General features: G+C 70.8%; 40 protein-coding genes and 3 pseudogenes (2 of these 43 cut by a window edge). 21 read left to right on the top strand and 22 right to left on the bottom strand.

Annotated features, from left to right (window positions below):
• Together fsxC and fxsT are read left to right on the top strand one after the other, a co-directional pair.
• A protein-coding gene (gene fsxC, locus ACWD04_RS22040; RefSeq protein ID WP_451134395.1) for an FxsC protein crosses the window boundary here: on the top strand, positions 1-1,213 show its 3' portion. The gene continues 89 nt to the left of window position 1, outside the view; 1,213 of the gene's 1,302 nt are visible here — the last part of the coding sequence; its start codon lies off the left edge, out of view; its stop codon occupies positions 1,211-1,213.
• Positions 1,210-5,142 (top strand): FxSxx-COOH system tetratricopeptide repeat protein, encoded by a 3,933-nt coding sequence (fxsT, locus tag ACWD04_RS22035; protein ID WP_451134393.1) that lies wholly within the window; start codon positions 1,210-1,212, stop codon positions 5,140-5,142. The genes fsxC and fxsT overlap by 4 nt, the downstream gene beginning before the upstream one ends.
• Before the next feature lie 44 nt (positions 5,143-5,186).
• Here fxsT and ACWD04_RS22030 read toward each other — a convergent pair whose 3' ends face one another.
• On the bottom strand, positions 5,187-6,032 hold the full coding sequence (locus tag ACWD04_RS22030) for an alpha/beta fold hydrolase (RefSeq protein ID WP_451134507.1): 846 nt from the start codon (positions 6,030-6,032) through the stop codon (positions 5,187-5,189).
• Between the two features lie 475 nt (positions 6,033-6,507).
• Between ACWD04_RS22030 and ACWD04_RS22025 the strand changes: the two genes are divergently transcribed.
• Positions 6,508-7,593: a S1 family peptidase gene (locus ACWD04_RS22025; protein WP_451134391.1), complete on the top strand. Its 1,086-nt coding sequence runs from the start codon at positions 6,508-6,510 to the stop codon at positions 7,591-7,593.
• A 128-nt stretch (positions 7,594-7,721) separates the two neighbouring features.
• On the opposite strand, the gene ACWD04_RS22020 is transcribed toward ACWD04_RS22025, so the two are convergent.
• On the bottom strand, positions 7,722-9,746 hold the full coding sequence (locus tag ACWD04_RS22020) for an N-6 DNA methylase (RefSeq protein WP_451134389.1): 2,025 nt from the start codon (positions 9,744-9,746) through the stop codon (positions 7,722-7,724).
• A gap of 529 nt (positions 9,747-10,275) precedes the next feature.
• Positions 10,276-11,601: a serine hydrolase domain-containing protein gene (locus tag ACWD04_RS22015; RefSeq protein WP_451134387.1), complete on the bottom strand. Its 1,326-nt coding sequence runs from the start codon at positions 11,599-11,601 to the stop codon at positions 10,276-10,278.
• A 431-nt stretch (positions 11,602-12,032) separates the two neighbouring features.
• Between ACWD04_RS22015 and ACWD04_RS22010 the strand changes: the two genes are divergently transcribed.
• A complete protein-coding gene (locus ACWD04_RS22010; protein WP_451134385.1) occupies positions 12,033-15,584 on the top strand; it encodes an AAA family ATPase in 3,552 nt (1,183 codons plus the stop codon).
• A 390-nt stretch (positions 15,585-15,974) separates the two neighbouring features.
• The gene (locus tag ACWD04_RS22005; RefSeq protein ID WP_451134383.1) at positions 15,975-17,150 is read left to right on the top strand and encodes a macrolide family glycosyltransferase; all 1,176 of its coding nucleotides are present in this window, start codon (positions 15,975-15,977) and stop codon (positions 17,148-17,150) included.
• A 100-nt stretch (positions 17,151-17,250) separates the two neighbouring features.
• On the opposite strand, the pseudogene ACWD04_RS22000 reads toward ACWD04_RS22005, so the two are convergent.
• The 4 genes and pseudogenes from ACWD04_RS22000 to ACWD04_RS21985 form a co-directional block, all read right to left on the bottom strand.
• Positions 17,251-17,414, bottom strand: a pseudogene (locus tag ACWD04_RS22000) (DUF3533 domain-containing protein); the annotation flags it as partial.
• A gap of 87 nt (positions 17,415-17,501) precedes the next feature.
• Entirely contained in the window at positions 17,502-18,488 is a 987-nt protein-coding gene (locus ACWD04_RS21995) for a DNA polymerase Y family protein (RefSeq protein ID WP_451134381.1), read from the bottom strand.
• Entirely contained in the window at positions 18,485-21,946 is a 3,462-nt protein-coding gene (locus ACWD04_RS21990; protein WP_451134379.1) for a DNA polymerase III subunit alpha, read from the bottom strand. Before ACWD04_RS21990 ends, ACWD04_RS21995 begins: the two co-directional genes overlap by 4 nt.
• A 476-nt stretch (positions 21,947-22,422) precedes the next feature.
• Positions 22,423-22,890, bottom strand: a complete 468-nt coding sequence (locus tag ACWD04_RS21985; protein ID WP_451134377.1) for a DsbA family protein — start codon at positions 22,888-22,890, stop codon at positions 22,423-22,425.
• Positions 22,891-23,011: 121 nt separating this feature from the next.
• Here ACWD04_RS21985 and ACWD04_RS21980 point away from each other — a divergent pair.
• Positions 23,012-23,110: pseudogene (locus tag ACWD04_RS21980) on the top strand (lipase); the annotation flags it as partial.
• A gap of 47 nt (positions 23,111-23,157) precedes the next feature.
• On the opposite strand, the gene ACWD04_RS21975 reads toward ACWD04_RS21980, so the two are convergent.
• The 3 genes from ACWD04_RS21975 to ACWD04_RS21965 form a co-directional block, all read right to left on the bottom strand.
• Positions 23,158-24,195, bottom strand: coding sequence for a lytic polysaccharide monooxygenase auxiliary activity family 9 protein (locus tag ACWD04_RS21975; protein ID WP_451134375.1), 1,038 nt, complete (start codon positions 24,193-24,195; stop codon positions 23,158-23,160).
• A 230-nt stretch (positions 24,196-24,425) separates the two neighbouring features.
• Positions 24,426-26,000: an alkaline phosphatase D family protein gene (locus tag ACWD04_RS21970; RefSeq protein ID WP_451134373.1), complete on the bottom strand. Its 1,575-nt coding sequence runs from the start codon at positions 25,998-26,000 to the stop codon at positions 24,426-24,428.
• A gap of 127 nt (positions 26,001-26,127) precedes the next feature.
• Positions 26,128-26,826 (bottom strand): response regulator, encoded by a 699-nt coding sequence (locus ACWD04_RS21965; protein ID WP_451134371.1) that lies wholly within the window; start codon positions 26,824-26,826, stop codon positions 26,128-26,130.
• 132 nt (positions 26,827-26,958) lie between these two features.
• Here ACWD04_RS21965 and ACWD04_RS21960 point away from each other — a divergent pair, with 132 nt between their 5' ends.
• The 4 genes from ACWD04_RS21960 to ACWD04_RS21945 are packed head-to-tail and all read left to right on the top strand — an operon-like array spanning position 26,959 to position 31,473.
• Complete coding sequence (locus ACWD04_RS21960; protein WP_451134369.1) at positions 26,959-27,942, top strand: Bug family tripartite tricarboxylate transporter substrate binding protein; 984 nt, start codon at positions 26,959-26,961, stop codon at positions 27,940-27,942.
• Complete coding sequence (locus ACWD04_RS21955) at positions 27,939-28,469, top strand: tripartite tricarboxylate transporter TctB family protein (RefSeq protein WP_451134367.1); 531 nt, start codon at positions 27,939-27,941, stop codon at positions 28,467-28,469. Before ACWD04_RS21960 ends, ACWD04_RS21955 begins: the two co-directional genes overlap by 4 nt.
• 3 nt (positions 28,470-28,472) lie before the next feature.
• Positions 28,473-29,960 (top strand): tripartite tricarboxylate transporter permease, encoded by a 1,488-nt coding sequence (locus tag ACWD04_RS21950; protein WP_451134365.1) that lies wholly within the window; start codon positions 28,473-28,475, stop codon positions 29,958-29,960.
• Positions 29,961-29,994: 34 nt separating this feature from the next.
• Positions 29,995-31,473, top strand: coding sequence for a methyltransferase domain-containing protein (locus ACWD04_RS21945; protein WP_451134363.1), 1,479 nt, complete (start codon positions 29,995-29,997; stop codon positions 31,471-31,473).
• A gap of 63 nt (positions 31,474-31,536) precedes the next feature.
• On the opposite strand, the gene ACWD04_RS21940 is transcribed toward ACWD04_RS21945, so the two are convergent.
• A complete protein-coding gene (locus tag ACWD04_RS21940) occupies positions 31,537-33,402 on the bottom strand; it encodes an AMP-binding protein (RefSeq protein WP_451134362.1) in 1,866 nt (621 codons plus the stop codon).
• Between the two features lie 173 nt (positions 33,403-33,575).
• Here ACWD04_RS21940 and ACWD04_RS21935 point away from each other — a divergent pair, with 173 nt between their 5' ends.
• Both ACWD04_RS21935 and ACWD04_RS21930 read left to right on the top strand, forming a co-directional pair.
• The gene (locus ACWD04_RS21935; protein WP_451134361.1) at positions 33,576-34,418 is read left to right on the top strand and encodes an alpha/beta fold hydrolase; all 843 of its coding nucleotides are present in this window, start codon (positions 33,576-33,578) and stop codon (positions 34,416-34,418) included.
• A 1-nt stretch (position 34,419) separates the two neighbouring features.
• Positions 34,420-35,679, top strand: coding sequence for a hypothetical protein (locus tag ACWD04_RS21930; RefSeq protein WP_451134360.1), 1,260 nt, complete (start codon positions 34,420-34,422; stop codon positions 35,677-35,679).
• 9 nt (positions 35,680-35,688) lie between these two features.
• Here ACWD04_RS21930 and ACWD04_RS21925 read toward each other — a convergent pair whose 3' ends face one another.
• The gene (locus ACWD04_RS21925; RefSeq protein ID WP_451134359.1) at positions 35,689-36,189 is read right to left on the bottom strand and encodes a DUF402 domain-containing protein; all 501 of its coding nucleotides are present in this window, start codon (positions 36,187-36,189) and stop codon (positions 35,689-35,691) included.
• A pseudogene (locus ACWD04_RS21920) lies at positions 36,170-36,467 on the bottom strand (GNAT family N-acetyltransferase); the annotation flags it as partial. The gene ACWD04_RS21925 and the pseudogene ACWD04_RS21920, both read right to left, overlap by 20 nt.
• Positions 36,468-36,646: 179 nt before the next feature.
• Between ACWD04_RS21920 and ACWD04_RS21915 the strand changes: the two are divergent.
• Complete coding sequence (locus ACWD04_RS21915) at positions 36,647-37,021, top strand: GntR family transcriptional regulator (protein WP_451134358.1); 375 nt, start codon at positions 36,647-36,649, stop codon at positions 37,019-37,021.
• A 96-nt stretch (positions 37,022-37,117) separates the two neighbouring features.
• Here the strand turns inward: ACWD04_RS21915 and ACWD04_RS21910 are convergent, their stop codons facing one another.
• The 4 genes from ACWD04_RS21910 to ACWD04_RS21895 all read right to left on the bottom strand — a co-directional run bounded on the left by ACWD04_RS21910 (position 37,118) and on the right by ACWD04_RS21895 (position 40,988).
• A complete protein-coding gene (locus ACWD04_RS21910; protein ID WP_451134357.1) occupies positions 37,118-38,212 on the bottom strand; it encodes a DUF5925 domain-containing protein in 1,095 nt (364 codons plus the stop codon).
• 114 nt (positions 38,213-38,326) lie between these two features.
• Positions 38,327-39,115: a polysaccharide deacetylase family protein gene (locus ACWD04_RS21905; protein WP_451134505.1), complete on the bottom strand. Its 789-nt coding sequence runs from the start codon at positions 39,113-39,115 to the stop codon at positions 38,327-38,329.
• A gap of 74 nt (positions 39,116-39,189) precedes the next feature.
• Positions 39,190-40,194 (bottom strand): glycosyltransferase family 2 protein, encoded by a 1,005-nt coding sequence (locus ACWD04_RS21900; RefSeq protein WP_451134356.1) that lies wholly within the window; start codon positions 40,192-40,194, stop codon positions 39,190-39,192.
• 23 nt (positions 40,195-40,217) lie between these two features.
• Complete coding sequence (locus tag ACWD04_RS21895) at positions 40,218-40,988, bottom strand: glycosyltransferase family 2 protein (RefSeq protein WP_451134503.1); 771 nt, start codon at positions 40,986-40,988, stop codon at positions 40,218-40,220.
• 950 nt (positions 40,989-41,938) lie between these two features.
• Between ACWD04_RS21895 and ACWD04_RS21890 the strand changes: the two genes are divergently transcribed.
• The gene (locus ACWD04_RS21890; RefSeq protein ID WP_451134354.1) at positions 41,939-42,748 is read left to right on the top strand and encodes an SGNH/GDSL hydrolase family protein; all 810 of its coding nucleotides are present in this window, start codon (positions 41,939-41,941) and stop codon (positions 42,746-42,748) included.
• A 76-nt stretch (positions 42,749-42,824) separates the two neighbouring features.
• On the opposite strand, the gene ACWD04_RS21885 is transcribed toward ACWD04_RS21890, so the two are convergent.
• Positions 42,825-43,913, bottom strand: a complete 1,089-nt coding sequence (locus ACWD04_RS21885; RefSeq protein ID WP_451134352.1) for a serine/threonine-protein kinase — start codon at positions 43,911-43,913, stop codon at positions 42,825-42,827.
• Positions 43,914-44,120: 207 nt separating this feature from the next.
• On the opposite strand from ACWD04_RS21885, the gene ACWD04_RS21880 reads away from it, so the two are divergent.
• Complete coding sequence (locus ACWD04_RS21880) at positions 44,121-44,384, top strand: hypothetical protein (protein WP_451134350.1); 264 nt, start codon at positions 44,121-44,123, stop codon at positions 44,382-44,384.
• A gap of 222 nt (positions 44,385-44,606) precedes the next feature.
• Here the strand turns inward: ACWD04_RS21880 and ACWD04_RS21875 are convergent, their stop codons facing one another.
• The 3 genes from ACWD04_RS21875 to hmgA form a co-directional block, all read right to left on the bottom strand.
• Positions 44,607-45,830 carry a type ISP restriction/modification enzyme gene (locus ACWD04_RS21875; protein ID WP_451134348.1) on the bottom strand — a complete coding sequence of 408 codons (1,224 nt, stop codon included), beginning with the start codon at positions 45,828-45,830 and terminating at the stop codon, positions 44,607-44,609.
• A 67-nt stretch (positions 45,831-45,897) separates the two neighbouring features.
• Positions 45,898-46,671 (bottom strand): GntR family transcriptional regulator, encoded by a 774-nt coding sequence (locus ACWD04_RS21870; RefSeq protein WP_451134346.1) that lies wholly within the window; start codon positions 46,669-46,671, stop codon positions 45,898-45,900.
• 43 nt (positions 46,672-46,714) lie between these two features.
• Positions 46,715-48,034 carry a homogentisate 1,2-dioxygenase gene (hmgA, locus tag ACWD04_RS21865; RefSeq protein WP_451134501.1) on the bottom strand — a complete coding sequence of 440 codons (1,320 nt, stop codon included), beginning with the start codon at positions 48,032-48,034 and terminating at the stop codon, positions 46,715-46,717.
• 111 nt (positions 48,035-48,145) lie between these two features.
• Here hmgA and ACWD04_RS21860 point away from each other — a divergent pair, with 111 nt between their 5' ends.
• The 6 genes from ACWD04_RS21860 (at position 48,146) to ACWD04_RS21835 (ending at position 56,681) form a co-directional block, all read left to right on the top strand.
• Complete coding sequence (locus ACWD04_RS21860; protein ID WP_451134344.1) at positions 48,146-48,772, top strand: TetR/AcrR family transcriptional regulator; 627 nt, start codon at positions 48,146-48,148, stop codon at positions 48,770-48,772.
• A 190-nt stretch (positions 48,773-48,962) separates the two neighbouring features.
• The gene (locus tag ACWD04_RS21855) at positions 48,963-51,143 is read left to right on the top strand and encodes a molybdopterin-dependent oxidoreductase (RefSeq protein WP_451134342.1); all 2,181 of its coding nucleotides are present in this window, start codon (positions 48,963-48,965) and stop codon (positions 51,141-51,143) included.
• 121 nt (positions 51,144-51,264) lie between these two features.
• Positions 51,265-52,671 (top strand): CitMHS family transporter, encoded by a 1,407-nt coding sequence (locus ACWD04_RS21850; protein ID WP_451134340.1) that lies wholly within the window; start codon positions 51,265-51,267, stop codon positions 52,669-52,671.
• Positions 52,671-53,957: an MFS transporter gene (locus ACWD04_RS21845; RefSeq protein WP_451134338.1), complete on the top strand. Its 1,287-nt coding sequence runs from the start codon at positions 52,671-52,673 to the stop codon at positions 53,955-53,957. Before ACWD04_RS21850 ends, ACWD04_RS21845 begins: the two co-directional genes overlap by 1 nt.
• Before the next feature lie 218 nt (positions 53,958-54,175).
• A complete protein-coding gene (locus tag ACWD04_RS21840; protein WP_451134336.1) occupies positions 54,176-55,570 on the top strand; it encodes an aldehyde dehydrogenase family protein in 1,395 nt (464 codons plus the stop codon).
• 31 nt (positions 55,571-55,601) lie between these two features.
• Positions 55,602-56,681: a zinc-binding dehydrogenase gene (locus tag ACWD04_RS21835; protein ID WP_451134334.1), complete on the top strand. Its 1,080-nt coding sequence runs from the start codon at positions 55,602-55,604 to the stop codon at positions 56,679-56,681.
• 102 nt (positions 56,682-56,783) lie between these two features.
• On the opposite strand, the gene ACWD04_RS21830 is transcribed toward ACWD04_RS21835, so the two are convergent.
• Positions 56,784-57,671 carry the 3' portion of a DMT family transporter gene (locus ACWD04_RS21830; RefSeq protein ID WP_451134332.1) on the bottom strand. 54 nt of this gene lie beyond the right edge of the window, so the window shows 888 of its 942 coding nt (coding positions 55-942); its start codon lies off the right edge, out of view — the gene reads right to left on this strand; the stop codon is at positions 56,784-56,786.

The raw sequence follows: 57,671 nt of genomic DNA, 5'->3' as shown, positions 1-57,671 counted from the left end.
GTGGGTCGAACGGCTTTTCCAAGATCTCTGCGGTCATGTGATGGCCATGACCAATCTTCCCGCAGGATCGCCGGCCGGCTTCATGGACCGGGAGATACGCTCCGGCGAAGGCTGGTCCGAGAGGCTGGGTAATGTCCTGGCCAACTGCCGGGTCTTCGTCCCGCTGTTCTCGCCGCGCTACTTCGCCAGTGAGATGTGCGGCAAGGAGTGGTACGCCTTCGAGCAGCGCGCCATTCATCACCGGGCCCGGTCGAATCAGCCGGCCGAGGCGATCGTGCCGGCGCTCTGGGTGCCGGTGCAGCCGAGCCAACTGCCCGGGCCGGCCGAACGGTTACAGTTCAATCACCGGGACTTCGGTGACCGCTACGTCAGCGACGGGCTCTACGGGCTGATCAAGCTCACTCTGTTCGCCCAGGATTACGAGCAGGCCGTCTACCACCTGGCCAAACGCATCGTCAATGTCGCCGACACCGTACAGATCGGTTCGGGCAGACCTCTCGACTTCCGCACGGTTCCCAGCGCCTTCGGCGCACCGGGAAGCGGGGCGGGCGGCCCGAGGCCCATGCGCATCACCATCGCCGCACCCACTCGTCACGACCTGCCGGAAGGCCGGAACCCGGAGTACTACGGCGACAATCCGCAGGAGTGGAACCCTTACCATCCGGCTGCTGCCAGACCACTGGCCTATGTCGCCGAAGAGCTCGTGCGTTCCCTCAACTACCAGGCCGTCATCACGTCGTTCGACGAGGAGCCCGGGCAGCGGGAGGGCAAGCAGACGCCCAGCACCCCCGAGATCCTGCTGGTCGATCGCTGGGCCCTGCAGGACGAAGACCTGAGACGGCGGCTCGCCGCCTTCGACAGGGAGAACCGTCCCTGGGTGACCATGGTCGTTCCCTGGTGCAGGGATGACCACCAGAGCAGGGCGGCCGAGGCCGAACTGACCGAGAAACTCGAGCAGACGATGCCGGTCAAGATGCGGCAGGGGCGGGCCTTCTGCCGTGTCGCGGCCAAGGGGGTACCCAGCATGGAAGCGTTCGGCCAGATCCTTCCCCAAGTGGTCGAGGTGGCCGCCCAGCAGTATCTGAGGCACGCCACGGTCTATCCACCGGCCGGAGGACGGCACAGCGAACGGACGCGACTGATGGGGCCCATGGGCAACACACAGTTCATACCCGACCTGCACGACCCTGCGACGGATGCGGAGGACGTATGACAGCCGGTCGTGACGGGCGCATCGTCACTTTCTACTCGTACAAAGGCGGCACGGGGCGCACGATGGCCCTGGCCAACACCGCCTGGATCCTCGCCGCCAACGGCAAACGGGTGCTGGCCCTCGACTGGGACCTGGAAGCCCCGGGGCTCCACCGGTTCTTCCACCCCTTCCTCGACCCCTCGACGCTCGGGGCCACCACGGGCGTGATCGACCTGATCACCGAATACGCGTGGGCCGCGACCAACCCCGCCCAGCGAGCGGACGACTGGCACCGCGACTACGCCCGTATCCAGCCGCACGCCGTCTCGCTCATGCCCGACCAGCTCGGCTGGGAGTTCCCGCGGGGCGGCATGCTCGACTTCGTGTCCGCCGGACGGCAGAACCGCGAGTACTCCGCGACCGTCTCCACCTTCGACTGGGACAACTTCTACGACCGGCTCGGCGGCGGCCACTTCTTCGACGCCCTGCGGGACGACATGAAGGCCAACTACGACTACGTCCTCATCGACAGCCGTACGGGCCTCAGCGACATCGCCGACATCTGCACCGTTCACCTCCCGGACGTGCTCGTGGACTGCTTCACCCTCAGTGACCAGTCCATCGACGGCGCGGCCTCGGTCGCCCGGCAGATCGCCGAGCGCTACACCGGCCGGCCCATCTCCATCTTCCCCGTCCCCATGCGGATCGACGAGGGCGAGAAGGAGAAGGCCGATGCCGGCCGGGCACTGGCCCGCCTGAAGTTCGACCGGCTGCCCCGTGACCTCTCGGGCGACGAACTCACCGCCTACTGGGGGGCGGTGGAGATCCCCTACCGCCCGTACTACGCGTACGAGGAGACCCTCGCCACCTTCGGTGACGAGACCGGACTCAGCAACTCGCTCCTGTCGGCGTTCGAACGTCTCACCGCGGTCGTCACGCAGCAGGAGGTCACCGCGATGCCTCCGGTGAGTGAGGAGATCCGGCTGCGGATTCGCGACGCGTTCACCCGGCGCAGGCCCGCGCTGCCCGCCGATCTCTTCCTCAGCTATGTGGCGGAGAACCGCATGTGGGCGGACTGGATCGAATCGGTCCTCACCCGGGCGGGGTTCCGGGTGGTCCCGCGCGACGTCTCTGCCGACCCCGTCACCGTGGACGCCACGCATACGGCGGACACCGCGGCCCGTACGGTCGTTCTGCTCTCCAGCGCCTATCTCAAGTCGCAGCGAGCCGTGGACCTGTGGAACAGGGCGGTCGCCGAGGATCCCGGCGGCGGGCGGCGTCAGCTGCTGCCGCTCAGAGTCAGTGATGTCCGGCTCTCCGCGCCGTACATCGACCGCAACCCGGTCGACCTCTTCCGGCTGGACGAGGTGCATGCCACCACGGCCCTCATGCGCGCCCTGGACCGGCCGGTACAGCTCGGCGACGGAATGTCGCCAGGGCCTCGCTTCCCCGGCACCGTGCCCAGGATCTGGAACGCGCCTCCCCGCAACCCCGGCTTCACCGGCCGTTCTCTGGTCCTGGAGCGGATGCGTGACCAGCTCGGCGGCGGCATGGCCGTCGTGCTGCCGCAGCCGCAGACCCTGTACGGCCTCGGCGGCGTCGGCAAGACCCAGGTGGCTCTGGAGTATGTGCACCGCTTCATGGCCGACTACGACCTGGTGTGGTGGATATCGTCCGAGCAGATCGACGACGTGGTGGCGAGCCTCGCCGAACTCGCCGTTCGGCTCGGCGCCCAGGGTGGTGACGACATGGCAGCCGCGTCGCAGGAAGCGGTGGACCTGCTGCGCCGAGGTGTGCCCTCGGAACGCTGGTTGCTGGTGTTCGACAACGCGGACGATCCCGAACGCCTCAGCCGCTATTTCCCGCAGGGTGGCTCGGGCCACATCCTCGTCACGTCCAGGAACCAGACCTGGTCCCAGCACGGTGACGCGCTGCCCGTCGACGTGTTCCTGCGGGAGGAGTCGATCGAGCACCTCCAGCGTCGTGCACCGGGGCTGAGCAACGAGGACGCCGCCCAGGTGGCCACCGCCGTCGGAGATCTGCCGCTCGCAGTCGAGCAGGCGGCGGCGTGGATCGCGGAGACCGCGACCCCCATCGACACCTACCTGGAACAACTGGCCCGCCAGGCCCCCCAGGTCCTCGCCCTGAACCAGCCGGCGGGTTACCCGGAGCCTGTCGCGGCCACCTGGAACATCTCCATCGAACGCCTCAAGGAGCGTTCGCCCGCCGCGGTGCGGCTGCTCCAGCTCTGCGCGTTCTTCGCACCCGAGCCGATCTCCGCGAATCTCCTCTACAGCAAGGAGATGATCGAGGCACTGAAGCCGTACGACGCCTCGCTCCAGGAGAAGCTGGTGCTGGGGCGGGTCATCCGTGAGATCGGCCGCTTCGCCCTCGCCAAGGTCGACCAGGTGTCGAACTCCATCCAGGTGCACCGTCTGGTGCAAGCGGTGATCAGGGCACAGCTCAGCGAGGAGGAGCAGCGCGAGGCCAGGCATGTCGTCCACCGCATCCTGGCGGGTGCCCGGCCCGATGACGACGAGCCGATCGACAATCCGGAGACCTGGCCGCGCTTCGCCACCATCTGGCCGCACCTCGGCCCGTCGGACGCGCGCAACTGCAGGGAGCCGGAGACCCGCAGGCTGCTGATCGACCGGGTGCGCTACCTGTGGAAGCGGGGGGACGTCCGGACGGCGGGCCGGCTCGGGGACGAGCTCCGCGAGACGTGGCGGGAGATGCTGGGGGAGCGGGATCTGCAGTACCTCTACCTCTGCTTCCACCTCTCCAACATCCTTCGTACCCGCGGCCGGTACGTGGAGGCCAAGGAGCTCGACGAGTTCACTCTCAGCCGGCAGCGTGAGGTGCTGGGGCCCGAGCATCCGCACACGTACATGACTACCAGCAGCCTTGCCATCGACCTGGGGCTTCTCGGCGACTACGGAAAGGCGATCGAGCTGGCGACCGCGGCGCACGAGGGGTTCAGCCAGATCTTCCACGACAGGCATCCCCGCACACTGGCCGCGGCGAACAACCTGGCGCTGAACCTGCGGAGCGTCGGGCAGTACGCCCGCGCCAGGGAGATCGACCAGGACGTCTACGACCTGCGGTCCGAGGTGCTGGGGCCCGAGCACCCGTACAGCCTGTCCTCCGCCATGTGTCTGGCACGTGACCTGCGTGAGGTCGGACGGTACGAGGACTCGGTCGGCCTGCTCAGCCGGACGTACGACAGCTTCAAGGCCACTCTCGGCCGGACCTACCCCACCACACTCAGCGCAGCCAAGAGCCTCGCCGTCTCGCTGCGCAGGGCGGGGCAGCTGGAGGACGCGCGCAGGCTGACGGTGGCCACCCGGGCCAGGTACCGGGCCAAGTACACCTCGGCCAACCCGGAATCACTGGCCTGCGATCTCAACATGGCGGCGGACCTGTTCGCCGCGGGGGAGGCCGTCGCGGCCAGGGACGCCGCGCAAGAGGTGGTGGACCAGTACATGAATGTGCCCGGGGAGCAGCATCCGTACACCCTGGCCGCGCAGAACAATCTCGGCGTCTACCTCTCGGGGGCGGGCGCCCCCCTGGAGGCGGAGGAGCTGCTGACGCGGGTGGTCGCCTCCATGCGCGAGGTGTTCGGACGGGAGCACCCGAACACGCTGTTCTCCGTGATGAACCTGGCCAGTGCCACGGCTGACCGGGGCGAGTTCGACATAGTGCTGGAGACGGAGCGGCAGCTGGCCGGTCAGCTCAGGGAGGTTCTCGGGGCACACCACCCGGAGACCTTGGCCATGACGTCGAATATCGCGGTGACGCTCGATGCGATGGGGCGTAAGGACGAGGCGCTGAGGCTGCGGGCGGAGACGGGCGACGAGCTGGCACGGCAGCTCGGTGACGAGCATCCGCTGACCCGGATAGCGAGGGACGAGCGGAGGTTCAGGCGCGAGCTGGAGCCGATGTCGGTGTGAGCCTCCGGGCTCCGGAAGTCCGGAGCCCGGAGCACCTCTCACGATCAGCAGACCGCCGCTTCCCGGTCGTCCAGCAGCCAGTTGAGCACGTCGGGCAGCACGGACAGGGCGTCGAAGTGCGCCGCCGCCGGTTCCAGCACGGTGGTGGCACCCGGGATCTGCCCTGCCAGCCAGCGGGAGTGGCCCACGGGTGAGAACACGTCCTTCACGCCGTGCCACAACATCACCGGCCCCCTGATGTCCGCGGGGTCGAACCCCCACGGCCGGGAGAACGCGATCACGTCGTCGATCCACCCGTACGCCGACGTGCGGAGCCCCTCGCGGAAGTTGGCGAGGAGCATGGTGCGGATTCCGGCGTCGTTGACCACGGTCCGGTCGGAGTCGGTCAGTTCCCGGCGCAGGTCGTCCAGGAGCCGGACCGGGTTCTGCCGGATCTCCTCCGAGCGGCTGATGAAGGACTCCGCCAGCCCGTCCGGGTCCGCCGCCGCCCTGGAGTACGCGAGCACGTTCGAAGCGGCCATCCCGTCGAACCAGTCGAGTCCCTCGGCGTCCCAGGGGGCCAGGCTTACCAGAGCGGCGGTGCGGGTGACCCGGTCGGGCATCAGCGCGGCGCAGGCCAGAGCGTGCGGAGCGCCGCCCGAGCGGCCGACCACGGCGAAGCGCTCCAGGCCGAGGGAGTCGGCTATCGCCCGTACGTCCTCGGCGACGTCCATCACCCGCCGCCCCGGCAACCGGTCGGAGCCGCCGTAGCCCGGACGGTCATAGGAGATCAGCTGCATGTTCCGCTGGTAGAGGACCATCCCGCGCGGAGCGGGGCCCAGCCGGCTGCCCGGCATCCCGTGCAGGAGGAACACCGGTCTGCCGCGGGGGTCCCCCTGACGCTCGACCATCAGATGCCGTCCGTCCGCCACGCGCACCTGACTCCGCACGCCGCTCCTCCGTTCGGTCGCTCCGCCCGGTCCGGGCAGCAGGTGCCCAGCGTGTACCGCCTGTTCGATGATGACCTATCGGAAGCGATACCGGCACTCCCTGGCGGAACGAGCCGGTGGCGTTCGGGACGTTCGGGGGCATTCAGTGGTGTTCGTCTTCAGGAGTGCCCTCCACGGCATCCGGACTCCAGGAGCCGAAACAGGACAGGACCAGCCCTCACCCGCTGTCAAAAGCCCGTTGCACCGGGTGTTCGCGAACGTAACCGACGTGGTGCGACACCCAATTTGTGAACGGCTCGCGGGTGAACCGTTGTCGTCATGTGTGCGTCCGGAAGTCGACCTTGTGTGCTACTGGCCAGATCGGAATAGTGGGCGCCCCATCCTCCGTGTTCCGGACACCCCACATGTCCGTGCACGGCCCCACAGGAGGTCCAAGTTGCAGCACCGACGCATACCCAGGAAGCGTGTGACCCTGGCCGGATCGGCCGTCCTCGCTCTGGTCGCGGCAGGATTCACGTTCCAGACCGCGAACGCCAGTGACGACGTGCCCCAGTTCACCCCGCGTACCCTCAGCGCGCACGCGGCCGGAAATCTCGCCGCCACCCTGGACAAGGCCCTGGGCGGTGACACGGCGGGCGCGTACTACGACGCAAAGGCCGACAACCTCGTCGTCAACGTCATCGACGAGGCGGCCGCCGAGCAGGTCCGCCAGGCGGGCGGCAAGGCCAGACTGGTTCAGAACACGCTCGCCGAGCTGACGGACGTCCGGCAGACCCTCACCGACAAGGCCACCATCCCCGGCACCTCCTGGGCGGTCGACCCGGTCAGCAACAAGGTGGTCGTCACGGCCGACCGTACGGTCGACGGCGCGGCCTGGGACAAGCTCAGCAAGGTGGTCGAAGGGCTCGGTTCGAAGGCCGAACTGAAGAAGTCCGCAGGGGAGTTCAAGCCCCTCATCGCGGGCGGCGAAGCCATCTGGGGCGGCACCGGACGCTGCTCGCTGGGCTTCAACGTGGTCAAGGACGGCGAGCCGTACTTCCTGACCGCCGGCCACTGCACCGAGGGGATCACCAGTTGGTCCGACACGCAGGGCGGTGCGGAGATCGGCGCCAACGAGGGCTCCAGCTTCCCGGACAACGACTACGGCCTGGTCAAGTACACGTCCGACGCGGAGCACCCCAGCGAGGTCGACCTCTACAACGGATCCACCCAGGCGATCACCAAGGCGGGCGACGCGACCGTCGGCATGTCGGTGACCCGCAGCGGCTCCACCACCCAGGTCCACGACGGTGAGGTCACCGCCCTGGACGCCACTGTCAACTACGGCAGCGGCGACATCGTCAACGGCCTCATCCAGACCACGGTCTGCGCCGAGCCCGGTGACAGCGGTGGCTCGCTCTTCTCCGGCGACACCGCGATCGGCCTGACCTCGGGCGGCAGCGGTGACTGCTCCTCGGGCGGTGAGACGTTCTTCCAGCCGGTGCCCGAGGCGCTGGCGGCGTACGGCGCCGAGATCGGCTGACGCCGGATCGCACAGGCCACGGCCCGCCCGCCCCTGCCCGGGGCGGGCGGGCCGTCGGCTGTGCGGCTCAAGGGACCCGTGCCGCCGTCCCGTCCGCTGCCGCGCCGCTCCCCCGGAAGGCGCGCCGGTCAGTCGCCGGCCGCGAGCCCGCCTGCGGCGAGCCGGTCACCCATGTCGTCCGCGAGGCTTCTGCCGAGCCCGTCCGTGCTGGTCAGCAACTCGCGCAATGCGGTGAGGCGGCGGAACGCCGTTGCGTAACGACCTTGTTCCTCCAGGGGGAGCCGCAGTACATGCAGTCGTCTGATGTCGACCCGTGAGGAACTCGAGGCATGGGTGCCGGCCTGGCGGCCGTTGGACGGGGCGCGCAGACAGCCGGCCAGGAACTGGGCGCTGAGCTTCCCGGGGTCGACGCGCAGGACGTAGAGCTGGGGGCCGAGCGCGACCGGCGGTCCCTCGTGCACCCAGGCCCTGAACGCCCGGACGACGCCGGCCACCACCACATCGCCCTCCTCCGCCGTGGTCTGGGCGGCCTCGGTGGCAACCCTCGTACCCGGGGCACCGTCCATCAGCAGGTCCGCGACGGTGAGCAGCGGTGTTCCGGAGTCCCGCGGCGGTGCCTCGCTGTCCGACGGCTGCGCTCCCGCACGCAGGGTCAGTGCGCCGGCCTTGACGAGGTCACCCACCGTCGCCGTCGTGCGTGACCCCCCGGGTGACAGGCCGAGCTTCGACAGGTCCTGTGCCAGCTCCGTCAGTCGACTCAGGCCGGTGGTCAGCTCCGACCATGAGGCGGCCATTTCGTCCTCCGACGGCTCGCCGGCCATGGACGTGTGACGCCCGGGTGTCACGTCCACCTCATCGTCCAGCAAATCCAGCAGGGACATCCGCACGGCACCGTCCGGCAGCACCGTCTCCGGCGCGTCGAGGAGTGACAAGGCGGAATGTACGAAGTCCGTCAGGGCGTCCCAGTCCGGTCCCTGCTCGCGTGAGCCCGGCCTGGCGAGCCGTGTCGCGTCGACCAGGAGCGCGTCCTGGGGGGCCGCTGCGGCAGAGCCGGACGCGGCGCGCAGGACCCACAGCTGGAGCGAGACGCTGTGAGGCTGTGCGCAGCCCGGCGGCAGCGCGACGACCGCTCGCAGCATGCCCGTACGCAGCAGCGACCCCCGGATGCGGCGGCCCGACTTGCGGGAGGCGACGGCCGGGGGGAGGACGACGACGGCGCTGCCGCCCGGCCGCAGATGGGCCAGTACGTGCTGCACCCACGCCAGCTCCGGCTCGGTTCGCGGGGGCAGGCCGTGGGTCCAGCGCTGGTCGGTCGCCAGTTCCTCGTAGCCCCAGTCGCGTTCGTTGAAGGGCGGGTTGCACAGCGCGATGTCGGCGCGGAGATCCGCGAAGGGGTCGTCACGCAGTGCGTCGGCAGCGGCGATGTCGGTGCGTACGCCGGCCCGGCCCTCCGTGGCGAAAGCCAGCCGGGCGGTGGCGAGGGCAGCGAGCGCGGGGTCCCGTTCGCAGCCGAGCAGCGTCAGGCCCAGGCCGTCGTACTCCTGCGCGGCGGCCACTGCCAGGTGACCCGTGCCGCACGCCGGATCGAAGACCGTGAGTCCACCCGGGCCCGTGCTTTCGCCCCCCTGTTCACCCGGTGCGCCACCCGCGGTGAGGCGGGCGTCCAGTGCGATCCGGGCCATGAGTGAGGCGAGTGGTGCGGGTGTGGTGCTGAGCTGTCGTACGTGGGTGTCCAGCCACCGCTGCAGCAGGAACTCGAACGTCTCGCGCGGCCCTTCGCTCCGCCCCAGCCGCGCCGCCTCGCCCGCCAGCTCCCGCGCCTCCTCGGAGAGCGCGGGGGAAGCGGTGCGCGCGCGGGGCGAGCGCATCCGGCGTGCCGCCTCGGCGACCGCGAGGCCCGACTCGTCCCTGCTGCCCAGTGCCTCGAACCGGGGCCACAGCAGTTCGCGGCCGCCGACGTCGTGCAGCTTCCCGTTGTCCCGCAGCCACTGTTCGATTTCGGCCAGTGAGAACTGCGGGCTCACGTCCGTCCCGCCGATGCGGGACGGGAACGAGTGGTGGCGGCGGCGCCAATTGCTGACCGCCGCACGCCCCACCCCCGCGATGCGGGCGATCTCGGCCAGACTGACCGGCACGGCGTCGCCTGTACGCATTCAAAGCCTCCGGGTCCTGGGCGGGCCGGGCGGGGGGCGGCGTCCCGGCGACCTCGGTCATGGCAGGCTACTACGGTCATTGACTTTGTTCACAGAGTGAAGCCGTGCCATGGAGGTGCGGGAACTGTGGAGGATCGGGGACATGGGCGGATCCACTCCGGGAATCGTGCTGCGGGACCGGTAGCGGCTCGAGTCCGTCCTTGGCGCGGCGTGACGGGCCAGGTACGGCAGGGGGCCGACCTGTGCCTGAACCGACCGGTAGCGGTGGCCCGTTCCCATTGTGTGGTCCAGGCGGCGGCACGCCTGGACCACCCCGGCACATCACCCGCACTCGGTACGCGTCCCGCAGCCTCGGTGAACGTGCACTTCGCCGCCCGCCGCTGCCGACGCCTGCTGGGTCGGCTTCGCCCGCAGGTGCAGGCGCAGGTGCTGGCGGAGCCTGCCGTGTGCGACCGCACGCCGGCAGATCGTTACGGTCCTTGGCCGACTGTCCACGGACGCTTCCGCGTCCGGACAACCGCCGTTGGCCTCACCGCAGCTGCTCGGGGGCGAGCAGCCGCTGAGGCACCGGTGACGCGCCGGGGGCCCGCACGGCGGGGGCGCCGCTCAGCGCTCCGTCCATGTATCCGAACAATGCGTTGCCGATCGGGTCCGGCAACGGCTTGCCGTCATCGCCGAACCGCTCGTACTTCATCAGGTTGTAGCCGATCGAGGCCTGGCGGCGCCCGTCCTCCGTGGACAGTGCCCAGGTCCCGGCCCCGAACACGGCTCCGTCGTGGCCCCAGTACCAGCCGCCGCTGGGCATCTTGAGCGTGTACAGGCCGAGGCCGTACCGCATCGCCACCTCCTGTCCCGGAGCGGGCTCGTAGGCGGGAACCGTCGTCTTCATCTCCCCCAGCTCCGCCGCGCCGAGCAGCTTCCCGCCCAGGAGCCGGCGGTAGAAGTCGTTGAGGTCGTTCATCGTGGAGACCATCGCACCGGCCGTCCCGGCCCAGGACATGTCGTAGACGCTGTAGTCGCGCGCCGGTTCGATGGTTCCGTAGAACGACTCGTACATCTTGGCGTGCGGCCCCGATATGCGGGCGGAGCGCGGGAAGTACGTATGCCGTAGTCCCGCCTTGCGGATGACGTTTTCGGTGATGTACGCCTCCGGCTCCTGGCCCGTGACCTTTTCCAGCAGCAGCCCGGCGATGATGTAGTTGGTGTTCGCGTACGAGTGCGTGCCACGCGGCGCCGGCGGCGCGGCCGCCAGGCCGAGGCGGATCAGCTCCTCGGGGGACAGCTCGCGGAACCGGCCCTCGTCAAGGGCCTGACCCGGGTCCGTCACCAGTTTGGGGAAGGCGGGCAATATGTAGTCCGCGATGCCGCTCGTGTGGTTGAGCAGCATCCGCACCGTCACCTCCCGGCCCCGCTCGCCCGGCACCAGCTCCGGAAGGTAGTCGCCGATCGGGGCGTCCAGGTCGATCCGGCCCTTGGCCACCTGCTGGAGGACGGCCACCGAGGTGAAGGTCTTGGTGATACTGCCGATCCGGTGCTCGTAGTCCGGGCGCATCGGCCGTTCGGTGTCGATGTCGGCCACGCCTGCCGCTCCGCGCCACCGTTCGGAGCCGTCCCTGACCGATGAATAGGCCCCGTACATCCCCGCCTGGTGAAACGCATGCAGGGAGGCGCGCAGCGCCTTCCGGTTGAGGTCGGTCGTGGTCGAGGCGGCAGACGCGGTGGCGGTGGCCGACAGCGGGGAGGTGGCCCCGGCCGGAAACGCGCCGACCACGAGCGACAACAGGGCCGCCGACGCCGCGGCGGCCAGGCGCGCTCTGCGGCGGTCGGAACGAGAGTACGGTCGGGTGTTGCGCATGGGCGGGCCCCGCTTCGTCAGGTGTGGGTGGCAGAGCTCCCCATCCTCTTCGCGTCACACCGGTCATCCATCCTCCCTGGGAACGATCTTGTGCACGTGAAGAGATGACGTTTGTCAGGTGTAGGCCCGCCGACGTCGGTTCGTGCCTTCACCGGTGCCGTCCGCGATTGTTTCGGCCGCCGCCCGCAGACCCGGACCGCCGGCCTGCCAGGAGCCGTTTCCTTGAAGTGCTTGTGAACTGTGTCAATGACTGAAATGCTGGGGCAGTGGCTGCTGAAGGGGGGAGGGGCCCGCCCTCCGTGGCCATCGAGGTGTGCAACACCCGGCTCGTCAGAGGTCTCCTGACCGGCCGTCACCAGAAGCATGACGACAGTTGCGTCAACGGGGCGCGAGTACGCCGGCAGCGGCGTCTCGTCAGGGAGGGACAGCGGATGGACACCATCACACGCGACCAGGTCATCGCCGGTGAGCAGAAGGCCGTCGACCGCGCGTACGACTGCTACACCGCGCGGCTCGCCGAGATGACCGGGGAGTCGGCCGCCACGGCCTCCGCCACCGGCAAGGACGGGATCGCCAACCGGCTCGACGCCGAGGAAAGGGCCGCGGCGTACGGGGGACTCGGCGACGAGTCGCTGGTCGTCGCCCGCGTCGACGCACCGGAGGAGCCGGGGAGCGGGCCCCGCCCCTGGTACGTCGGCCGACGTGCCGTCTCCGACGTCGCGACCCGCGACAACGTGGTCGTGCTGTGGACCACCCCGGTGGCCACGAAGTGGCTCGCGGTGGAACCACACGCCCCAGGTGATGTCGTTCTGCGGCGCCAGCTGCGCTGCGTGCAGCGCATCGTCGAGGACTACGCCGACGACATCGCGCGGGCAGGCTCGGCGCCGGGCCCGATTCCCGTGCCCGTCCCCGTTCTCGAAGGCCTTCCCGAGCCGCGGCCGGCCGCGGACGACGCGGCCATGGCCGAGCCCGCCACCTCCGACGACGCCGGGACACCTTCCGAGGCCCAGGAGACAGAGCCCCCGCCCGGCACTTCCGAGGGCGAGGAGCGTGCGCCGGCTCACACTCCCGCTCACGTCGCCCGGTTGCTGCGCCGCAAGTCCTTCTCGCCGGACGATTTGCTCCTGCGTGAGCTCCAGCGCTCACGCCGCGGGCGCATGCGGGACATCGTCGAGACCATCCGCCGCGACCAGATGGACCTGGTCACCGGTTCCCCCTCCGACATCCTCGTCGTGCAGGGAGGCCCTGGTACGGGCAAGTCCGCCGTCGGGCTGCACCGTGTGACCTGGCTCGTCAACAACGACCACTTCAAGGCGCAGGACATGCTCGTCATCGGACCGCACCAGCGGTTCCTCGACTATGTCGGCCAAGTCCTGCCCACCCTCGGCACTCGTGACGTCAACGCCGTCCAGCTCACCCGCCTGTGGGACGGTGAGATTCTCGGCACCGACACCCCGCAGGCGCGGCTGGTGAAGTCCGACGAGCGCATGGCAGCCGTCCTGCGGCAGCGCGTCGAGCGCGAGTGTCGCCCCGACGCCCTCGATGCCCTCCTCGCCGCACCCTCCTTCCAGGGCGACGAGCCGGCCTTCACCGTCACCGCCGGCAGTACGACCCTGCGCATCCCGCGCTCGGAGGTGCTCGCCCTCTTGGAGGAGGCACGCGCCGGCGACGGCGCACATCGCGAGCGCCGCGACCGCTTCCGCAGCCTGCTCGTCGACCGGCTCCTGCGGGAACTCACCGCCCTCGCCCCGCGGCGCGGCGCCGACGGCACGATCCGCCGCAGCCTGGAACGCAACCGCCAGGTGGAGCGCCTCCTCGACCGTGTCTGGCCCTCGCCGGGCGCCCGCGAGGCCCTGCGCAGCCTGTACGACTCGCCCGGTCTCCTGCGCGACTGTGCCGACGGCATCCTCGACGAGGCAGAACAGGCGTCTCTGCACCGTCCTCGGGCCGACAGGGCCGAGGACGATCCTTGGACCCTCGACGACCGCGTCTGCCTGGAGGAACTCCGCTTCCTCATCACGGGCGAGACGCCGCGACGTTACGGTCACATCGTCGCCGACGAGGCCCAGGACCTGACCCCGATGCAGGCCCGCGCCCTGCGCCGCCGGGTCGCGAGGGGCGGTTCGATGACCGTCCTCGGCGACCTCGCGCAGGCCACCGGCCCCTACCAGTACGCCGGTTGGGACCGCCTGGGCGCGCTTCTCTCCGACCACGGCGACTGGCGCGTCGCAGAGCTGAACACGAGTTACCGCGTACCGGCCGAGATCATGGAGTTCGTCGCCCCTCTGGCCCGGACGGTCGCCCCCTCCCTGCCTTATCCGCTGGCCGTGCGCGCCGCCGGAGATGACGCCGTACGGGTGATCGCGACCGAGCCGTGGAAGCTGCTCGGTGACACCATCGCCCAGGCTGTCCGCCTCGTCGGCAGCAGCGACGGACGCACGCTTCGTTCGGTGGCCGTGATCGTTCCCGACGATTCCGGCTGGCTCGACGAGATCGGCCGTCACCTGGACGCGTCCGAAGCCATCACCACACAGGAACGTGAGGCGGTGACCGTCCTGGCCGCCGCGCAGGCCAAGGGCATGGAGTTCGACCACGTCCTCGTCGTCGAGCCGGCCACCATCGCGGACCGCGGCCCGTCGGGGCTGCGCCAGCTCTATGTCGCGTTGACCCGCAGCACCCAGAGCCTGACCATCCTGCACACCGCCCCGCTCCCCGAGGCCCTGACGCAGACCCCGAACAGCCGGAGTCCGCTGCTGCCCGGCCTCCCGACGGGCAGCGCCTCCGACGCGGAGACGAGGGCAGACGTTCCGGAGATCGGCACCGACATCCGGGTCCGGGTGATCGGCCACACCACCGGCGGCAACTACAAGGTCGAGGCCGTGGCACCCACCACGGACCGCCCGCTGCTGATGGCCGTGCGCCACGGCTCCACGCCTCCGGCCAAGGGGGCGGAACTGGATGCCTGGGTGCTGCGCCATGCCTCCAGCGTCAGCTTCGTCACCGTCGACGAACGCGGCCGTCGGCCCATCTCGCCCACCATGGCCCCGCGGTACGCACAGGCGCTCGCCGTCGTCGAGGAGCTGGCGGACGGGAACGTCCCGGACGACTTCCGAGCGCGACTGTCGGAACTCAAAGGCATGGCCAACCGCTGCCTGCGGCTGGATCAGCACGACTGGCTGGACGTCTGGCGCGTGCTCGGATCCCCGGACCGGGCCCGCCTGAACCTGCTGCGGGATCTGGCGGCCAACGCCAACCGAGCAGCGGTCTCCGGCGTACCGGACCTCGACCGCTTCCGGGCCGAACTGGAGCGCAGCGGCCTGGCCGAGGACCTGGCCGAGGCACGGCGGACGATCGAGCGCCGCGTCGGCGCCGCAGCCGGCCACGCAGCGGACGGCGAAGGCGGCCGTCCCGCCCTCTCGCCGCTGTCGGCGGCCCCGGAGCCGTCCGCGGGTGCCGATCTCTCCGATACGACCGAGACCCCCATGCCGTCCGAGCCGAAGGAATCCGCCCCCATGACATCCACTCCCGTCGCCGTCGCTTCATCGGAACAGCCTGCTCCGAGCGCCGGGCTTCGCCAGATCCTGGAGGACTCCGCCGCGGCTGACCGCACCTGCAAGACGCATGAGGCGGTGCGCTTCGAACTCATGGCGGCGCTCCTGCGGGCCGATCGTCAGCCGCAGCCGGGCTCCCAGGTCGTCGACGTGTCCTGCAGGACCGAGGACGGTCACCTGCTGTACGAGGTGCTCGGTGCAGGCCTCGCCACGTACGCCGATCTCCGTGCGGGAGCGGTCCGGCTTCTGGAGATCAACCACACGCTGCCCGAGCCCGCCGGTCTCCTCTGCCTCGTTCTCGCCGGGCCGCCGGCCGAGGACTGGTCGGCTGCCACGGTCCACGAGGTCTTCGGCGTCCAGGTGCTGTGGCGTACCCAGCAGGGCTGGGAAGGCGACGGCGCGGAAGTCGCCTTGGGTCATACCCAGGCGTGAAGGCATCGCGAAACAGGCGCTGCCTCCGCGTGGCCATCGAGTGAGGGAAGCGGCGCGGACAGCAGTGCCGGGGATGCCGGGAGGGCCCTGTGTCAGTTGGTCGCCAGGAGTTGGTTCGCACCTCGGGCGGCGGTCAGGGAGGAGCCGTGTGGCGTTCAGTACGTGCCGGCCGGCGGTCAGCCGCGCCGTGCAGCGCCGGAATTCCCTCGCGTACCACCGGGGAGCGCTTTAGGATGCGGCGCATGCACTTCCACCAGATCTACAGCTGACACGGACGGGGCAGCGGCCCCGCTCCCGTACCGCGACCCGTGCGCGTTCCCCGGCAGGTTCCGGGCGGCGCGCCGGTCGGGTGTGTCCTCTTCGCCGTAGACCTGAAACGAGTGATTCCGTATGTCCCGTCGCCGTACCCATATCGCGATGATCGGCATTCCCGCCGTCAGTCACGTCCTGCCGAGCCTCGAGATCGTGCGTGAGCTGGTGGCGCGCGGCCACCGGGTGACGTACGCCAACGACCCCGCGGTGGCCGGCCTGATCACGGCCACCGGCGCCGAGTTCGTCCCGTACGGTTCGGTCCTGCCGGTCGCCGACAACGTGTGGCCGGACGACCCGATCGCCGCGATGGACGTCTTCCTCGACGACGCCGTGCAGGCCCTGCCGCAGCTGCGTGCCGCGTACGACCAGGACCCGGCGGATCTGTATCTGTACGACATCGGCGCCTACGCCGCGCGGGCACTCGCCGAGTCGCAGGGCAGGCCCGTCGTCCAGCTGTCCCCGACCTTCGTGGCCTGGGACGGCTACGACGACGGCATGGCGGCGGCACTGTGGGCGCTGCCGGGCGCCGACGCGTACCGCGCGAAGTTCACGCAGTGGCTCGCCGTGTCGGGGGCGTCCACCACAGACGTCGACACCTTCTCCGGCCGGCCCGCGAGGGCCCTGGCGATGATTCCGAGGGCCATGCAGCCGCATGCGGACCACGTCGACACCGACGTCGTGACGTTCGTCGGTCCCTGCTTCGGCTCGCGTGCGGACCGGGACACCTGGGCCCGGCCGGCCGACGCCGAGAACGTACTGCTGATCTCCCTGGGCTCGGCGTACACGAAGCAGCCCGAGTTCTACCGCCGGTGTCTGGAGGCCTACGGCGACCTGGCGGGCTGGCACGTCGTGCTCCAGATCGGGAAGCACACGGACCCGGACGAACTCGGCGAGATCCCGGGCAATGTCGAGGTGCACTCCTGGGTGCCCCAACTGGCGATCCTGGAACAGGCCGACGCGTTCGTCACCCATGCAGGTATGGGCGGCAGCAGCGAGGGGCTGTACACCGGTGTTCCCATGATCGCCGTCCCGCAGGGGGCCGAGCAGTTCATGAACGCGGACCGGCTGGCCGGCCTGGGTGTGGCCCGCCGCATCGATACGGCGGACGCCACCGCCGTGGCCCTGCGCACCGCGCTCACCGAACTCACCGCCGACCCGGATGTCGCCCGGCGCTCGGCGCTGCTCCGCGCCGAGGCCCGGGCCGAGGGCGGTACGGCGCGGGCCGCCGGCCTCATCGAGGAGATGCTGGGCTGACCTTCGCCTTGCCGCAGGGGGGCGGGGAGGGCGACCGTGCGCTCTCCGCCCCCGTGCCAGGTCAGGGCATGCGAGATGACCGAACCGCGGCTCAGCGTCGCTGGGTGACGAGCCGGCCGGACACCTGCTGTGGGGCGACGCCCCCGAAGGGGACATCCGTCGGGTCGGGCCGGTGCAGCGCGCGTAAGAGGCGATGAACAGCAGCTGCAGTGCCAGCACGCCGATGACCAGCAGCGCGGCCCGTGCGGTGACGGCGTTCTCCACCTCGTCAGCGAAAGCCGTGCCACCACGGTCCGGCCGGGGCGTGGTTCGCGCAGGCGGGGTCGGGCCGAATGGCGGAGAGAAGAAGGCTCATCGCCGCCGGGCGAGAGCGGCTGGCTGTACGGCCTCAGGGCCGAAGCGGCGGCGGGCCTTGTCCGCAGCGGATTCGATGGCGCGGGCGCGGTCGGTACCGGGGTCGAGGGAGAGCTGGCGGTGAGCGGCCCCGGCCGGCCGGAGGTCGTCGACGCGGATCGTGAAGGCGCGAACTCGTGCCCGCTGCAGTCCGAGACCGGCCAGCAGCCCCAGTGCGATTGCGGCGAGTGCGGGGGAGTGGTCGGTGGCCTCCGGCAGGGCGCGTGTACGCGTGGTGGAGCTGCGGTCGGCGTAGCGCACCGTGAGAGTGATGCGGCCGGTGACTTGGCGTTCACCGCGTAGACGCTGGCCGATCTGTTCGGCGATTCCCAGGACGGCCCGGTGGTGTTGCGCGGGATCGAGGCAGTCGCTGTCGAGTACGAGATCGGCGCTCAAGTGCTTTGCGGGTTCCTCGGGCACGACCGGGCGGGGGTCGTTGCCGCGAGCGCGTTCGGCCAACAGCCTTGCGTGGCCGACGCCGAGGAGTCGTTGCAGTGTGGCCGCGGGAAGGTCAGCGATCTGCCCGATGGTGTGCAGGCCGAACTTGTTCAGAGTCGACGCCGTGGCGGGGCCGACGCCGGGCAGAGCGGCGAGTGGGCGCGGGTAGAGCCATTGAGCGGCCTGCTCGGCAGGTACCCAGGTGGTGTCTCCCGGCGCGGATGCATCTGCTGCCATGGAGGCCAGCATGCGGTTGCCCGCGAGACCGGCGCTGCTGTCGATGTCGTAGAGGGCCTTCAACCTGATCTTCGCCAACTGGACCATGTCATAGGGAGACAGGCCGAAGTACCGGAGCGCCGAAGTCAGGTCCAGTTGCACGGCATCAGGGGGGAGAGCCTGGGCGTGAGGCGTAATGCCGCACATCAGTTCGATTACGCCGCCGTGCTGATCCTCGGTCAGCTGGGCGTGCAGATGGAGGTGGGCTATGTGGCGCCGACGCGTAGTCATCCTGCACTCCCCGGGCTGGTGTAGCCGAACTTCTTCAAGTCGGCTGATCGGCTGCCCGCTGGTTGCAGATCGGCATACGGGTGCAGACGAGCCCCCGTGGTGCCGTTGGCCAGGGTGCGTTGCGGCTGAGCAGGCGTCGGATGCGGACGGTTGGCACCGAGGAGAGCGAGTGCCGCTTCGGGGCCGTCGTCGCGGCGCGCGGCTGCGATCTCGTCCAGGTCCCAGGCCATGGTGCCGACAACGGTGCGACGAGTGCCACGAACCTGCACCGTGCCGCGGACCAGGAGCAACCCGCTGTGGAAGACGGTGTGAGCGCAAGCCGGATGGGAGTCCTCGAAGAACGCCAGGTCGACCAGGCCGGAACCGTCCTCGAGCGTGACAAAGATGATGCGCTTGCCACTGGCGATCGGTGGGGTCTGGGTGGAGGCCCGTACGCCGGCGACGAGAACCTGTTGTCCTGGGCGCATGTCCGTGAGGTGAGCGGCGTCGGTTGCGCCGATCTCACGCAGCAGGCGGTGGTGGTGCTCCATCAGGTGCTTGGATACGTCGATGCCGATGGTGCCCAATTCGGCGCTCATGGCTTCACGAGAGGTCATTTCTGGCAGGCCACTGGGCTCTTCTCCGCCAACGGCGTTCATATCGATGGGTAGTTGGCCCTTTCCCGCGGATCGGGTCCGGGTCTGCCGGTGGAGTTCGGCAATCTGCAGCAGCAGGTCACGCCGAGTGAGCCGGCCGTCGTGCAGGCTGCCCAGGGCGCCGATTTCGGCGAGACGTTCGGCGATCGGCCTGCTGGGGCGGGCTCGCTGCCAGAAGTCGGACAGTGAGCTGTACGGCTGTCCGTCCTCGATCCGGGCGCACTCCTCCTCGCTGATGCCGCGCACCTCGGACAGTGCGAGGCGTACGCCCCATTGCTTCGCGTCGACCTGCTCGACGGTGTGCTGCACCTTGGAACTGTTGATGTCGGCCGGCAGGACCTGTACACCGCTGCGTCGTGCGTCGGCGACAAGGACGCGCTTGGGCCACATGCCCGGATCGTGTTCGAGCAGGCCTGCCAGCAGGAACGCCGGATAGTGCGCCTTGAGCCATGCGCTCTGCAGGGCGGGCACAGCGAAGGCGACCGCGTGCGCTCGGCAGAAGCCGTAGGCGCCGAATGCCTCGACGGTCTTCCAGACCTCATCGCAGGTTTCGACACCGTAGCCGCGGGCGCGTGCCTGTTGGTGGAACCAGTCCTTGAGGCGGGGCAGACGGTTCTTGTCGCCGAGGGCCCGCCGGGCGATCTCGGCCAGGGCTCGGTCGCAGCCCGTCATCACCGACAGCGTTTCGATAATCTGCTCGTGCCAGATGGTCACGCCGTAGGTATCGGCGAGCACCGGCTCGAGATCGGGATGGGCGTAGGTCGGTGTCCCGCCGTGGCGTGCGGCGATGTACCGCTCGGGCATACCGCCGGCGACCGGCCCCGGCCGGAAGAGGCTGATGTCGGCGATGACGTCCTGCGGATCGCGGGGCTGCAGCCGCGACAGCAGATCTTGCTGGCCGGGCGACTCGAGCTGGAACAGGCCGAGGGTCCGGCTTTCCTGGATCAACTTGAACGCGAAGACGTCGTCCAGCGGCACCTGGCGCGGGTCGTCCAGCTCGATGCTTTTGCCGACGGTCCGCTCGATTTCTGCGACCGCATGGGCCATTGCAGACTGCATCCGTACGCCCAGAACGTCCAGTTTGATGTTGCCCAGTGCCTCGATCTCCTCCTTGGCGGCCATCGCCATGGGGTAGTCGCCTTGCGGTGTGGGCTGCACGGGCAACCGGTCCAGAAGAGTCGCGTCGCTGATGACCACACCGCAGGGGTGCATGGCCATGCCGTGGATCAAAGAATCGAGGCCTTCGGCGAGCTCCCACAGTGGTCCGTACGTGTCCGCCTCGGCCGACAGCTGACGCAGCTCCGGCAGCTCGGTGAGAGCACTGGTGATGTCGGACGCACGCAGATGCGGGAAGCTCTTGGCGATCCGGTCGATCTCCGCCGGAGCGATCCCCAGGGCGAGACCGGTGTCACGCAGGGCGCGGCGGGCGCGGTAGGTCTCGGGCATCGCTGTGACCGCGACCCGTTCCTTTCCGAACCGGTCGAAGATCGTGTCATAGCACTCCAGCCGTCGGGCGGACTCCACATCGATGTCGATGTCGGGCAGCGATGCCCTGCGCACGCTCAGGAAACGTTCGAACAGCAGGCGATGGTCGAGCGGATTGGCCGTGGCGATCTCCAGCGCATGGCAGACCATCGATCCGGCACCCGAGCCGCGGGCCGCGACTCGGATTCCCTTCGCGCGAATGTCGGCCACGACCTGACCGACGGCAAGGAAGTACGAGTCGTACGTCAACCTGGAGATCACGGCAAGCTCTTCGTCCAGCCGCTCGAGTGCGTCTCTGTCGCGTTCCAGACCGCGTCGGGCCATGCCGGCCTCGCACTGCCGACGCAGCAGCTGTGCCGCACCCCCCGGTCCGGAGTCGGCGCCGAAGAGTTCCGGTTCGGGGAAGTGGGGCGTGCCCAGGCCGAGGTCCGACGCGGCATCCACGGTGCAGGCGGCCGCCGTGGCGGCGGTGTCCAGCATCAGGCGATGGGCCCGCCGGGCATCGGTTCCGGCGCACTCGGCGATCATCCGCGCCACGCCCGCCATCTCTGCCTCGTCCTTGAGCCAGCGCTGTCCGCTGTCCAGCCGTCGCCAGTCGATGGGGCGCAGCAGTCGCGCGGCATCCAGGACATCGGCGATGCGGTGCTGATCCGGATCGGCGTAGCGCGCAGCATTGGAGAGCACGGCAGTGGTGCTGGTGCGGTCGGCCAGGGACAGGGTGCGGGCGGCCAGGCGCAGTGACCCCGGACCGACGCTGAAACGTTTCTGCGCCACAGCTTCCAGCCGTACCTCACTGCCGAAAATCTCCTGCCACGGGGCCAGGAGCTTCATCGCGACGTCCTCTCGGCCTGCAGCCAGCGCCCGGACCGGCTCCGAGAGGGGGCCGAGCAGCACCGTCAGGCCGGGACCGCCGTACTCGCGCAGCGCCCCCCACGGCACCACCGGCGCCCCGCGCGAGGTGACACTCGCAGCGTGGGCGTGGGCGGCCGAGGTGATGCGGCACAGCCGCGCCCATCCCATCCGGTCCTGGGCCAGCAGGACGAACCGGAGAGGCGGTTCGACTACATGTGCCCCACCCCGCGCAGGCGTGGGACGCCGCTGGGCGGGGGGAGGGGGCGCGATGGCCTCTACGGCGAGGTCGATGCCGAAGATCGGCCGGATGCCCTCACCGGCGCATGCCTTCGCGAATCGCACGGCACCGGTGACCGTGTCCCGATCGGTGAGAGCCAGCGCCGACATGCCCCGCTCGGCCGCTCGCCGTGCCAGCTGCTCGGGGTGTGAGGCGCCGTAGCGCGCGGAGTAACCAGATGCGACATGCAGGTGAGTAAAGCCCGTCATGTCACACCTCCATCGCTTCGCCCCTTTTGGCAACGTCCGCCCGATAGGTCCATCGTACGCTCGTTCGATAACTCTAACTCAGCATTCGAACGTACGAACGCTTCCTGTGGTCGGGCGGGAGAGGGGGCCCTCTGCGGAAGGCCGGGAAGGAGCACATTTCCTCCGACGGCAGCGCCACGGAACGCCGCCGCGGCTCCCTTCGCGCCGGACGAGGGAGAGGGCAGGGCGAAGCCCGCGGATGGCTACGGCGCGGTCCGACCGCGTTCACTGATCACGTCGGCGCTCACCGGCGCCTGCCTCGTCGTGCACCACCGCTGGGTGTGGGGCGATGTCCGATCAGTCGCGGGGGAGCTGGAGGGCCCGGTCCGGCAGTGATGCGCGGCGGCGTGCCGCGGGGGCGAACGAAGACGGCGTGGAGTGCATCAGGCCCTGGTCGCAGGGCACGGTCATCGGGCTACGGTCATCAAGCCCGGACGTCAGGTCCTGGCCGACGGCGTGGCCCGCTTCAGTCGTCCGACGACGTCGGCGACGGAGAGCGCCCCCGAAATGGCCGGCCGTCCGTTGAACGAGAAGCTGGGCACGCAGGTGACTCCGATCCGGGCGGCCCGCTGCTCGTCGGCGCGCACGGCGTCCCCGAACCCGTCGCCGTCCAGCAGCGCCTTCACCTCGGCGGTGTCGAGCCCGGCCTCGGTGCCGAGCCGCACCAGAGTCCGCCGGTCGCCCTGGTATGCCCCTTCGGCGGTGTATCCGCGCAACAGCCGCTCGCGTACCGGCTCGCCCAGGGAGCGGTGCTCACCGAAGTGGATGAGGCGGTGTACGTCGAAGGTGTTGACCGGTACGGCGTTCTCCAGCCGGTAGTCCAGTCCCATTCCGGAGGCGAGCCGGGGGATCACGGCCACGCCCGCGGCAGCCTGCTCGGGCGGCATGCCGAGGTCGCGCTGCACGCATTGAGGAACCGTCAGTTTGCCGTCGCGGGGCCGTCGGGGTCCAGTTCGAAGCTCCGCCAGGTGACCGTGAGGGAGGCGCGGTGCTCGAACCGCTCCAGGGGTGCCTCTTTATCGACGCGCGATCGGGACGATCGACAGGATCGCCTTCCACGGGGTGGCGAACGCCTTGGACCCGACGCGCGCCACCCCGACCACCTGCGCCTCGGCCATCGGCTGAGACGCGGAGCCGGGCCCCCGGTGGCCGGAGGCCCGGCAGTCGCCGGGTCAGGCGCGGTGCGTGCCGCCCGCGGCCCGGCGGCGGACAGAGACGAACAGGGCGCTCGCACCGACGGCCAGCGCGGCGGCGCCGCCGATCGCGAGGTACGAGGTGCTGCTGCTGCCACCGGTCTCGGCGAGTACGTCACCGGCGGGGGAGGCGGCGACGTTGTTCGGCTCGGGAGCATTCGCCCCGGCTTCGGACGCCCCGGCTTCGGACGCCCCGGCTTCGGCGGCCGGGGCCGCCTCGGTCACCTCCGCACCGGTCGCCGCGTCGTCGTCACCATGGCCGTCGTGCTCGACGGACGACTGGTCGGCGCCCTCGTCGATCTCCTCCTCCGACGGTGCGGAGGCCGTCGGCGCCGGTGCGGCCTCGGTGGTACCGCCTCCGGCGCCCTCGCCGCCGAAGACCACGTCGGAACAGGCGTAGAAGGCCTCGGGGGAGTCCGACCGCTGCCAGACCGTGTAGATCAACTGCCGCCCCGACGCCTCCGGCACGGTGCCGTCGAAGACGTACGACCCGTTCTCCAGCGTCGGGTCGGTGGCTGTGGCGAACGGCTTCTCCTGCAGGTCGGACCACTTCAGGGGCTGCGCCGGGTCGTAGCTCGCCTTGGTCAGGTACAGCTCGAACGAGCCCTTGTGGGGTGCCGTGGCCCGGAACCTGAAGGTGTGGCTGCCCGCCTCCATGGGCGTGGACGGCCAGTCGGCGCGCGGCAGGTCGAGCCCCTTGAACTTGTCGTTGGCCGCGCTGCACAGCTTGCCGTCCGGGATCAGCTCACGGTGCTTCCCCGCCGCGTTGGCGATGTTCACACCGTTCCAGTCGTACAGCGCCTGGGTCCCGCCCGCCGCCACCGCCGCCTTGCAGGCCGCGGACCGCGGGTTCTCCGGCCCCTCCGCGAAACAGGCCGAGACCCGGCTGACCGGATCGCTCAGCGAACCGTGCGCGGCGGCGGGGGCGGCGGACAGCCCGGCCAGGGCGAGCGGCGCGGCGCCGAGGACGGCGACGGTTGCGGCGAGCCTGCGACGGGCGGGGGTGATGACGGCCATGGTGGTGGTTCTCCTTCGGCGGCACAGCTGTTGACCAGGTCTGGTGATCAGCAAGCTAGCCGTCGCCGGGCACGGATCCGGGCGTGAGAAGGCGCAGGTGGCGATCGTTATGGCGCGCTTAAGGGATGGTTAGGGGAGCGCTCAGGAAATGAGCCGGTCGGACGTCACGGACAGGGAATCCGGGCCCGCCGACCGAATTTCTGTCCGTAACCGCCCACCGACCGCACCTGTCAGACCTGGACGCCGGGCGTGCCGTCCTCCACGACCACGCTCGCGCGTGTGCTGATCGTCGCGTCCGGCTTCGACACGAAGGGCAGGACACGGAAGTCGCTCGTCCACCGCTCGCGGTCCACCGTGACGCGGACGTAGCCGCGCTGGCTGTTGAAGAACTTCATGTGCGGGTTCGCCGCGAGGAACGTCTCGCCCTGCGCCGTCATGTCCGCCCCGTCGCCGCCGCTGGTGATCGAGGTGCCCACGAACTCGGAGCCGACGGTCGCCGATTCCGGGTCGGTGTAGTCGCGCTTGAGGTCCCAGGCGTAGTTCTGGTGGCGGTCACCCGTGATGACGACCAGGTTGCGCACCCCCCGGGTGCCGGCCTCGGCGAGCAGGCGGTTGCGCTCGGCGACGTAGCCGTCCCAGGGGTCCGTCCAGACCGTCGTGCCAGGCCCCGGGTCCTGGTCGGTCTGGCCCATCGGTGCCTGGTTGCCGAGGACCTGCCAGCGTGCGTGCGAGCGGCTGAAGCCCTTGAGGACCCAGTCCCGCTGCCGGGATCCGAGCAGGGAGCGGTCCGTGTCGAAACGGTCCTCGCAGTCGGCCGAGGTGCCGTCGCCGCACGGCTGGTCGTCGCGGTACTGGCGGGTGTCGAGCATGGTGAAGTCGGCGAGCCGGCCGTAGGAGAGCCTGCGGTACATCTGTACGTCGGGGCCGTTCGGCAGCTGGGTGCGGCGCAGTGGCGCGTGCTCGTACAGGGCCTGGAAGGCGGAGGCCCGGCGCTGCAGGAAGGTTTCCGGGTTCTCGTTGTTCTCGGAGGTCTCGTCCGCCCAGTTGTTCTCCACCTCGTGGTCGTCGAACGTCATGATCCACGGGAAGTTGGCGTGCGCCTCGCGCAGCGGTGCCTCCGACTTGTAGAGGCCGTACTGGAGGCGGTAGCGGGCCAGGCCGATGGTCTCCGTGTGGAACTTCGGATCAGTCGTCACACCGCGCTTGTTCGTCTTGACGCCGGACTCGTAGAGGTAGTCGCCGAGGTGCACCACCAGATCCAGGTCCTCCTGCGCCATGTGGTGGTACGCCGTGAAGTAGCCGTCCTGCCAGGCCTGGCAGGAGGCGAAGGCGAACTTCAGCTCGCGCGGGGAGTCCGAGGGGGCCGGGGTGGTGCGCGTACGTCCCACGGGGGAGATCGCCGAGCCGGCCTTGAAGCGGAACCAGTAGGTGCGGTCGGGGGCGAGCCCGTGCACCTCGGGATGGACGGAGTGCGCCAGTTCGGGAGTCGCGACGACGCTGCCGCGGCGCACGACCCGGCGGAAGCGCTCGTCGAGCGCCACCTCGTAGTGGACCCGGACGGGCTTGGCCGGCATACCGCCGAGGCCGTCCTGGGCGAAGGGGTCGGGAGCCAGGCGCGTCCAGAGCACGACGCCGTCCGACGTCGGGTCGCCCGAGGCGACACCCAGGGTGAACGGGTCACCCTTCAGGGTGGGCACGGCGAACGCGGACTGAGCCTCCCACGCCCCCGTCCCGAGCATCAGTGCGGCGGCTGCCGCCCCGCCGAATCCGAACATCTGCCTGCGGGACACGGAATACGCGACCACGGTTCGTCCTCCTCGGTTGATCTGCGCCAACCTCGGACACGCTGCCGGGAATTGATGTCATGCTCACACGCAACGTATGGCCGGGGACCAAGCGATACGTGAACAGGGCAGCTATACGCGGGCGGTCTCAGGACACCGCGCGGTAGCGGCGCTCCGGGCGGCCCGTCCCGCCGTACCGCAGGGATACCTCGGCCCGTCCCGTCTCCGCGAAGTACTCGAGGTAGCGGCGCGCGCTGACCCGGGACAGGGTGCCCGCCTCCGCGCATTCGGAGGCCGACAGCCCGGCCGGGTGTTCGCGCAGGACACGTTCGACCAGGTCCGCGGTATGGGCCGCCAGGCCCTTGGGGAGCTCACGGGAGCCCGGGGGCCGGGTGCCGAAGATGCGGTCCACGTCCTCCTGGCGGGCTTCCTGACGAGCCTCGTGCAGTGCGTCCAGACGGTTGCGCAGCGAGGCCACGTGCTGCAGCTGCTCCTGAAGGGCCGAGCGGTGGAACGGCTTGATCAGGTAGTGCAGGGCGCCCGCCCGCAGAGCCGCCCTGACCACCCCGGCGTCGCGCGCCGCCGTGATGAAGAGAGCGTCCGTGCTGTGGGTGCCCCCGTCCCGTTCCTCCGCCGCACGCAGCTCCCGCAGCACCTGGATCCCGTCCATGTCGGGAAGGAAGATGTCGAGCAGGACCAGGTCGGGACGGAGCCGGCGGGCCGCGCGCAGGGCCTCGGCGCCCGTGTGGGCCTCGCCGACGACCGTAAAACCGTCGATAGCGGACACGTAGCGGCTGTGAAGCTTCGCGACCATGAAGTCGTCGTCCACCACCAGCACGTTCGTCACGCCGACACGGTAGGGCGGCGACCACAACGACCACAACGTCCTTTGATTCCGGAACGGCGACAGCTCGTTAACGCGCAGGCAACATGTGGGCCACCTCACACGTACGAAGAATGGCTTGAAAGGCGGCTTCCGGTGCGACTGCGCACTCCACTCGCCCTGTTCGGGGCCGCGCTGCTGGTGGTCGTCGGGCCGCCGCTGCTCTCCACCGGCAGCGGCTCCGACACCGGCACGCAGATCCCCGGACTGCGCTTCATGGTTCCCAACACACCCGGCGGCGGTTACGACATCACGGCGCGCACCGCGGCGAAGAACGCCGAGGACGCCGGACTCACCCACGGCATCGAGGTGTTCAACCTGCCCGGTGCGGGCGGCACCGTCGGCGTGACCCGGCTGGCCGCCGAGCACGGCAACGGCAAGCTCGCCATGTCCATGGGCCTCGGTGTCGTGGGCGCCGTCCACACCAACAAGTCGGCCACGACCCTGGCCGACACCACCCCGATCGCCCGGCTCACCGAGGAGCAGGACATCGTCGTCGTCGCCAAGGACTCCCCGTACACGACGATCGACCAGCTGCTCACCGCCTGGAAGAAGGACCCGGGGAAGATCCCGGTCGGCGGCGGTTCCTCGCCCGGCGGGCCCGACCACCTGGCGCCGATGCTGATGGCGAAGGCCGCCGGGATAGCCCCCGAGCAGGTCAACTACATCCCCTTCGACGGCGGCGGCGAACTGCTCGCCTCGATCCTCGGCAACAAGGTCGGCTTCGGCGTCTCCGGCGTCGGTGAGTACCTCGACCAGATCGAGGCCGGTGAGCTGCGGCTCCTCGCCGTCACCGGGCCGAAGCGGGTTCCCGGTCTCGACGCGCCCACGCTCCGTGAGGCCGGGCTCGACACCGACTTCACCAACTGGCGCGGCATCGTCGCCCCGCCCGGACTCTCCGACGCCGAACGCGACAAGCTCATCGGGCTGGTGAGCGAACTGCACGACTCGAAGCAGTGGCGGGACTCCATGAAGAAGAACGGCTGGGACGACGCCTTCCTCACCGGCGACGCCTTCGGCGACTTCCTGGACGCTCAGGACCGGCGTGTCGCCACCGTCCTCAAGGAGCTGGGACTGTGACGGACGAGACCACACCTTCCCGGCCCGCCGGCGCACGCTCCTGGCTGCGCGAGCACTCCGAACTCGGCGTCAGCGTCCTGCTGCTCGTGCTGGGCGTCCTCGTCCTGACCGACGCGTTCACGATGAACGTGGACATCACCCAGCGCGGACCCGTCGGCCCCAAGACCGTTCCGGTCGCCGTCGGCACAGGGCTGCTGGCCGTCGCCGTACTGCTGGCCGTCGACGTCCTGCGCGGCGGTCGCGGCGAGGCGGAGGGCGGCGAGGACGTCGATCTCGACGAACCCGCCGACTGGCGCACCGTCGCGCTGCTCACCGGGGTCTTCCTCGCCTTCGCCGTCCTGATCGGCCCGCTCGGCTTCCCCATCTCCGGCGCCCTCCTCTTCTGGGGCTCCGCGTACGCGCTGGGCAGCCGCCACCTCGACCGCGATCCGCTCATCGCGGCCGGGCTCTCCCTGGTGACCTACTTCGTCTTCGACAACCTGCTCGGGGTGCCCCTCCCGGGCGGCCCGCTGATGGGGGTGCTCTGACCGATGGATTCCCTCAACTCCCTCATCGACGGCTTCGGCACGGCGCTCACGCCGGTCAACCTGCTCTGGGCCGCACTCGGCGTCCTGCTCGGCACGGCGATCGGGGTGCTCCCCGGCATCGGCCCCGCCATGGCCGTGGCGCTGCTGCTGCCGGTGACGTACGGGCTCGAACCGACCGGCGCCTTCATCATGTTCGCCGGGATCTACTACGGCGCCATGTTCGGCGGCTCCACGACCTCGATCCTCCTCAACACCCCGGGGGAGAGTGCGGCAGTCGTCGCCGCGATCGAGGGCAACCCGATGGCGAAGGCCGGCCGCGGCGCACAGGCGCTCGCCGCCGCCGCCATCGGTCACTTCGCCGGCGGCATGATCGGCACGATCCTGCTGGTCGTCCTCGCCCCGACCGTCGCCTCCCTCGCCGTCGACATCGGCGCCCCCGACTACTTCGCCATCATGGTGCTGGCCTTCATCGCCGTCACCTCCGTCCTCGGCTCCTCACGGATCCGCGGCCTCGCCTCGCTCCTCATCGGCCTCACCATCGGCCTCGTCGGCCTCGACCAGATGACGGGCCAGCAGCGCCTCACCTTCGGCTCGCTCCAACTGGCCGACGGCATCGACGTGGTGATCGTCGCGGTCGGGCTCTTCGCCATAGGGGAGGCCCTCTGGGTCGCCGCACACCTGCGCCGCTCCACCGGCAAGCCGATCCCCGTCGGCCGCCCCTGGCTCGCGAAGTCCGACGTCCGGCGCACCTGGAAGTCCTGGCTGCGCGGCCCCCTCATCGGCTTCCCGTTCGGCGCGATCCCGGCGGGCGGCGCGGAGATCCCCACCTTCCTCTCGTACGTCACCGAGAAGCGGCTCTCCAAGCACCGTGACGAGTTCGGCAAGGGTGCCATCGAGGGTGTCGCCGGGCCGGAGTCGGCGGCGTCCGCCTCCGCCGCCGGAACCCTGGTCTCCATGCTCACGCTCGGCCTGCCCACCACGGCCGTCGCCGCCGTCATGCTGGCCGCCTTCCAGCAGTACGGCATCCAGCCCGGCCCGCTCCTGTTCGAGCGTGAACCCGATCTGGTCTGGGGCCTGATCGCCTCGCTCTTCGTCGGCATGGTGCTGCTGCTCGCCCTGAACCTGCCCCTCGCGCCGCTCTGGGCGAAGCTGCTGCGGATCCCGCGCCCCTACCTCTACGCGGGCATCCTGTTCTTCGCCGCCATCGGGGCGTACGCGGTCGGCGGGGAGGCAGTCGACCTGGTGATCCTGCTGGTGATCGGGCTGATCGGCTTCGGGATGCGGCGGTACGGACTGCCGGTGCTGCCCGCGATCATCGCGGTCATCCTCGGCCCGTCCGCCGAACAACAGCTGCGGCGCGCCCTCCAGATCAGCGACGGCAGCGTGACGGGACTGGTCGACACCCCGTTCTCCGTGACCGTCTACGTCATCGTCGCGCTGATCCTGGCGTGGCCACTGGTGAGGAAGGTGCTGGGACGAGATCGAGGGTGAGGGAACGCCGGTGGCGGCTGACAGAATTGCGGACATGACCACGACCGACTGGGATGCCGCCGCCGACTCCTTCGACGAGGAACCCGACCACGGGCTCCACGATCCGGTGGTCCGCAGCGCCTGGGCGCGGCGGATGGAGACCTGGCTGCCCACCTCCCGCTCCGAGGTCCTCGACCTGGGATGCGGTACGGGCAGTCTGTCTCTGCTGGTCGCCTGTCAGGGGCACCGCGTCACCGCTGTCGACCGGTCGCCGCGCATGGTGGAGCAGGCACGGGCCAAGCTGGCCGGCACCGGCACCGAGGTGCTCATCGGCGACGCGGCTCACCCCCCGGTCGGCAAGCAGCGGTTCGACGTCATTCTCGCCCGGGACATCGTGTGGCTGCTGCCCGACCCCGCGGCCGCCCTGCGGCACTGGTTCTCACTGCTGCGGCCGGGCGGCCGGCTGGTGCTCATCGAAGGCGTGTGGAACGGCAGCGGGCTCTCCGCGGCCGATCTCACCGAGCACCTCACCGAGCACACCGAGCGCGTCCACCACGAGCCGCTCTCCGGGGACTCCCGGCTCTGGGGCAAGGAGGTCGACGACGAGCGGTACGCCCTGGTGGCCCGCGCCGAGCCGCCGCACCGGCACACCGAGGTCGTCGACGTCCACCTGATCCTGCGCAGGGGCCCGGAGGTGCTGCTCGCCCGGCGGGCCGGCACGGGGTACGCGGACGGGCTGCTCCACGCCCCCTCCGGTCACGCGGAGGACGGCGAGGACGTCCGGGCGGCGCTGATCCGGGAGACGGCCGAGGAGATCGGCGTCGAGCTGGATCCGGACGAGCTCCGGGTGGCCTTGGTCATGCAGCACAGGGGGCCGGGCGGCAACCCCAGGATGGGCTGGTTCTTCGAGGCGGACCACGACCCGGAGCGCCCGCCCCGCAACGCGGAGCCGGACAAGTGCTCCGAGCTGGAGTGGTTCCCCCTGGACGCGCTGCCGGACGACATGGTGGCCTACTGCCGTGCGGGCCTCGACGGATACCGCGCCGGGCAGCGCTTCCTGATCCACTGGCACGAGGACGGCGACACCGTCGCCCACGCACCGCGGGCGGTCCGGCGTGCCGTCCCGCTGCCGGTGGCGGCGATCCCCACCGGCCGGCTGCACCACATCGAGCTGTGGGCGCCCGACCTGGCCGAGGCCGAGGCGGAGTGGGGCTGGCTGCTCGGCGAGCTGGGCCATGTCCCGTACCAGCGCTGGGTGCACGGCCGTAGCTGGCGGCGCGGCGACACCTATGTGGTGGTCGAACAGTCACCGGACCTGGCGGAGCGCACACACGACCGGCTGCGTCCCGGCCTCAACCACCTGGCGTTCCACGTCGGAGACCGCGCCACGCTCGACGCGCTGGTGGCACGCGCTCCGGGCCGAGGATGGCGGCTGCTCTTCCCGGACCGCCATCCGTACGCCGGCGGCAGCGGGCATTACGCGGCGTACCTGGAGAACACCGCCGGGTTCGAGGTGGAACTGGTCGCTCCGTGAGCCCGGGCGGACGCACTCCCGCGCGCGGCGCCCCGGCGGCCGCCGCGCCTGGAGCCGGGGGCGTCAGCCTTCCGCCTCCAGCCGGGCGGTGATGTCCTCGCGCAGCCGTACCTTGTCCGTCTTGCCGACCGCGGTCAGGGGGAGCGCCGGGACCTCGACGAGACGTTCCGGCAGCTTGAACCGGGCGAGTCCGGCCTCCTCCAGATGGCTGCGGATCTCCCGCAGCGGCGGCGCTCCCCCGCCGGTACCCACGACATACAGGCAGACGGCTTCGCCCAGTACACGATGCGGCATCGCGACGGCAGCGGCGGCCCGTACACCCGGGTGCGTCAGGACCAGTGCCTCCATTTCAGCCGCCGGGATCTTCTCCCCTCCACGGTTGATCACGTCCTTCAGACGCCCGGCGACCACGAAGTTCCCGGACGGGTGGCGGCGGACGAGGTCGCCGGTGCGGTAGAAGCCGTCGGGGGTGAACGACGCCGCCGACGCGTCGCCGTGGTACCGCGTGATGACTCCCGGTCCCCTGACCAGTAGTTCGCCGATGTCCCCCTCGGCGACACGCCGGCCCTCCTCGTCGACCACGAGGGTCTCGTCACCCGGCGAGGACGGCCGCCCCTGCGTGGTGAACGAGACCTCGGGCGGATCATCGAGCCGGGTGAAGTTCAGCTGGCCCTCACTCATGCCGTACACCTGCTGGATCCGGCAGTCGAAGACGTCGGCCAACCGGGCGGCCGTTGACGCGTCCAGGCATGCCCCGCCGACCTGCAGGACCCGCAGGCTCGACAGGTCGAGGCCGCGGTGGGCGGCACGGGCGGTGAGCCACTGCCGGGCGAGCGCGGGAGTGAGCGCGCAGTGGGTGACGCGTTCCCGCTCGATCAGCGACAGGGCCGCAGCCGCGTCGTCCGGTGCGCCGAGTACGACCTTTCCGCCACGGGCGAGGGTGCCGAGCATCCCCGGAGCGGAGAAGGCGAAACCGTGCGTCACGGGCAGGACCGCGAGGAACACCGATTCCGGCGTCAGTCCCGAGACCACCGCCGCTGCGCGGATCACGTGCCCGAGGGCCTCATGCGTGCGGGCGATGGGTTTGGGCGCGCCCGTGGTCCCGCTCGACAGCAGGAAGAGGGCGGTGTCCGACGGGCTCCGGCCCGCGGGCGCGGGGGACGGGCCACCGGCCTCGACGAGACGGTCGATGTCCACGTGTCCCTCGGCCGGACCGACGACTGCCCGGTGTCCGGCCGGGCCCGCGAGACCCGAGACCAGGAGGGTACGTACGGACGGATGCCGCTCACGGAGCCGCTCGGCGAGCCGCAGGTGGTCGAAACGCTGGTGCCGGGCCGGGACGGCGAGCGCCGCTGGTTCCAACGCCGCGACAACAGGCCCCAGTTCGTGTTCGCGCAGCGCGGGAAGGGCGAGAACGGGGCGCACACCGAGTCTGATCAGAGCGAGTACGAGTACGACGAACTGGACCTGGTTCGGCAGCTGTACGAGTACGGTCTCGCCGGTCCGGATGCCGGAGTGTGCCAGCCGGGCCGCGCAGCCCGACACCGCCACGTCGAGCTCGGCCCTGGTGAAGGTGCGGTCGGCGCCGGCCAGCGCCGCACGGTGACCCGCGTGCAGGCGGGTCCCCAGCACGAGGTCGTCCAGGAACTCCGGGCGCCACCAGCCGCGGTCCCGGTACTCCGTGCAAGCGTCGGCGCCGGCGTCGGGTTCGCGCTCCTCGAGGACGTCCGCGAGTTGTCGCACGGTGTAGTCGTGCTCGGTCCAGAGATCGATGCGGGTGGCGAACCGGTCGGCCAACTCCACCTGGATCTGCGTGAGATCGACGGAGTCGAGCGCGAGGTGTGCGCGCAACCGCGCGCCGTCGTGCAGCAGCTCCTCACCGATTCCCAGGTCACGGAGGATTCTGCGTACTTCTTCGATGCCCGTCATTCGGACGGTATGCCCGGTGCGTCGCGGCGGGAGACCGGCGCGCGGAAGCAGTGGGAAGCACACATGACCAGGGAGGCGTTCGAAGTGGGCGGCGCCGGACCTTGCACGCCCTGCACCGTCCGTCACTTCTGTGTGACGCTTTGGAGTCACACCGGTTTCGGCACTGGAGTGTGATGAACCCCTTGGACAGCGGAACGTTCGCGGTACCGGGCGCGAAGATCTATTTCGAAGTACGGGGCGACGGGCCTCTCCTGCTGCTCATCGGAGGAGGGAACTCCGACGCGGCCGTGTTCAAGCGCCTGGCCGCGGTCCTGGCAGCCGGCCACCGTGTCGTCACCTACGATCCCCGCGGAAATTCACGCAGCGTGCTCGACGGGCCCCCGGTGGACCAGAGGGTCGAGGAGCACGCCGACGACGCGTACCGCCTGATCCACCACATCGTCGGCCCGGACGAGCCCGTGTACGTTTTCGGGAGCTGCTCGGGCGGGCTCATCGCGCTGGAACTCACGATCCGGCACCCGGACAGGATCCGGCTGGCCGTCGCCCACGAACCACCCGTTCTCAGCATCCTTCCTGACGCCGGACACCACATGGCGCTCCTCGACGACATCTGCCGGACCTATCGCAATGAGGGAATGGCGCCGGCCCTCGTCAAGCTGCAGGCCCTCCACGGCGGCCGGCCCGCTCCTGCCCTCCCCGAGGAGCACAACAACACCGACTTCTTCCTCAGCCACTTCGTCCTGCCGTTCACACGCTTCGTACCGGACCTCACCGCGCTCGGGGAGGTCGCGGACAAGGTGGTGTGGGCCGGTGGTCATGCCTCGCGAGGGGATCTCGTGCACCGCCCGGTGCTCTTCCTCGCCGAGCGGCTCGGCGGCACGGTGGAACTGTTCCCCGGCGGGCACGTCGGCTACGCGAGATATCCCGCCGACTTCGCGGAGCGGCTCGCCGAGACCCTCGCCACCGCACCCGGCGCGGTGGGCCGCCCGCGGGAGACGACCGGCCGAGGGCAGTGACATGCGGATCGTGATGGGGGCCCAGAACTGTGGTTTCGGCCCTGTCTCCGAGCTCGTCGCGCTCTCCCGGCCGCTCCACGGGCACGAGCGGGTGTTCGTCGGCGACGGCGTCGCCGCTGTGTTCGCCCGGCGTAACCCCGATGCCTTCGACGCCGTCCACGACACCGGCGGGATGACCGAGCAGGCCGGGGCGGAGATGACCGACGGCTTGCTGCGGGGCTGTGATCACGTGATCTCCGTCATGGACGCCGAGTTGGTGATCCGGTCCGTCGTGGCCCGGCGGCCCGTGACCATGGTGGACAGCCTCTTCAGTTTCTGGCAGCTCACACAGCCGTTGGCCGGTATCCACGAACGCTGCGTGACCATGCCGCGCGCCGGCCTCGCTGCCGCCGAGGAGCACCTGACGGGCCTTTCGCCGCACGAGCGGGTCGTCGCGGCCCACCTGCTGGCCACACACAGCGTCGTTCAGAACTTCCCTGGCGTCACCGAGCGCGCGACGGAGTTCGCCACTCTGGGCGCCGGACCCCGGATGCACCGGACCGGCTCCATCGTCGATGTCGAAGGGCTGCGGAACGTCGTACGAGCCGCCGAACCGGAACACGATCTGCTCATCAACGTCGGCGGGTTCAAGAACTTCCTCCTGGACTTCGATGTCAACGACGACTACATGCGCCTGCTGCACCGGTGGCTTCCGGATCTGCTGCGCGACTGGCCCCGGTTCCGTCGCGTCCTCGTCTGCGGCGGGCCGTTCGGCGAGGGCCGGGAACGGACGGTCTCGGCCGCAGGCGGTACGGCCGACTGCCGTCTCCTGCGCCAGCGTGAGCTGCTTCAGGTGGCGGCGAGCACCCCGGACTATCTGATGGCCCCCGGGCTCACGGCGCTCCACGAAGCGATCGCCCTCGGGCGGCTGCCCCTGGCCATCCACGAGCAGCACTACGCCCATGTGTTCACCATGCGCGCCCTGGACGGCACATGGTTCGGGCGGAGCGGGGGCCGGTTCACGGACGTGGTACCGCGCCACCCGCTGCCGGAGGACGACTTCGCCGGGACGGCGGCCCTCGTCGAGCTGGCGGGTCGTGTCCGGAAGGACGACGAGCTCTACGGGAGGTACCGGCGGACGTTCAACGAACGCATCGAGCACTACGTCTCGCTCACCCCGCCGCAGAGACAGCACGGCGTGGAGGAACTCGGCCGACTCCTCGGCGGTGAGCCGACCCACGTGGTGATGACCCGCATCCTGGACACGACGCGAGCCGCGTGACGGGCCCTCTCACCCGATCAGTCTCGCCAACCCCTCGGTGCGGGCGCGGTGTTCCAGCTCGTCCAGGGCTCGGACGGCCGCGTCCGCAGCCGAGGGGTCGCGGCCGGCGAGCCCGCTCTCCGCGAACTCGTCCTCGTCCAGGCGCAGTACGGACGAGCCGTCCGCCGACACCCACAGGTCGAGGTCCAGGTCCTCGACCAGCAGTTCGGTGCCCCGGAGCACGGCGGGCCGGGTGATGTCGCAGTACCAGCCCTTCAGCCGCCCGCCGCCGGAGCGGACCTCCTTCACCGCGTACCACCGGTCGCGCCAGTAGTGCTCGGTGAAGACATCGCCCGGTTCGAAGCGTACGAAGCCGAAGTCCCGGATCCCCGGGGCCGCCCACGGGGCCCGGACGGTGATCCGGGTCCCGTCGTCGCCGACCGGCTCGGCCGGGTAACGGATCTTGGTGCTGCCCGCCTTGACCAGGGCGACCGTCAGCATGGGGCCGGTCTCAGCCGATTTCGCGGACATGACGCACCGCCGTGGCGCAGATCTCATAGCCGAACCAACGGTTGACCGCCAGCATCGGATCGTTGCCGGCGTCGTTTCCGGTGTAGGCGTCCGTGTATCCGGCGGCCCGCGCCCAGTGCAGCGAAACGCTCTTGGCGAGCTTCGCCAGACCTCGGCCGCGGAACGCGCGCAGGGTGCCGGTCATGGGCCGACCAGTAGCGGGCCAGACCGTCGGTCTGCCCCGCGCTGAACGCCGCGACCTGCCCGTCCACCACCACGACCGTGGTGAGCGCGTGCTCGGAAACGGACATGCCCACCTGCGCGGTGCCGATCACCTCGCCGTCCTCCTCGGCGACCAGCAGGAAGTCACGTACGTGAACCGTCATGTGCGGGACTCTAACGTGGCCACGGCCGGGATGTCTCCGAATTTCCTGCGGCGTCACCGTCGACGGCACACGCGGTGCGCGACAATCGACAGGTGACCCTGAAGATCGTCGTTGACCCGGACTCCGCCACCGCCCCGTACGAGCAGCTGCGCGCCCAGCTGTCCGAACAGGCCCGATCCGGCGCCCTGCCCGTCGGTTACCGGCTCCCGACCGTACGCGGTCTCGCCGGTGAACTGGGTCTGGCCGCCAACACCGTGGCCAAGTCCTACCGCGCGCTGGAGGCCGACGGGGTGATCGAGACGCGGGGCCGCAACGGAACGTTCGTCGCCGCCGCCGGCGACGCGGCGGCCCGCCACGCGGCGACGGCGGCGCAGGAGTACGCCGAGCAGGCCCGGCGCCTCGGCCTGCCCCGGGCCGACGCGCTGGCCCTGGCCGAGGACGCGGTACGGGCGGCCTACGCGAAGTAGTCACGGTCGGGCAGGCCCAGCACTCCGGCCGCATCGGTCGGCTCACGAACCATGTCTGTCCACCAAGTGCCCCCGGAGTGCCACGCCCCCACCGGTTCAGAGGTACAGCCCCGCGTCCGCCCCCGCGTCCTGCTTCGGTACGGAGGCGGGGCCGCTGCCCCGCCGCAGGGCGTACAGCTCGGCGAGCGTGGCGCCCTCCCGGCCCAGTCCTTCCTCCGAACCCAGCCAGGTCACCGACTCCGCACGGGTCAGCGAACCCACCTCGATGCGGGCCAGGCAGCGGCCGGGCCTGACGACAGCGGGGTGCAGCCGCTCCAGGTCCTCGTTGGTCGTCACTCCCACCAGCACGTTGCGTCCCTGGCCCAGCAGGCCGTCCGTCAGGTTGAGCAGCCGGGACAGCGCCTGACCCGCCGTGTGCTTCGCCTCGCCGCGGATCAGCTCGTCGCAGTCCTCCAGGAGCAGCAGCCGCCACCGGCCCTTCGCCGAACCGTCGTCCTCACCGATGGCGATGTCCATCAGATAGCCGACATCGTTGAACAGCCTCTCCGGGTCCAGCACGCAGTCCACCTGGCACCAGTCGCGCCAGGACCGGGCGAGGGTGCGAAGCGCCGAGGTCTTGCCGGTGCCCGGAGGGCCGTGCAGCAGGAGCAGCCGGCCGGCGATGTCGTCGGGAGTGACCTTCATCAGCCGGTCCATCGCATCGGCCACCGGAGCCGTGTAGTTGGGCCGGACCTCGTCCCAGGCGCCGGCGGCGATCTGCCGGGTGGTGCGGTGCGGGCCGCGGCGGGGGGAGACGTACCAGAAGCCCATGGTCACGTTGTCGGGCTGCGGCTCCGGCTCGTCCTGGGCCCCGTCGGTCGCCTCGGACAGGATCTTCCGGGCCAGCTCGGCGGTGTCGGCGGTGACCGTGACGTCGGCCCCCCGGTTCCACCGCGAGACCAGCAGCGTCCACCCGTCGCCCTCGGCGAGGGTCGCACTGCGGTCGTCGTCACGGGCTTCCCTCAGCACCGTGGCCGCCGGGGGCAGCAGAGTCGCCCCCGACTTGACCCGGTCGAGGGAGGAACTGTGCGAGTAAGGCTGCTCGCCCGTCGCGAAGCGGCCCAGGAACAGTGCGTCCACGACGTCGGACGGCGAATCGCTGTCGTCGACGTTGAGCCGGATCGGCAGGGCGGACTCGGGGTTGGCAGACATGGCGCTCATGATCCGGCACGGCGGGACCCCGCGCACCCAGGTTTCGGCGGCTGCCCCGGGCGGCGGGGACGGAACGCAGGCCGGGCGGGCTCCGGGGTCCGCCCGGCCACCGGATCAGCCCGGTGCGGCGGCCGGCCCGGAGCCGCCGAACCCGCGGCGCACCCGTCGTGCGCCGCGCACGACGGCGAACCCCTTGGTGAGCGCCCGGTCCACCGCGAACGCCCGGGTGACCGCCCGGCCCTCGACCAGCCGGGCGAACTCGGCGGGCGTGGTGCCCCGGCGGACGGTCACCCGCTCCAGGGCGTACGGCCCCTGGCGGCGGCGCGCCAGAGCGTTGCCCACGGCGAGGGACTGCGCGAAGCCCGCCGCCCGTACCGACTGCCGCACCCGGCGGGTGGAGTAACCGTAGGGATAGGCGAAGGAGACCGGAGGGCCGCCCAGTTCGGCACCGACGATCTCCCGGCAGCGCATGGTCTCGGCCCGCAGAAGCACGTCGTCGAGCTGGTCCAGCTGCGGGTGGGTGTGGCTGTGACCTCCTATCTCCACACCCGCGGCGGCGAGTTCGCGCACCTGGCCCCAGTCGAGCATGGTGTCCAGGGCGCCGCCCTCGTCGTACGCCCCGCGCAGCCAGCCGGTGGTGACGAAGACGGTGGCCGCGAACCCGTGCCCGGCGAGCTCCGGCAGTGCATGCCGGTGCACCCCCTCGTAACCGTCGTCGAACGTGATCAGCACCGGCCGGGGCGGCAGGGGCCGCCCCGTGCGCCAGCTCTCGCCCAGCGCGGCCGTGGTGAGCGGGGTGAATCCGCGCCGGGCCAGGATCTCCATCTGCGTACGGAAGGCGCCGGGTGACACGGAGAGGCCGTACGCGCCGTCAGCCGGACGGTGGCCGACGGCGTGGTACATCAGGATCGGCACGGCACCCCTCACCGGACCCTCCTCGCGCGCCTGCCCCTCCTCGCTCACCAGGCCGTCCCCGCTCACCGCACCTCCTCACGCGCGCCCGGCGCCGGTTCGATCGCCGGTACGGCGAAGGACGCGCCGTCCCGCCGGACCCGTACGCTCCCCACCGCGTAGCCGGCCGCAGCGGACAGTACTCCCGTCACGACGGCGCCGGCGCGGCCCGCTCCGCCGGGGCGGCCGAGCACGAAATCCCGTACGCCCCGCAGTACCCCGGCCGGGAGTACCCGGGTGGTGTAGCGGCGCTCGGACTCGAGGCCCCGGTCCATGCCGACGCTCCGGGCGACGAGAGCCTTGGAGAGCCCCTCGGCGTACGTACGGGTACGGAAGTAGCCGAAACGCTCGCGTACCCCGGGGACCTTGTGGTGGATCACCGCGCGGTCGTCGATCAGCAGGACGGCGTGGGGGAGTGCCCGGCTCAGCCGGATGCAGAGCTCGGTCTCCTCGCCGCCCAGCGGCCGCTTGTCGCCGTCCCGCCCGATGCCGGTGGCGAAGCCGCCCGCCGCGTCGAACGCCGTACGCCGGAACGACGCGTTGCCGCCGAGGACGTTGCGGACCCGGACGGTGCCGGACGGCAGCCCCAGATAGGTGCACCCGACCACCCAGTCGAACTCCTCAGGGAACCAGACCGGCCTGCGGCCCGATGCCCACGACGGCAGGGTGCGGCCGCCGACGGCCATCACCCGCGGGTCGTCGTAGCCCTTGTCGAAGTGGCGCAGCCAGTCCGGTTCGGCCACCGCGTCGTCGTCGAGGAAGGCGACGACCGCGCCGCGGGCGGCGGCGATGCCCGTGTTGCGGCCTGCCGACAGGCCGCGGGGGCCCGCGTTCGCGAGCACCCGCACCCCCGGGCAGTCCCCGTACTCCGCGGACAGCCGACGCAGCAGCGCCGGATTGTGGTCCACCACCAGCAGGATCTCCTCCGCGGGCAGGGACTGCGCGCGGACCGAGGTGACGGCCTCGAGGATGTCCCCCCAGCGTTCCTCGGTGTAGACGCAGATGACGACGGAGAAGTCGCGTGGGCTCACGGAGCCCGGCCCTGGCCGTGAGCTCACAGCACCTGCCCCCGGCCGATGACGGCGGGAACGGCCGCCGTCCGGCGCCCGCCGCGGCGCACGCGCTTCTCCGTGAGGATCACCCTGAGCACCCGGAGTCCGTCCCGCACGGCGCTGAGATTGCTGACGCCGTGGATGCGGTTGTACTCGTGGCTGGGCACCTCCTGGACCCTGAGGCCCGCCTTGACCACCCGGATGTTCATCAGGGTCTCTATCTCGAAGCCGGTGCAGTCCAGGGTGATCCTGTCCAGGCAGTGCTTCCAGAAGGCGTTGTACCCGTAGCAGAGGTCGGTGTAACGGGCCCCGAACTTTCGGTTGACCACCGTGCACAACGCCCGGTTGCCGAGCTTGCGGACGGGCGTCATGTCGTCCGTGCCGCCGCCGTTGGCGAAGCGCGAACCCTTGGCGAAGTCGGCTCCGCCGACCAGGGCGGAGACGTAGCTGACGATCTCCTCCCCGTCCGCCGAGCCGTCGGCGTCGACCATCACGATGATCTCGCCGGTGCAGGCGGCGAAGCCACTGATCAGGGCGTCCCCCTTGCCCTTGCCGACCTGTTTGACGACCACGACGTCCGGCCGGAGTTCACGGGCGACCCGGACGGTGTCGTCGGTCGAATTCCCGTCCACGAGCACGACTTCATGAATCCAGTCGGGCAGGGTGTTGAACACATAGGGAAGATTCTCCGCCTCATTCATGGCGGGGATCACGACACTTACCGGCGGCGCTATGGCGAGATGGGAAGAGATCGGCCGGTATGCGCTCTCCATGCGAGCGGCTTCGGTCTCTTCGGCGGCAGGTCTGATCGAGGAAGGCAGAACTGAACTCATGAGTCTTTCCCTCTCGTCCGGTGGACGGCCCGCCCCCGGGCTGTCCGGATAAAGGTCCGGTTCGAAAGGGGGGTTCTCATCCCGGCCATGACGGCATGGCACTCCGAGCTGGCTGGATGAGCCGGCACAACTGGCCGCGCGGCGACCGGCTCGAACGAGTCCGGTCACTGAGCACGGCACCCCCCTACCGCGCCCCGCTCCGGTATCCACCGCGGCTGCCTGAGCCCTCCCCTGGAGCCGCCTGCGTGATGGACCGTTACGGGTTGATCTACAACGGTATTAATGACTGGAACTGTATGGCAAGACATGCGATGACGTCTCGTCCTTTTCGGACTTTGGTGGAACTGTCGCATGCCGCCACGGAATTGACGCTTCCTATTCTTGGAGCGCCTGGGGTCCTTGGGACCTTCGAGGTATTCGGGGCGCGTGTCGAAAGGTATTGATCAGTGCGGATACGAAAATGATCAGTACGCTATTCCGTGCCGGTGCTGCCCGGCGGCGACTTGGCGGTCGTGAAGAGGTGAAAGAGCGTGAAAGGGGAGTGCGGTGGTGAATCGAGTCCGGCGAGTGCCGGCGTGGCGCCCGCTCCTGCCGGCGCGACGACCCCGCCCGCTCCTGCCGGCGCGACGACCCCGCCCGCTCCTGCCGGCGCGACGACCCCGCCCGCCGGGGCGGGCGGCGCATCTGCCCGCGATTGCCCCGTCTTGCGGCTGATGATCCGCATCGGCGACTAGGCCCCCCTGTGCCCTGAATGCCGGATTTTTTGATGTGCCGCAACGCCGGGAGGGCGGCAGGGTGGCACCGCCGAAGCTTCTTGGCATGCACACTTCCGGAACTCATGTCTGTACTGCTACCACGGAGTTGGCAGAGATCCTGCCCAAGGAGGTCCCATGAAAATGTCCAGACTCGTGGCGTTCTCGTCCTCTCTCCTGCTCGGTACCGTTCTCGCTCTGACCGGCGTGAGCGTCGCCCAGGCCCAGGAATCCGCAGAGCCCGTCGACTATGTCGCCCTGGGTGACTCGTACTCGTCGGGTGTCGGTGCCGGCAGCTACGACAGCGCGAGCGGCGACTGCAAGCGCAGCACCCGCGCGTACCCGTCCCTCTGGAAGGCGGCCAACAAGCCCGCCTCGTTCGCCTTCACCGCGTGCTCAGGGGCCCGGACGGGCGATGTCACGGCCGGTCAGCTCGGTCCTCTGAACTCCGCGACCGATCTCGTCTCGATCTCCATCGGCGGCAACGACGCAGGGTTCGCCGATGTCATGACCACCTGTGTCCTGCAGCCCGAGGCCACCTGCCTGGGCCGGATCGCCACCGCCCGCGCCTACGTCGACTCGACCCTCCCCGGCAAGCTGGATTCCGTGTACGGGGCGATCAGCGTCAAAGCGCCCTCGGCCCACGTCGTCGTCCTCGGATACCCCCGCTTCTACAAGCTGGGCGGCAGCTGTGCCGCCGGTCTGAGCGAGAAGGAACGCTCAGCCATCAACGGCGCCGCCGACTACCTCAACGCCGCCACCGCCAAGCGTGCGGCCGATCACGGCTTCACCTTCGGCGATGTCGCCTCGACATTCGCCGGGCACGAGATCTGCTCGGGCAGCGCCTGGCTGCACAGCGTGAACTGGCTCAACATCGGGGAGTCCTACCACCCGACCGCCGCAGGTCAGTCCGGCGGCTATCTGCCCGTCCTCAGCTCGAAGGCCTGACCGTGCCGTAGCGCAACGCGTCGGCTCGGCCGGCCGCCGGGGAGGAGGCTCCGTCCCGCGGGCCCCTCCCCGTGCGTCACGAGGACGCGACTACGCCCGTCGCGGCCTTCCCGCCACCTCTCTCGTCCGGGTCGCCGTCACCCGTCAGGGCCCAGACGAGGCCTCCGGCGATGAGCAGGACAGCGGCCCCGAGGGTCACCAGAACCCCCCTGCGCTTCATGTGCGCGGCGGATTCCGGCGGGTCCGTGGCCGGTCCGGAACCCCCGGAGACAGCTGTTGCGGTCAGGCTCTCCGGGGGGAGCGGCGGGCCGGCGGCCCCGCCGTCAGGCGATCCGGTCCCGCCCGCGGCCAGGATCCGCAGCCGGCGCTCCGTCTCCCCGGCCGTGAGCCGCTCGGCCGGATCCTTGCGCAGCAGCCCCTCGATGACGGGGGTGAGCGCGCCCGCTCTCCGCAGCGGTGGCGGTTCCTCCTCGCGCACCGCCCGCAGGGTGTCCTGTGGGGTGTTCCGTCCGAACGGTTCCCGCCCTTCGGCGGCGGTGTACAGAAGCACCCCGAGTGACCAGAGGTCGGATTCGGGCCCGGGCGTGCGCCCCAGCGTGCGTTCGGGTGCGAGATATTCCGGTGAGCCGATCGGTTCACCCGTCCCGGTGAGGCCGGACGACTCCTCGGACGGGGTGATGCCGAAGTTCTTCAGCATCACCCGCCCGTCGTTGGCCAGCAGCACGTTGCCGGGTTTCACGTCGCGGTGCAGCACCCCGGCCTCATGGGCGACGCGCAGCGCCGCGAGCAGCTCCGCGCCGACCCGGGCCGCACGCCGCGGGGGCAGCGGACCGTCGGCGCCCAGTACGTCGGACAGGGCGATCCCGCGGATGAGATCCATCACGATCCAGGGCCGGGAGTCCTGGCTCACCACGTCATGGACGGCGACGGCATTGCGGTGCGAGACGCGGCCCGCCGTCCGGACCTCCCGCTCCAGTCGGGAGTGCAGCCGCTCGGCTTCGGCGGCGGGCAGGGCCGACGGGGTCCGTACCTCCTTCACGGCCACCTCGCGCCCCAGCACCTCGTCCCGGGCGCGCCACACGATGCCCGTCCCGCCCTCGCCCAGCGGATCCAGGAGGCGGTAACGATCCGCGATCACACGTCCGGTGCCCGGGGCTTCGCTCATCGGTGATTCTCCATCAGAAGCGTTGCGCAGTACGGACGAAGTCCCTCCAAGCTAACGCAACCCGCGCCCGAACCGACAGGACCGGTAACGGGCCGTCAGCCCCCGTGTACGGGTGTGCGATCCAGCGGCCGGGATACACGAGTGTCATCGCGGGACGATAGGGTTAACCTGCCCGGGCCGGGTGCCCTCGTACGGGTGGGGAGTGACATGGAACAGATAACGGTGCGCAGCAGGCCGCGTGTGCCTGCCATTACATGGGGGAGCGGAGCGACCAGTTCGCGCCTCGACCGCCACCTCGCAGTGCTGGGCGGTCCTGCCGTTCCGCAGCGCGAGTCGGCGGAAGCGACGCTGCTGATGCTCGAACTCACCTCGCGCGACGCCGCGCACACCCGCAGGAGCAGGAGCGCGCGCGTCTCGCTCTTCGCCCCCCTGCGGCGACTGCGGCGCTCGCTCCTGGGCAGCCGCCGCTGACCGACGGCTGTCACGACCGGTCGGCCCTCCGCTCAGGGCCGCGTCCACGATCACTCCGTTCCGGCGCAGTGCTGCTGTCCGCCCGTCCGTCATCCCCAGGGCCGGCAGCGTTGCGTCGGTGTGTTCCCCAGCGCCGGTACGGCACCCATCGGCGCCGGTCCCCCCCGCCGCCCTCATCACGGGCCGACCCTTCCATCGCACCCCTGAGTGCGGTGCGCCGTCTCACAACAGCGCGAACTGCCCCTCCGGCCCCTCCTCCTGATGGTCCAGTACGGACGCGGGGAGCCGCGCCGACGCGGGGACAGGAATCAGCCCGGCTGTACGCAGCCCGTCCCGGGTGAGTGCGCCCGCCTGCTCCAGCCGGTCCCGCAGTGCCTGCTGCCGGGGCCGCAGCTCGGCGAGCAGCGTCAGGACAGTGATCAGTTCCAGCAGCTCCGAGGTCCGCTCCTGCGGCCAGCCCCGCGGTCCCACCGCCGCCAGGCCCTCCGCCGTCGCCGTACGGCGCTCCATCCAGAGCTCCAGCACGCGTACCCCGCTGACCCGGAAGTCCCAGGCACTCACGGGCACGGGCGAGACACGTCCCTCGCCGAGGAGGATCGCCTCCCCGGCGGCGTCGTAGCGCAGGCCGTCCGGCCGGGCCGGGACCGGGGCCCGCACGTACGGGCGCCGGCCGCCGGGCAGGCGGGGGCGCTCCCCGCCGTGCGCGCCGCGCAGCTGGATCCGCAGCAGCTCCTGGCCGAGCTCCACGCCCTCCGCCCACAGCGCGCCCTCGGCGGGCAGCGGGACGAGCGGACCGGCGGGGGAGGGCAGGGAGGCGGCGAGGATCCAGGCCAGGACGGACGCGGCGGTGACCGGTACGCCGTACCGGGCGGTCAGCAGAGCGGCCAGACCCGGGGCGAGATTGGGCTCCCGTCCGCCCGGCCGCCGGAAGAGCGGCCGTATCCGGCCGGGACGTCCGGCGGGGGAGTGCCCGTCGGGCAGCAGCGTGGTCGCGGACAGGGCGGGACCGCTGTCCTGGGGCACGAATCCGTGCTCGACGGCGAAGAGCTGGTGTCCGTCGGCGACCCGCCACAGCTCGGGGCGGGCCGCGTCGAGCAGCCGCTGGTCGGGAATCAGCCACTGTTCGTCGAAGGGGCCGTGCACGATTCGTACCGGTCCGGGATACGGGCCCGGGACGCGTGCGAACGCACTCGTACCGGTGGAGGTGCCCGGCAGTGCCGAGGCCGGGGTCAGCGGCGTACGGGAGCGGCTGGGCCGGAACAGCCGTTCCTGCTCGGCGCCTTCCGCCTGTACCAGCAGGTCCCAGCGGGCTCGGAGCGAGGCGGCGTCGGGGGCCGTCACCCAGGGACGCCCCGTTCTCAGGGGGCGCACCGACCAGGGCATGAGGTCGTCCAGCAGGGGGAGCGTGTCGCCCCCGCCGGCTCCGGCCGCCACCCGTGCTGCCACCGTGTCGTCCTCCCGTCGCCACGTCCGCCTCTCGGCATCGTAACGACCGCCGGTCGCGGCTCCGCCGTCAGTGCGCGTCGACGGTCACGGAGAAGGTGAAGCGGTCGCCCCGGTAGCGGATGCGTGCCACGTCCACCACCGTGCCGTCCTCGTCGTACGTCACGCCGGTGTAGTGCAGGATCGGGCTGAGCAGCGGGACCTGGAGCAACTCGGCCGTGACGGGGTCAGCGAGGCGCGCCTCCACGGTGTCCGTGATCCGGGAGATGCGCACCCCGACGGCGTCGCGCAGCACCTTGGTCATCGGCCACCGTTCCAGATCGGCCACGTCGAGCCGGGCCGCGAGCTCGGGGCGCACCGCGTTCTCCGCCCAGTTGGTGGGCTCGCCCGTCCCCTCGTCGCAGCGGAGCCGCCGGTAGCTGACCACCTCGGGGCAGTCCGGGAAGAACTCGGCGAGATCACCGGGGACGGGCGTCCGGCCGTGGCCGAGCACGGCCGTACGCTCGCCCGACTGCTGGGCGACGATCGCGTCGATCGAACCCAGCAGCCGGACGGGCGACACGCGCCGGGCGCGCGGCTCGATGAACGTGCCGCGCCGGCGGTGCCTGCTGATCAGCCCTTCGCTCTCCAGCTCCTTGAGGGCCTGGCGCATGGTGAGGACGCTGACGCCGTAGTGCGCGGCGAGCTGCTCCTCGGTGGGCAGCCGTGTCGAGGCGTCCTGGGGGCGGCCCAGTATGGAGGCGCGCAGGGACTGGGAGACCTGGTACCACAGGGGCAGTTTCCGGTTCAGCACCAGGGAGTCGGGGGCGAAGCCGGGCCGACTCGCCTCGTTCACCTGATCCATCCGGTTCACCTGAGCTCTCTGCGGTGCGGCCGGCAGTGCGGTCTCACGGCCGGAAGTTGCGGCTCAGACCCTGCCACACGTCGTCGTATCCGCGCTGGAGACGGTCCGAACCCGCGGCCTGCGCGGTCACCGTGACCGGCCAGCGGCTCTCGAACATGAAGGCCAGACCGTCGTCGATCTTCTGCGGCTCCAGCTCCGCCGCGCTCGCCCGGTCGAAGGTCGCACGGTCCGGGCCGTGCGCCGACATCATGTTGTGCAGCGAGCCGCCGCCCGGCACGAAGCCGCCCGCCTTGGCGTCGTACGCGCCCTCGATCAGTCCCATGTACTCGCTCATCACGTTGCGGTGGAAGTACGGCGGGCGGAAGGTGTCCTCGCCGACCAGCCAGCGCGGGGCGAAGACGACGAAGTCGACGCCCGCGAGCCCCGGGGTATCGGACGGAGAGGTCAGCACCGTGAAGATCGACGGGTCCGGGTGGTCGTAGCTGATCGTGCCCATCGCGTTGAAGCGGCGCAGGTCGTAGACGTACGGCGTGTGGTTGCCGTGCCAGGCGACGACGTCGAGCGGCGAGTGGCCGTACGTCGCCGACCAGAGGTTCCCGCAGAACTTGTTGACCACCTCGACCGGACCCTCGCGGTCCTCGAACGCCGCGACGGGCGCCAGGAAGTCCCGCGCGTTCGCCAGCCCGTTGGCGCCGATCGGACCCAGGTCGGGGAGGACGAAGGGCCGGCCGTAGTTCTCGCAGACGTAACCCCGGGCGGTGCCGTCCAGCAGCTCGACGCGGAAGCGGACGCCTCGCGGGATCAGTGCCACCTGGCCCGGCCCGGCGGCCAGCAGGCCCAGTTCGGTGCGGAGCAGCAGGCCGCCGCGCTCGGGAACGATCAGGAGCTCGCCGTCGGAGTCGCTGAACACCCGGTCCGTCATGGAGGAGTTCGCGCTGTACAGGTGCACGGCCATGCCGGCGCGCTGCGTGGCGTCGCCGTTGCCGCCCAGCGTCCACAGGCCGGTCAGGAAATCCGTGCCGGCCGCGGGGTCGGGGAGCGGGTCCCAGCGCAACCGGTTGGGGTCGGGAACCGTCTCGGAGAAGGGGGCGGTGCGCAGGGTGCCGTTGTCGGTGCGGACGAAGGCGGGATGGGCGGCCGAGGGCCGGATCCGGTAGAGCCAGGACCGGCGGTTGCGCGCCCGGGGCTCGGTGAAGGCCGAGCCGCTGAGCTGCTCCGCGTACAGCCCGAGGGGAGCGCGCTGAGGCGAGTTCCGGCCGTGCGGCAGTGCCCCGGGGACTGCTTCCGAGCTGTGCTCGTTGCCGAAGCCGGACAGGTGGCCGAGACCCTCCGCCGTTTTCCTCGCCTGCTCGATGCCGCTCATCATGCGCTCCCGGTGGATGAGGAATCCCATGGATCCCCTGACGAAGAATCCTGTGGATCACCGTAGGAATCGAAACGTGGCTCGTCAACGGCATGCGGGCATGATGGGGCCGTGTCCCACGCTCATACGAACCTTCGACGCGTCCCCGTGCAGCAGCGCAGCGCCGACCGTCTCGCCCGTATCCTCGACGCCGGCGCCGCGCTGCTCGACGAGACCGGCTACGAGCAGCTCTCCACCCGGGCGGTGGCCGACCGGGCCGGTGTGCCCATCGGCTCCGTCTACCGTTTCTTCACCGACAAGAGGGCGCTGGTCGACGCCCTGGCCGAGCGCAACCTGGAGGTCTATGCCGGACGGGTCGTCGCCAGGCTCGAAGTGATACCCGAGCGGGAATGGCGTGCGGCCATCGACGCCGTGCTCGACGAGTACCTGGCGATGAAGCGTTCCGTCCCCGGCTTCGCCCTCGTCGACTTCGGCCCTCCTGCGCCCGTCACCGGGTCGGTCGACGAGGTGAACCGCCTTGTCGCGGGGCGCCTGGCCGAGCTGCTCTCCGGGCATCTCGGCCACGGCCGCGACGGGGCCGCCTCCGACGCTGCTCTGTTCCGCACGGTCCTGGTCTGCGTGCAGGCGGCCGACGCCCTGCTCCAACTCGCCTTCCGTGCCGACGCGGCGGGCGACCCGGACCTGATTGCGGAGACCCGGGTCCTGCTCCAGGCGTATCTCGCGCGGGTTCTCGAATGAGCGGGTTGGCGCATGAACGGTTCCTCGCGTAGCCCGTGGGAGCGGCGGCGCAATCGGTGGCTCCGGCACCTCGCCAGCATCCGTACCGGTCGGTATGCTCGGTTCGCCGGGAGCCCGCGCCCGCCGAGCGCGCCGCGGGAGCACGGCTCACGCCCGCGCGCCAACGCTGCCGCCGCCCCGGGGAGGGCCCATGTCCCACGAATCCCGTACCGCTCTGCGTGTCTGCCCGCTCTGCGAGGCCACCTGCGGACTCACCCTCACCATCGAGGGGACCGAGGTCACCGGTGCCCGCGGTGACCGCGAGGACATCTTCAGCCGAGGCTTCATATGCCCCAAGGGCGCCTCCTTCGGCGGCCTCGACGCCGACCCCGACCGGCTGCGCACGCCGCTCGTCCGCACGGACGGCGTCCTGCGCGAGGCGACCTGGAGCGAGGCGTTCGACACGATCGCCGCGAAGATCCCGGCCCTGATCCAGGAACACGGCGAGCAGGCCGTCGGAGTCTTCCTCGGCAACCCCAACGTGCACACGACGGCCGGCGGGCTCTACCCGTCGCTGCTGCTCTCCGCGCTCGGTACCCGCAACGTCTTCACCGCCAGCACCCTGGACCAGATGCCCAAGCACGTCTCCAGCGGGCTGCTCTTCGGTGACGCCAACGCCATCCCCGTGCCGGACCTCGACCGCACCGCTCACCTGCTGCTGATCGGCGCCAACCCGCTGGAGTCCAACGGCAGTCTGTGCACCGCCCCCGACTTCCCGGGCAAGCTCAAGGCGCTCCGCCGGCGCGGCGGCACCCTCACCGTCATCGATCCGCGCCGCACCCGCACCGCTCGCCTCGCCGACCGGCACGCGGCCATCAGGCCCGGCACCGACGCCCTGCTGCTCGCCGCGCTCACCCAGGTCCTCGTCGAGGAGAAGCTCACCGATCCCGGCGCACTCGCCGAGCACCTCGACGGATACGACGAACTGGCCGAAGCCATAGCGGACTTCACCCCCGAGGCGGTGGCGTCCGCCTGCGACCTCGACGCGGACACCATCCGGGAGATCGCCCGCGAACTGGCCGCCGCCCCCGCCGCGGCCGTCTACGGGCGCATCGGCAGCTGCACCGTCGAGCACGGCACCCTGGCCAGCTGGCTCGTCGACGTACTCAATATCCTCACCGGCAACCTCGACCGCCCCGGCGGTGCGCTCTTCCCGCTCTCCGCCACAGCCCGTGCCCCCCGCGCCGCCGCCCCGGGGAAGGGGTTCGCCCTCGGCCGCTGGAGGAGCCGGGTCTCCGGGCACCCGGAGGCCAAGGGCGAACTGCCCGCCGCCGCGCTCGCCGAGGAGATCGAGACGCCGGGAGAAGGCCGGATCCGGGCGCTGATCGTCGTCGCGGGCAATCCGGTGCTCTCCGCCCCCGACGGGGACCGGCTGGACCGCGCACTCGCCGACCGCCTCGACTTCATGATCAGCGTCGATCCGTATCTCAACGAGACCGCGCGCCACGCCGACGTCGTGCTGCCCCCGCCGCCGCCCTCGCAGAGCGCCCACTTCGACTTCGCGTTGAACTCCCTGGCCGTCCGCAACCAGGTCCGCTACAGCCGCCCCGCCGTGCCGCTGGAGGAGGGGCGGATGGACGAGAACGAGATCCTCGCCCGGCTCGTCCTCGCCGTCGGCGGCAGGCACGGCGCGCCGCCCGAGGCCGTCGACGACCTGGTCATCGCCACGACACTCGCCAGGTCAGGGGCCCCCGAGTCGCTCGCCGACGGTCTCACCGGCCGCACCGGCGCGGAACGCCGCCTGGACCTGATGCTGCGCCTCGGTCCGTACGAGCTCACGCTGGAGCAGCTCCTCGCGCATCCGCACGGCATCGACCTCGGCCCGCTGGAGCCACGCGTTCCGCAGGTGCTCAGGACCCGCAGCGGCCGCATCGAGCTGTTCCCGGCACCGATCGCCGCCGATCTGCCCAGGCTCCGCGCGTCGCTCGGCGCGCGGCCCGCCGGACTCGTCCTCGTCGGCCGCCGTCATCTGCGGTCCAACAACAGCTGGATGCACAACGTCGCCGCACTGCGCGGTGGCTCGAACGTCTGCACCCTGCAGATCCACCCGGACGACGCTGCCCGGATCGGTATCGCCGAAGGCGGCACTGTCCGGATCACCGCGGCGGGCGGTGAGGTCGAGGCGCCCGCCGAGATCACCGACTCGGTACGCACCGGGGTCGTGAGCCTCCCGCACGGCTGGGGCCACAGCCGCGCGGGCACCCGCATGTCGGTCGCCGGAGCGGAGCCGGGCGTCAACGTGAACCAGCTCCTGGACGGCACACTCCTGGACCCGCTGTCCGGTACCGCGGTGCTCAACGCGGTTCCCGTCTCCGTAGCGCCAAGTCGTTGACCTGGGGTTTTGCTCGTATTGCTCACACGTCAACATCTTGTTAACGCTGCTTCAGGGCCCCTAACGTCATCCGGACCGCCGGCATCGGTGAGAGTTCAAAGGTGAACGTTAGGTATCCCATATGTTGACAATCCTCGGCTTTGCCATGATCGCGACCTTCCTGGTCCTGATCATGATGAAGAAGATGTCGCCGATCGCGGCGCTGGTTCTGATCCCCGCCCTGTTCTGCGTGGCCGTCGGGCAGGGCGCGAAGCTCGGTGACTACGTCATCGAAGGGGTCGGCACCCTCGCGCCGACCGCGGCGATGCTGATGTTCGCCATCGTCTACTTCGGCGTGATGATCGACGTCGGCCTCTTCGATCCGATCGTCCGGGCGATCCTGCGCTTCTGCAAGGCCGACCCGATGCGGATCGTCATCGGCACGGCGCTGCTGGCCGCGATCGTCTCGCTGGACGGTGACGGCTCCACCACCTTCATGATCACGGTCTCGGCGATGTATCCGCTCTACAAGCGGCTGAAGATGAGCCTGGTCGTGATGACCGGCGTCGCCGCCACCGCGAACGGGGTCATGAACACCCTGCCCTGGGGCGGGCCCACCGCCCGCGCGGCCACCGCCCTCAAGGTCGACGCGGCCGACATCTTCGTCCCGATGATCCCGGCCCTCGCCGTAGGCCTTCTCGCCGTCATCCTTCTCGCCTGTGTCCTGGGCCGCCGCGAGCGTAAGCGGCTCGGCATGCTCACGCTCGACGAGGCGCTGGTGACCGAGCCCGAGACCGTCCTCGTCGGCGGGGGCGGCGGCGACCGGCTCACGAAGGCCCCGAAGAGCAGCGGCAGCGGCACAGGCGGCGCGGACGGCGTCGCAGGCGGCGACGAGGAGGACGAGGAGTTCAAGGGCCTCGACCCCAACAGGTCCACGCTCCGTCCCAAGCTCTACTGGTTCAACGCCGGCCTCACCATCACCCTGCTGGCCGCGATGATCCTGGAACTCATGCCGATCCCGGTGCTCTTCCTGCTCGGCGCGGCCCTCGCCCTCACCGTCAACTTCCCCCACATGCCCGACCAGCGGGCCAGGATCGCGGCCCACGCCGACAACGTGCTCAACGTCTCCGGCATGGTCTTCGCCGCGGCCGTCTTCACGGGCGTGCTCACCGGCACCGGTATGGTCGAACACATGGCGGACTGGCTCGTCGGGGCGATCCCCGACGGAATGGGCCCCCACATGGCCATCGTCACCGGTGTGCTGAGCCTTCCCCTCACGTACTTCATGTCCAACGACGGCTTCTACTTCGGAGTGCTGCCTGTGCTTGCCGAGGCCGGCGCCGCCCACGGCGTCTCCCCCCTGGAGGTCGCCCGTGCCTCTATCGTGGGACAGCCGCTGCACATGTCGTCCCCGCTCGTGCCCGCCGTCTACGTCCTGGTCGGCATGGCCAAGGTCGAGTTCGGCGACCACACCCGGTTCACGGTCAAGTGGGCCGTCCTCACCTCGCTGGTGGTCCTCGGTGCCGGGATTCTCTTCGGGCTCATTTGATGCCTCCTGAACCACGGCCCGGCAGGGGCTGGCTGCTGCGCCTCGTCATCGCCTTCGCCTTCGCGCAGGGAGCGGTGTCGATGGCGCGGCCCGCCGTCTCCTACCGGGCTCTCTCGCTGGGTGCCGACGAGCGCGCGATCGGCGTCATCGCCGGTGTGTACGCGTTTCTGCCGCTCTTCGCCGCCGTACCGCTGGGCCGGCGGACCGATCACGGCCGCTGCGCTCCGCTGCTGCCCGTCGGGGTCGTCCTGATCGGCGGCGGCTGCGCGCTCAGCGGCACCGCGGGCTCGCTCCCGGTGCTGGCCGCCTGGAGCGGGGTCATGGGCCTGGGTCACCTCTGCTTCGTGATCGGTGCCCAGTCGCTCGTCGCCCGGCAGTCGGCCCCTGCCGAACAGGACCGCAATTTCGGCCACTTCACCATCGGCGCCTCCTTCGGCCAGCTCGCCGGGCCGATCGCCGCGGGCTACCTCATCTCCGAGCGGGACGGCGCGATGGCTCGCACGAGTGCCCTCGCGCTGCTCGTCTCGGGGGTCGTCGCCGCGGTCTCCTTCGCCTCGCTGTGGCGCATAGAGCACCGGGGGGCCGCCGGTCCGTCCCGGAAGACGGCCGGGAAGGTGCCGGTCGGCAGCATCCTGCGCACCCGGGGAGTCCCCGCCGGTATCTTCATCAGCCTCGCCGTGCTCAGCGCCACCGACATCCTCACCGCCTACCTGCCGGTCGTCGGTGACCACCGCGGTATCGCGCCCGCCACCGTCGGCCTGCTGCTCAGCCTGCGGGCCGCCGCGACCATCGCCTGCCGGCTCGTGATGACACCGATGCTGCGCAGGGTCGGCAGGACCGCCCTGCTCTCCACGACCTGTTTGCTCGGCGGCCTGCTCTGCGCGGCCATCGCCCTGCCCGTCCCGGTGTGGGGGCTCGCCGTCATGCTCGCGGCGCTGGGCTTCTGCCTGGGGGTCGGCCAGCCGCTCTCGATGACCACCGTGGTCCAGGCGGCACCTGCGGCGGCCCGTTCCACCGCGCTCGCCCTCAGGCTCACCGGCAACCGGCTCGGCCAGGTCGCGGCCCCCGCCTCTGCCGGGCTGATCGCCGGAGCCGCGGGCACGGCGGCCCCGTTCGTGATGCTGGGCGCGCTGCTGGTCGGTGCGGCGGCTCTCGGCCTGCGGGGCGGCGGGCCGAGGGCGACGACGGCGGATCCGGCACCCACGGCACCCGAGCCCCGCACCGAACATCCCCGTGCCGAACATCCCCGTGCCGAACGCCCCGGTGCCGAGCGGGACTCCTCCTGACGCGAGGCGTCCCGAGCCACTTCTGACGCCCGGGTGCCGCCCGTCCCGGGACATCCCCCGGCCCGGCGTGTGACGGTTGCCGTGGTCCGTGCGTGACCTGTGTCTCCAGCCGTTCCCTGGCGCCGAAAAACTAACAGCGCTAGTTTGGGGCCGGGACGGCATCCGTCCGTACGACGCACGGCTTGGCGGCAGGCACAGCGAGCCCGGGAGGGACAGCCATGAAGGCGCATGACGGGATGTACATCGGCGGGGAGTGGCGGCCCGCGTCGGGCGAGGACACGATCGCGGTCGTGAATCCGGCGGACGAGCAGGTCATCGGTCATGTCCCGGCGGGCACCGCCGAGGACGTCGACGCCGCGGTACGCGCCGCACGCGCCGCGTTCCCCGGCTGGGCGGCCACCCTGCCCGCCGAGCGCGCAGCGAGGATCGCCGCCCTGCGCGACGTGCTCGCCGCCCGTAGGGACGAGATCGCCGAGACCGTCACCGCAGAGCTCGGCTCGCCGCTGCCGCTGTCCCAGATGGTGCACGCGGGTGTGCCGGTGCTGGTCGCCGGTTCGTACGCCGAGCTGGCCGCCTCGTACTCCTTCGAGGAGAAGCTGGGCAACTCCACCGTCCTGCTGGAGCCCGTCGGCGTCGTCGGCGCGATCACGCCCTGGAACTACCCGCTCCACCAGATCGTCGCCAAGGTGGCCCCCGCGCTGGCCGCGGGCTGCACCGTCGTCCTGAAGCCCGCCGAGGACACCCCGCTCACCGCTCAGCTCTTCGCCGAGGCCACCCAGGAAGCCGGCCTGCCGGCCGGCGTCTTCAACCTGGTCACCGGTATCGGGGCGGTCGCCGGCCAGGCGCTCGCCGAGCACGAGGACGTCGACCTGGTCTCCTTCACCGGATCCACCGCCGTCGGCAGGCAGATCGGGGCCACCGCGGGAGCGGCGGTCAAACGAGTCGCGCTGGAGCTAGGGGGCAAGTCGGCCAACGTGATCCTGCCCGGCGCCGACCTCGCCAAGGCCGTCAACGTGGGCGTGGCCAACGTGATGTCCAACTCCGGCCAGACTTGCAGCGCCTGGACCCGCATGCTGGTCGACGCCGAACGGTACGAGGAGGCCGTGGACCTCGCCGCGGCGGCCGTCGCCAAGTACGTCCCCGGGGTGCGGGTCGGACCCGTCGTCAACGCCAAGCAGCAGGCCCGGGTGCGGGGTTACATCGAGAAGGGCATCGAGGAGGGGGCCCGGCTCGTCGCGGGAGGCCCCGAGGCGCCCAAGGACCAGGGCTACTACGTCAGCCCCACCGTGTTCGCCGACGTCACGCCCGGCATGACCATCGCGCAGGAGGAGATCTTCGGCCCGGTGCTCTCGATCCTGCGCTACGAGGACGTGGACGACGCCCTGCGGATCGCCAACGACACCGTGTACGGGCTGGCCGGTGCCGTCTGGGGCGCGGACGACGAGGAAGCCGTGGCCTTCGCCCGCCGCATGGACACCGGGCAGGTCGACATCAACGGCGGACGTTTCAACCCCCTGGCTCCCTTCGGCGGTTACAAGCAGTCGGGGGTGGGCCGCGAGCTGGGCCCGCACGGCCTCTCCGAGTACCTCCAGACCAAGTCCCTCCAGTTCTGATCCCCACGCCGATCCACCGAGGAGTCTGTTCGTGGTCCGCGCCGCTGTACTGCCCGCCGTCGGAGCTCCCCTGGAGATCACCGACATCGAACTCCCGGAGCCCGGCCCCGGCCAGGTGAGCATCGGTCTCGCCGCCGCCGGCGTCTGCCACTCCGACCTGTCCCTGACCAACGGCACCATGCGGCTGCCCGTCCCCGCCGTCCTCGGCCACGAGGGAGCGGGCACGGTGCTCGCCGTCGGCGAGGGCGTCACCCACGTCGCCGTCGACGATCCGGTCGTCCTCAACTGGGCGCCGTCCTGCGGGGAATGCTTCCACTGCGGGATCGGTGAGGTGTGGCTCTGCGCCGACGCGCTCAAGGGCGCCGCCAACATCCACGCCCGTACGGCCGACGGCACCGAGCTCCACCCCGGGCTCAACGTCGCCGCCTTCGCGCAGGAGACCGTCGTCGCGGCGAACTGCGTGCTGCCCGCCCCGGCCGGCGTCCCGCTCACCGACGCCGCGCTGCTCGGCTGCGCGGTCCTGACCGGATACGGGGCGGTGCACCACTGCGCCCAGGTCCGCGAGGGCGAGAGCGTCGTCGTCTTCGGGATCGGCGGGGTCGGCCTCGCCGTCCTGCAGGCCGCTCGCATCGCCGGGGCATCGAAGATCATCGCCGTGGACGTGTCAGCGGAGAAGGAGGAGCTCGCCCGCCGGGCCGGGGCGACCGACTACGTCGTCACGTCCGACACCACACCGCGCGCGATCCGCAAGCTCACCGGGGGCCAGGGCGCGGACGTGGCCGTGGAGTGCGTGGGCCGGCCCGCCACGATCCGCGGCGCCTGGGAGTCGACCCGCCGCGGCGGCCGCACCACGGTCGTCGGCATCGGCGGCAAGGACCAGCAGGTGACCTTCAACGCCCTGGAGATCTTCCACTGGGGCCGTTCCCTCACGGGCTGCGTCTACGGGAACAGCGACCCGGCCCGCGACCTGCCGGTCCTCGCCGAACACATCCGCGCCGGACGGTTCGACCTCTCCATGCTGGTGACGGAGCGGATCGCGCTGGACGGCATCCCGGCGGCCTTCGAGAACATGATCGCGGGCAAGGGCGGACGCGCGCTGGTCGTGTTCTGACCCCGACGGCACAGACCGGCCGTACAAGGGCGGGGCCGTACGTCTTACGGCCCGCCCCGCGTACGGGGCGTTCGGCCCTCGGCCGGCATGTCTTCCGAGCCCCTAGGATCCCCCCGGCTCGCCTCCCGCGCCGCGGCCCCGTGCACGGGACCGGGAGACCGCGACCCCGGCCAGGCAGAGCAGCCCGCCGGCGACGGTGAGCATCGCGGGCACCTCGTCGAGCAGCAGCCAGGACATCAGCACCACCAGCGCGGGCACCGCGTACGTCGTCGCACCCATCCGGCCCGCGGTGGTCCTGGCCAGGGCGTAGGCCCAGGTGGTGAAGGCCAGCGCGGTCGGGAACACGCCGAGATACACCATGTTCAGCGTGGCGGACACCGGGGCGTCGGCCGCCTCGGAGACCAGCGCCCCGGTGAACGGCAGGCAGGCGACCGTACCGATCAGACAGCCGAACGTGGTGATCTGGAGCGGGGATCCGTGTCGCAGCGCGGGCTTCTGGATGACCACCCCGCCCGCGTACGACACCGCGGCCAGCAGACACAGGAGCACCCCGAGGACCGAGGAACTCCCGTGGCCGGACATGGAGAGGCCGACGACGACGGCGCCCGCGAACGAGACCGCCATACCCGTCAAAAGGCGGCGCGGCAGCGCCTCCCCGAGCAGCCGGGCACCCAACAGTGCCATCAGGATCGGCCCGACGTTAACGATCATGGCCGCCGTACCCGCGTCGACCTGCTGCTCGCCCCAGTTGAGTACGACCATGTAGAGCCCGAACCAGAGCAGCCCGGATCCGATGACGCCCGGCCACGCCGCCCGCGCCGGCAGCCCTTCGCGGCGTACGAGCAGGATCGCGCCGAGCGTCAGCGTGCCCGCGAGGAGCCGGCCCAGTGCCAGCGCCCCCGGCGAGTACGCCTCGCCCGCGCTGCGGATGGAGACAAAGGCGGAGGCCCACAGGATGACCGTGGTGCACGCGGCGGCCGGAGCGCGCCA

The sequence above is a fragment of the Streptomyces sp. NPDC002911 genome (assembly GCF_053591835.1).
The sequence above is the reverse complement of the archived record's forward strand: the minus strand, read 5'-3'. Positions and strand labels throughout refer to the sequence as shown.

Coding starts and splice junctions, on each gene's coding strand:
- fxsT (WP_451134393.1), top strand. CDS start 1,210: ATGACAGCCGGTCGTGACGGGCGCATCGTCACTTTCTACTCGTACAAA.
- ACWD04_RS22030 (WP_451134507.1), bottom strand. CDS start 6,032: ATGGTCGAGCGTCAGGGGGACCCCCGCGGCAGACCGGTGTTCCTCCTG.
- ACWD04_RS22020 (WP_451134389.1), bottom strand. CDS start 9,746: ATGCGTACAGGCGACGCCGTGCCGGTCAGTCTGGCCGAGATCGCCCGC.
- ACWD04_RS22015 (WP_451134387.1), bottom strand. CDS start 11,601: ATGCGCAACACCCGACCGTACTCTCGTTCCGACCGCCGCAGAGCGCGC.
- ACWD04_RS22010 (WP_451134385.1), top strand. CDS start 12,033: ATGGACACCATCACACGCGACCAGGTCATCGCCGGTGAGCAGAAGGCC.
- ACWD04_RS22005 (WP_451134383.1), top strand. CDS start 15,975: ATGTCCCGTCGCCGTACCCATATCGCGATGATCGGCATTCCCGCCGTC.
- ACWD04_RS21995 (WP_451134381.1), bottom strand. CDS start 18,488: ATGACTACGCGTCGGCGCCACATAGCCCACCTCCATCTGCACGCCCAG.
- ACWD04_RS21990 (WP_451134379.1), bottom strand. CDS start 21,946: ATGACGGGCTTTACTCACCTGCATGTCGCATCTGGTTACTCCGCGCGC.
- ACWD04_RS21975 (WP_451134375.1), bottom strand. CDS start 24,195: ATGGCCGTCATCACCCCCGCCCGTCGCAGGCTCGCCGCAACCGTCGCC.
- ACWD04_RS21950 (WP_451134365.1), top strand. CDS start 28,473: ATGGATTCCCTCAACTCCCTCATCGACGGCTTCGGCACGGCGCTCACG.
- ACWD04_RS21945 (WP_451134363.1), top strand. CDS start 29,995: ATGACCACGACCGACTGGGATGCCGCCGCCGACTCCTTCGACGAGGAA.
- ACWD04_RS21940 (WP_451134362.1), bottom strand. CDS start 33,402: ATGACGGGCATCGAAGAAGTACGCAGAATCCTCCGTGACCTGGGAATC.
- ACWD04_RS21935 (WP_451134361.1), top strand. CDS start 33,576: ATGAACCCCTTGGACAGCGGAACGTTCGCGGTACCGGGCGCGAAGATC.
- ACWD04_RS21930 (WP_451134360.1), top strand. CDS start 34,420: ATGCGGATCGTGATGGGGGCCCAGAACTGTGGTTTCGGCCCTGTCTCC.
- ACWD04_RS21925 (WP_451134359.1), bottom strand. CDS start 36,189: ATGTCCGCGAAATCGGCTGAGACCGGCCCCATGCTGACGGTCGCCCTG.
- ACWD04_RS21910 (WP_451134357.1), bottom strand. CDS start 38,212: ATGTCTGCCAACCCCGAGTCCGCCCTGCCGATCCGGCTCAACGTCGAC.
- ACWD04_RS21905 (WP_451134505.1), bottom strand. CDS start 39,115: ATGTACCACGCCGTCGGCCACCGTCCGGCTGACGGCGCGTACGGCCTC.
- ACWD04_RS21895 (WP_451134503.1), bottom strand. CDS start 40,988: ATGGAGAGCGCATACCGGCCGATCTCTTCCCATCTCGCCATAGCGCCG.
- ACWD04_RS21890 (WP_451134354.1), top strand. CDS start 41,939: ATGAAAATGTCCAGACTCGTGGCGTTCTCGTCCTCTCTCCTGCTCGGT.
- ACWD04_RS21885 (WP_451134352.1), bottom strand. CDS start 43,913: ATGAGCGAAGCCCCGGGCACCGGACGTGTGATCGCGGATCGTTACCGC.
- ACWD04_RS21880 (WP_451134350.1), top strand. CDS start 44,121: ATGGAACAGATAACGGTGCGCAGCAGGCCGCGTGTGCCTGCCATTACA.
- ACWD04_RS21870 (WP_451134346.1), bottom strand. CDS start 46,671: ATGGATCAGGTGAACGAGGCGAGTCGGCCCGGCTTCGCCCCCGACTCC.
- hmgA (WP_451134501.1), bottom strand. CDS start 48,034: ATGAGCGGCATCGAGCAGGCGAGGAAAACGGCGGAGGGTCTCGGCCAC.
- ACWD04_RS21855 (WP_451134342.1), top strand. CDS start 48,963: ATGTCCCACGAATCCCGTACCGCTCTGCGTGTCTGCCCGCTCTGCGAG.
- ACWD04_RS21850 (WP_451134340.1), top strand. CDS start 51,265: ATGTTGACAATCCTCGGCTTTGCCATGATCGCGACCTTCCTGGTCCTG.
- ACWD04_RS21845 (WP_451134338.1), top strand. CDS start 52,671: ATGCCTCCTGAACCACGGCCCGGCAGGGGCTGGCTGCTGCGCCTCGTC.
- ACWD04_RS21840 (WP_451134336.1), top strand. CDS start 54,176: ATGAAGGCGCATGACGGGATGTACATCGGCGGGGAGTGGCGGCCCGCG.